A 52,296-nucleotide genomic window follows, 5' to 3' on the forward strand; every position below is an offset into this window, starting at 1 on the left:
CACCCGCGTCGTCGCCGGCATCGGCGTCCCGCAGATCACCGCCATCTACGAGGCCGCCCAGGCCTGCCAGGCGGCCGGCGTGCCGGTCATCGGCGACGGCGGCCTGCAGTACTCCGGCGACATCGGCAAGGCGCTGGCCGCCGGTGCCGACACCGTGATGCTGGGCTCGCTGCTGGCCGGCTGCGAGGAGTCCCCGGGCGAGCTGCTGTTCATCAACGGCAAGCAGTTCAAGTCCTACCGCGGCATGGGCTCGCTGGGCGCCATGCAGTCCCGCGGCCAGGGCCGCTCCTACTCCAAGGACCGCTACTTCCAGGCCGAGGTCGCTTCGGACGACAAGCTCGTCCCCGAGGGCATCGAGGGCCAGGTGCAGTACCGCGGCCCGCTGTCCGCCGTGCTGCACCAGCTGGTCGGCGGCCTGCGCCAGACCATGGGCTACGTCGGCGCCGGCACCATCGCCGAGATGGAGAGCAAGGGCCGCTTCGTCCGGATCACCTCGGCGGGCCTCAAGGAGAGCCACCCGCACGACATCCAGATGACCGTCGAGGCGCCGAACTACTCGTCCCGCTGAACGGACCGATCGGCTGAGGGGCCCGTCGCTGTGCTGCAGCGGCGGGCCCCTCGGCCTGTTCGGAGGCCGGGCCGTCGGGGCGCCACCAGCGGCAGTACGGGATACTGGGGGCGGCCGGGGTGACCCGGCGGGCATGAGCAACAAACCAGAAGGGCTCGAAGTGACTGAGATCGAGATCGGGCGAGGCAAGCGCGGCCGCCGGGCGTACGCCTTCGACGACATCGCCGTCGTCCCCAGCCGGCGTACGCGTGACCCGAAGGAGGTCTCGATCGCCTGGCAGATCGACGCCTACCGCTTCGAGCTGCCGTTCCTGGCCGCCCCCATGGACAGCGTGGTCTCGCCGCAGCAGGCCATCGCCATCGGCCGCCTCGGCGGCCTGGGCGTGCTGAACCTCGAAGGCCTCTGGACCCGCTACGAGGACCCGCAGCCGCTGCTGGACGAGATCGCCGCGATCACCGACGAGGCCACCGCGACCCGCCGCCTGCAGGAGATCTACGCCGCGCCGATCCGCGCCGAGCTGATCAAGCAGCGGATCCAGGAGGTCCGCGACTCCGGCGTGGTCACCGCCGCCGCGCTCTCGCCGCAGCGCACCGCCGAGTTCTCCAAGGCCGTCGTGGACGCCGGGGTCGACGTCTTCGTCATCCGCGGCACCACCGTCTCGGCCGAGCACGTCTCCAGCGCCGCCGAGCCGCTCAACCTCAAGCAGTTCATCTACGAGCTGGACGTCCCGGTGATCGTCGGCGGCTGCGCCACCTACACCGCGGCCCTGCACCTGATGCGGACCGGCGCGGCCGGCGTGCTGGTCGGCTTCGGCGGCGGCGCCGCCCACACCACCCGCAACGTGCTGGGCATCCAGGTGCCGATGGCCACCGCCGTCGCCGATGTCGCGGCCGCCCGCCGCGACTACATGGACGAGTCCGGCGGCCGCTACGTGCACGTGATCGCGGACGGTGGCGTCGGCTACAGCGGGGACATTCCGAAGGCGGTCGCCTGCGGCGCCGACGCGGTGATGATCGGCGCTGCGCTGGCCCGTGCCACGGACGCCCCGGGCAAGGGGTTCCACTGGGGCATGGAGGCCGTCCACGAGGAGCTGCCGCGCGGCAAGCGGGTGGACCTCGGCACGGTCGGCACCACCGAGGAGATCCTCACCGGGCCGTCGCACACTCCGGACGGCACCATGAACCTGTTCGGTGCGCTGCGGCGGGCGATGGCCACCACGGGGTACACGGAGCTGAAGGAGTTCCAGCGGGTCGAGGTGACGGTCAACCCGGCGCTGGACAACCGCTGAGGGGTGTGCTGACGCAGGTACGGAGGCCTCTGCCGGATTGCCGGTGGGGGCCTTCGGGCTTTCCGGGGGTGGTCAGGCGCGGTTCGCGGTGCGGCGGGTGAGGAGGAAGCCGCCGATCAGGGCGATGGCGTAGAAGGTGAGGTCGAGGGGGCGCAGGTCGGCGCGCCAGGAGGTGAGGGTGTCGTGGAGGAGGCCGCGCGGGGTGCTGGTGCCGGTGTGCACGACGCGGAGTTGCTGGGTCAGCTGGCCGAGTAGCAGGGCGCCGGCCGAGAGCAGGGCGCCGAGGGGCGGGAGTAAGCGGTTTCGGCCGCCGAGCAGGCCCAGCGGGAGGGCGACCAGGCCGGCCTGGGCGATGGCCAGCCAGCCGAGGCTGTCGGCGGCGCGCAGCGGGGCGCAGCCGTAGGCCAGGCCGGCCAGCAGGGCGGCGAGCGGGGCCAGGAGGAGGGCGAGGGCGGTGCGGCGGCGGGGTGTGCGCCGGTGGGCGGCGGGGGTGCCGGGGTCGTAGCCGGTGACCGGGACGCCGGGCATGCCGGGGGCGACGTAACCCTCGGGGGTCTCCAGGGCGGGTGCGACCGAGTAGTGCTGGGCGGTGCGCGGTCGGAGCGATGGGCCGTCAGCGCCCGGTGCGGGTGCGGTCATGGGCGTCGAGTCCCCCCGGAAAGACTATGAGCTGCCGAACGGTAGCAGCGCTTCGGGCAGATCTTGGCGAGTTTTCGATCACAGATCGGGCACGGAGCGTCGCACCCGTTCCGGTTCGTCCCGGCTTGGGCCGGGGGGCGGGTGGTAGTCGGCCCTCCGGACAGGGGATGATGGAGGCTTGGGCGTTCGGGCCCGGGCCGGGCCGACGCGCCGTCACCACGACCGCCAGCAGCACATGGGGGAACGTTCCGAATGACCCAGGCGCAGGGTTCCACCGGCCGCCTCCTGGCCGGCCGCTACCGGCTGAACGGCGTGCTCGGACGCGGTGGCATGGGTACCGTCTGGCGCGCCGAGGACGAGATGCTGGGCCGGACGGTCGCGGTCAAGGAACTGCGGATGAACGCCAGCGTCGAGGAGGAGGAGAAGCACCGGCTGATCGTCCGGACGCTGCGCGAGGCGAAGGCGACCGCGCGGATCCGGCACAACTCGGCGGTGACCGTCTTCGACGTGGTCGACGAGGACGACCGGCCGTGGATCGTCATGGAGTTGGTCGAGTCCCGCTCGCTGGCCGACGTCGTCCGGGAGGACGGGCCGCTGGCACCCGCCCGGGCGGCGGAGATCGCGCTGGACGTGCTGGGCGTGCTGAGCGCGGCGCACGCGCTGGGCATCCTGCACCGGGACGTGAAGCCGTCCAACGTGCTGATCGGCGAGGACGGCCGGGTCGTGCTCACCGACTTCGGGATCGCGAGTGTCGAGGGCGACGCCTCGATCACCTCCACCGGGATGCTGGTCGGCGCTCCCTCGTACATATCCCCGGAGCGGGCGCGCGGGCAGAAGCCCGGGCCGCCGGCCGACCTGTGGTCGCTGGGCGGCACGCTGTACGCGATGGTCGAGGGGCGGCCGCCGTACGACCGCGGCTCGGCGCTGGCCACCCTGACCGCGGTGATGACCGAGGAGCTGACCACGCCGGCGAACGCCGGGCCGCTGCTGCCGGTGATCGAGGGGCTGCTGGAGAAGGACCCGGCGAAGCGGCTGGACGCCTCGCAGACCCGGTCGATGCTCAAGCGGGTGGTGGCGGAGTCGACCGCGAAGGCCGAGTCGACCACCCAGCACGCGATGCCGGTCGAGCCGTCGGCCGTGGCCGGGGAGTCGAAGGGCGAGAAGGCCGAGAAGGGCGAGGCCGGGGCGGAGAAGGCCGAGAAGGCCGGGAAGGCCGGGAACGAGCCGGAGAAGGCCGGGGGCGGGGAAGCGGGCGCGGCGAAGGAGCCGCCGAAGCGGACTGTGGGCGGGCTGCTGGGGACGGTCCGGGTGGGCAGTCGGGCCCGGGACGAGGCGCCCGTTGCGAAGGCTGCGGCCGAGCCGGCGCCGAGTCCGGCGGCCGAGCCGATCCGGCCGGTGACCAGTGAGTGGACGATGGGGGCGACCCAGGCGGCCGGGGCCGATCCGCGCAAGGGGCGGCGGCGGCTGGCGGTGGTCACCGTGGTGCTGGTGCTGCTGCTGATCGCCGGGATCGTTGCGGTGGCCCAGGCCGTGGGCGGTGGGGACGGCGGTGCGAAGGGGGAGAGCACCCACGGTGCGGGTGCCACCTCGCCGGTCGCGGCGACCACCGGGGCCACGCCGGGTCAGAGTCCGGCGGCGCCTTCCACCGAGCCGGCTCCTGCGGGGACGGCCGCCGAGCCGACCGGTACGGCGGACTCCTCGGCCGCCGCGCCGCCGCCGGCGGCCACCACTGCGGCCCAGGCGCCGACGTCGGCGCCGACGCCGGCGCCGACGGCCGAGCCGGCGCCGACCCAGACCACGGGCGGCGCGGTGCCGGCCGGCTACCACGTGTACCAGGACCCGAGCGGCTTCTCCGTCACCCTGCCGGACTGGCTGCAGCCGGTCGGGTCGGACTCCAACCGGCGGATCTTCAAGAACTCGGCAGACGGCAGCCAGCTGCGGATCGAGTGGACCACCTCGCCCGGCGCGAGCGCGCTCGGTGACTGGCAGGATTCGGAGCCCAACGTCCGCGGCCAGGTGACGAACTACCAGAGACTGAACCTGGCGGCGATCACCTACCGGCAGTGGAGCAACGCCGCGGACTGGGAGTGGACCAACGGCACGCCCAAGACCCACTCGCTGAACCGGGGCTTCGTGACCGGCAACCCGGCCAAGTACGGCTACTCGATCTACTGGATCGTCCCTGACGCCCAGTGGGCCGCGCAGGCTCCCGCCCGAGACGTCGTCTTCAACAGCTTCCAGCCGGCACCGTAGGGCTCAGCCGATCAGGCGCTGAAGGAGCCGCTCAGTAGGCTGCTCGGTGAGCGAGAGGAACTGGCATGCGAGGCAGCCCTGGCCAGTTGTTGGCGGGTCGGTACCGGCTGACGGACCGTCCCGAACTACTGCGCGCGTCCGCGGTGGACGAGCACACCGGTGAGTCGGTGCTGCTGCGCGCCGTGGAGTTGCCCGCGCTGCTGACCGCCGGCCAGGATCCGGACGAGCCCAACCCCGGGCACGGGGACCGGCTGGTGCGGCGGGTGGCGGCGGTCGGCTCGGCCGCGCCGACCTGGCATCCGCGGCTGCTGCGCGGGGTCGGCGCCTTCGTCGAGGGCGAGTTGCTGTGGACGGTGGAGGAGCGGCCCGCGGGCTGGACGCTGGCCGAACTGCTCACCGCCGGGCCGCTCCCGCCGTACCGGGCGGCAGAGTTGGCGGCCGACCTGGCCGGCGCGCTGCGGGCGCTGCACGAGGCCGGGATCTCCCACGGCAATGTGACCGCCGAGTCGGTGCTGGTCTGCGAGGACGGCGCGGCGATGCTCGGCGGGCTGCTCACCGGGGTGGCGCAGGAGGCGCTGGCCGAGGACCTCGGCGGGCCGGGCGGACGGCGGCGGTACGACGTCCGGGCCACGCTGGTCGGCCCGGTGGCCGAGCGCTGGCCGCTGGACGGCGGGCCGGCGGGGGACTGCTGGTCGCTCGGGGCGCTGCTGCAGCGGATGGTCACCGGCCGCTCGCCGTTCCCGGAGGCCGGTGTGCCGGAGCTGGTGACGGCGGTCCGGGACGGGCGACGTGAACCCTCGGTGGTCTGCGGGCCGTTGGCACCCTTGGTCGAGCGGCTGCTGCAGCCCGACCCGACGCTGCGGCCCACCGCCCAGGTGGTGCGGGGCGAACTGGCGGCGCTGCTGGCGGGCGCCCCGGAGCCGGCCGACGAGGAGCGGGCGGCGCGGGAGGTGGAGCTGAAGCCGGAGGCGCCGTTGGTGCCGTTGCGGCCGCGTCGGCGTGGGCGGGGCGGGCGGTCGGACGGGGTCGCGCCGGAGGCCGGCGCGGCGCGGGGCGGCGGGGGGAGGAGCTCCCGGATATCCCCGGCCCTGTTGGGGCCGCTGCTGGTGGGGGGAGTGTTCCTGCTGCTGGTGCTGGGCATCGTCGCCGTGGTGCTGTTCGCGGGCTGACGGTCCGGTCACCCGCCGGTCCGCAGGTCCGGGGGGTGGGCGAGATTACCGGGCTCGGCGAGGTACGCCTAGGGTGTCCGTGGGATCTGTTCGAACAGTGGTCTGCAGCGGGCTTTCCGCCGCGGTGACGGCAGGTGGAATCGAGAGGGGGAGCGGTCGCCGATGGGCGTGCAGGACCGGCCGGAGGCGGCCGAAGCGGAGCGGTTGCTGGCCGGGCGGTACGAGCTCGGCGAGCGGCTCGGTCGGGGCGGGATGGGCACGGTCTGGCGGGCCTGGGACCGGATGCTTGACCGCGAGGTCGCGGTCAAGGAGCTGACCGTCAACCACCTGCCGGAGGAGGACCTGCAGATCCTGCACACGCGGATGAAGCGCGAGGCCAGCGCCGCCGCCCGGATCAAGCACCCCGGCGTGATCACCGTGCACGACGTGCTGGAGCAGGACGGCCGGCCGTGGATCGTGATGGAGCTGGTCGACGGCCGTTCGCTGGCCGACGTGATCAGCCAGGACGGCACCCTGCCGCCGCGCGCCGCCGCCGAGGTCGGCAGCCAGGTGCTCGCCGCGCTGCACCGCGGCCACCAGCTCGGCGTGCTGCACCGGGACGTCAAGCCGGCCAACGTGCTGCTGGAGCGCGGCACCGGGCGGGTGGTGCTGCTGGACTTCGGCATCGCCAAGTACGAGGGCTCGACCGAGCTGACCCGGCCGGGGGACCTGGTCGGCTCGCCGGACTACCTGGCGCCCGAGCGCGCCCAGGGCGAGCGGCCCGGGCCGGCCTCCGACCTGTGGGGCCTCGGGGCGACGCTGTACGCGGCGGTCGAGGGCCAGTCGCCGTTCCGCCGGGACTCGCCGATCACCACGCTGGCCGCGGTGGTCGACGAGCCGCTGCCGGAGTCGCGCCGGGCCGGTCCGCTCGGGCCGGTGCTGGCCGCGCTGATGGCCAAGGATCCGGCCGACCGGCCGAGCGCGGACGAGGCGGCTCGGATGCTGGCCGAGGTGCAGGCCGGGCACACCATGGGGCTCACGTCGGTGGGGCCGTCGGCCACGCCGGTGCGCACCCCCACCCAGTCGGTGCCGGTGGTGGACCGCTGCGAGGGGCCGGACGGGACCGCCGAGTCGTCGGCGGAGGGCTCGGAGGAGCCGACCGATCCACGTCCGGCTGCTGCCGTGACCGCCGTGGCGGGCACGGTCCCGCCCACCGTTCAGCACACCGCCGGGGGCGTGCCCGCCGCCGTACAGGCGCACACCGCCGTCGGGGCGCCGGGCGTGCACTCCGCCGCGCCCGCGCGTGGTCCGGCCGGACGCCGCAACCGGATGAAGCTCGTCGCCATCGCGGTGGCGGTCGGCGTGCTGGCCGCGGGTGCGACCTTCTTCGCCACCCGGCATCTGTCCGGCTCCCCGGTCGCCGACCCCACCCCGACCGCGCAACCGGACACGGCCGAGCCCTCCGACGCGCTGGCGACCGGCACCGCGACCCCGGGCGCGGACGCGCCCGCCGGCTACCGCTGGGTCGACGACCCGGCCGGTTTCCGCTTCCCGCTGCCGACCGGGAACCCGGCCTGGCAGCGCAGCATCGGGACCGACAGCAACCAGATCTTCTACAGCCCCGACGGCAGGACGCACTACCTGCAGTTCGCGGTCACCGTCGGCCAGTCGGTCAAGCCGCTGGACCACATGCGGGAGATGGAGGCCAGCGTCTCCAAGTCGCTCAAGGACTACAAGCAGCACCGGATGGCGAGCACCGCGGTGAACGGTCGCGAGGCGGCCGTCTGGGAGTTCAGCTACGCGGCCAAGGAGGGTGGCCGCCGGCGCGCGATCGAGACCGAGTTCATCGACGAGGACGGCACCGCGTACGCCGTCTACTCCTCCAGCCCGGACAAGGGCAACGAGTGGAACGAGGCCCTGCAGCGCTTCCACACGGTGCTCAACGCCTTCACGCCGACCCGCTGAGCCGGGGCACCGGGCGGGGTGGTGGCCCGTAAGGGCGGAGCGCCCCGCTTTCGCCCGACTGCGGCAGATTCTTGTTACCGACGGGTACCGCGCCGGGCGCCGAAGGCCTAGGCTGCGCCGTATGTCGGACCTCACAGCAGATGCAGTGGCCACCGAACACCCCGGCGCCTCCCCCGCGGGCGGCAACCCGACCGCCCCCGGCGGCGGCCGGACCGTCGCGTCCGCCGTCCCCCGCTCCCTGGTCGACCGGCTGGCCACCGGGGTCACCGCCACCGCCGAGCCCAGCGTGGTGGAGACCGTCGCCCCGCTGACCGGTGAGCGGCTGGCCGGTCTGCCGCAGTCCACCCCGGCCGACGTCGAGGTCGCCTTCCAGCTGGCCCGCCGCGCCCAGGCCGCCTGGGCCGCGCTGCCGGTGCGCCGCCGCGCGGCCGTGCTGCTGCGCTTCCACGACCTGCTGCTCAAGCGGCAGGACGAGGTGCTGGACCTGGTCCAGGCCGAGACCGGCAAGGCCCGACTGCACGCCTTCGAAGAGGTCCTGGCCGTCGCCATGGCCGCCCGGCACTACGGGCGCGCCGCGCAGGGCTACCTGAAGGACCGGCGCCGCGGCGGCGCGCTGCCGGTGCTCACCCACACCGTGGAGGCCCGCCGCCCCAAGGGCGTGATCGGCCACATCTCGCCGTGGAACTACCCGCTGGAGCTGTGTGTCGGGGACCTGCTGCCCGCCTTCGTGGCCGGCAACGCGGTGGTCAACAAGCCCGACACCCAGACCGCGCTGACCGGGCTGTGGGCCCGGGAACTGCTGATCGAGGCCGGGCTGCCGGCCGACCTGTGGCAGGTCGTGATCGGCGACGGCCCGGTGATCGGCCCCGCCGTGGTGGAGCACGCCGACTACGTCTCCTTCACCGGCTCCACCCGCACCGGCCGCGAGGTCGCCCAGCGCGCCGCCGCCCGGCTGGTCGGCGCCTCGCTCGAACTCGGCGGCAAGAACGCCATGCTGGTGCTCTCCGACGCCGACGTCGACGCGGCCGCCGCGGGCGCCGTACGGGCCTGCTTCTCCTCGGCCGGGCAGCTGTGCATCTCGATCGAGCGGCTGCTGGTGCACCGCTCGGTGGCCGACCGGTTCCTGGAGCGCTTCGTCGCCCGCACCCGGGCGCTGCGGCTGGGCGGCGGCCTGGCGTACGGCGCCGACATGGGCTCGCTGGTCTCCGCCCGGCAGCTGGACACCACCACCCGGCACGTGGAGGAGGCGGTCAAGGCCGGCGCCACCGTGCTGACCGGCGGGCGGGCCCGGCCCGACCTCGGCCCGTACTTCTACGAGCCGACCGTCCTGGACGGGGTGACCCCGGAGATGGCGGTCTGCGGCGAGGAGACCTTCGGACCGGTCGTCTCGGTCTACCGCTTCGACACCGAGGAGGAGGCGGTGGCCGCCGCCAACTCCACGCCGTACGGCCTGAACTCCAGCGTCTGGACCAGGGACCTGCGGCGCGGCCGGGCGGTCGCGGCCCGGCTGCGGACCGGGACGGTCAACGTCAACGAGGCCTACGCGGCCGCGTACGGCTCGGTGGCCGCGCCGATGGGCGGCATGGGCGACTCGGGGCTGGGCCGGCGGCACGGCGCCGACGGCATCCTGCGCTTCACCGAGGCGCAGACCATCGCCACCCAGCGGCTGATGCCGATCGCGCCCTCGTTCGGGCTGGACGACAAGCAGTTCGCCGCCGTGATGACCGGCGGGCTGCGGGCGCTCAAGGCGCTGCGGTTCAAGTAGGTCCGCGGTTCGAGTAGGGCTGCGGTTCATGTAGGTCCGCGGTTCGAGTAGCGCCGACCAGCTTCCCCCCAAGGCAGGTTCGACCCCCGAAGGAGCAGTGGCAGATGGTGGAGTCCGGTGATGCGGCGGAGTTCGACTACGACGTGGTCGTGGTCGGCTCCGGCTTCGGCGGTTCGGTCGCGGCGCTGCGGCTGACCGAGAAGGGCTACCGGGTCGCCGTCCTGGAGGCCGGGCGGCGCTTCGAGCGGGACGAACTGCCGCGGAACTCCTGGGACCTGCCGAACTACCTGTGGGCGCCGCAGCTCGGGCTGTACGGCATCCAGCGGATCCACCTGCTGGCCAACGTGCTGATCCTGGCCGGCGCCGGGGTCGGCGGCGGCTCGCTGAACTACGCCAACACCCTGTACGTGCCGCCGAAGGCCTTCTTCGAGGACCGCCAGTGGCGCCACATCACCGACTGGCAGGAGGAGTTGGCGCCGTTCTACGACCAGGCGCAGCGGATGCTCGGGGTCCGGCTGAACCCGACCGTCACGCCGTCCGACGTCCACCTCAAGGCGGCCGCCGAGAAGATGGGCGTCGGGGACACCTTCCACATGGCGCCGGTCGGGGTCTTCTTCGGGGACGGCAAGGACACCGACGGCGCCGCCAAGGCGGCGCCCGGCGAGGAGGTCGCCGACCCGTACTTCGGCGGTGCCGGCCCGGCCCGCAAGGCCTGTGTGGAGTGCGGAGAGTGCATGACCGGCTGCCGGCACGGCGCCAAGAACATGCTCACCGAGAACTACCTGTACCTGGCGGAGCGGGGCGGCGCCGAGATCCATCCGCTGACCACGGTGGCCCGGATCCGGGAGCACCGGGGAGCCGACGGGAACCCCGGCTTCGCGGTGGACGTGCGCCGCACCGACTCCCGGTCGAAGACCGACCGGGTGAAGGCCGGCGCCCGGACCATCACCGCCGCTCGGGTGGTGGTCGCGGCCGGTACCTACGGCACCCAGTCGCTGCTGCACCGGATGCGCGACGCCGGCCACCTGCCCCGGATCTCCGACCGGCTCGGCGAGCTGACCCGCACCAACTCCGAGGCGCTGGTGGGCGCGCAGACCACCGACCGGCGCTACGGCACCAAGGCGGACTTCACCAAGGGCGTCGCGATCACCTCCTCGATCCACCCGGACGCCAACACCCACATCGAGCCGGTCCGCTACGGCAAGGGCTCCAACGCGATGGGCGCGCTGTCGATCGCCCAGGTCAAGGGCGGTGGGAAGGCCCCGCGCTGGCTGCGCTACCTGGGCAACTCGGCGCTCCACCCGGTGACCTTCGCCCGCTCGATGAACCAGCGCGGCTGGTCCGAGAAGACGATCATCGGCCTGGTGATGCAGTCGCTGGACAACTCGATCACCGTCTCGCTCAAGAAGGGCCCGCTGGGCAAGCCCCGGCTCACCTCCAGCCAGGGCCACGGCACCCCCAACCCGACCTGGATCCCGGCCGCCGAGCAGGGTGCCCAGGCGCTGGCCGACGAGATCAACGGCTTCGCGGGCAGCACCGTCGGCGAGATCTTCGACATCCCGATGACCGCGCACTTCCTCGGCGGCTGCCCGATCGGCGACGCCCCCGAGACCGGCGTGGTCGACCCGTACCACCGGCTGTACGGGCACCCCGGGATCAGCGTGGTGGACGGCGCGGCCGTCTCCGCCAACCTCGGCGTCAACCCGTCCCTCACCATCACCGCGCAGGCCGAGCGCGCGCTGTCGATGTGGCCCAACAAGGGCGAGGCGGACCGGCGCCCGGCCCAGGGCGAGGCCTACCGCCGGGTCGACCCGGTGGCGCCGGTGCGTCCGGCCGTGCCGGAGGGCGCCTTCGGTGCGCTGCGACTGCCGTTGCTGCCCGTCCCGGAGGTCCCGAAGAAGCGCGACTGAACCGGGCTCGGAGGGCCAACCCGCCCGGCCCGTCACTCGGTTGACATCCGTTCGGGTCCGATGGGATAAACGGGCTCCCTGGGGGACCAGGAACTCGTCGAGCGGGGGGAATGCGGTCCATGGCCAACTGCGCATCGTGCGGCGCGACTTCGGTGGAGGGGGCGCCCGCCTGCGGCTCGTGCGGACGGCCGACGGCACCCCCGCCCCCGACGGCCGTCGCCCTGCCCGCCGTACCTCAGCCGCCCCACGGGCCGCCGCCCACCGTGCCGCCCGGGTACCACCCGCCGCCGCCCGGCCAGGGCGCCGGGTACCCACCGGCCGGCGGGCCGCCCGCGGTGGGCAGTTGGGGCGCCGGGCAGCCGTACTACCCGAAGGCCGTCCAGTCGCCGCTGGTGCGCTGGCTGACCGGCACGAACTGGCGCCCGGCCCTGCGGGCGGCCGTCGGGCCGACCGCGGTGCTGCTGCTGGCGGCGCTGGTCGCGGCGATACCCAGCGACTACACCCTCGACCGGGCCTTCCCCACGCCCGACTTCGGCGACCGCTTCCTCTCCACCCTGGCGATGGCGCTCAACGCGCTGGGCGCGCCGTTCCGGCTCGGCTTCCAGAACCCGGTCACCAGGAGCCGCTCGGAGAACCTGGACGTCACCTTCTGGCTGGTGCCGATGACGGTCACCGTCCTGTGGTGCCTGGCGCTCTGGCTCGGCCTGCGGGCCGGGCTGCGCCGGCGCAAGGCGGACGGCTCCCAGCTGTCCCGCGCCCAGGCGGCCGGCGAGGCGCTGCGCACGGCGGTGGTGCTCGGCCTGGTGACCGTGGTGCTCGGGCTGGTCGCCGGCAGCAGCTGGAATCCGGGGAACGCCGACAGCGACTACTACGGCTCCGGCCCGAGCTTCGGGAAGCCGTCCCTCAGCACGGACTCCGACTGGCTGTGGGCGGTCGGCTGGACCCTCCTGGTGGGCGGGCTGCTGGCCTTCGCCGTCTACGGCACCGACGCGCTGCGCTGGGCCGCCTGGCGCAGCCGGTCGGTGCGCGGCTGGGCGGTGGCCGTGCTGACGGCGGGCCAGGCGCTCGCACTGATCCTGGGCCTGGCCTCGGTGACGGCCTTCGTGCTGGTCGCGGTCACGAGCGACCAGGGCTGGCAGACGGCGCTCTCGCTGGCCTTCCTGCCCAACCTCGGCCTGCTGCTGCTCGGCCTGGGCTCGGGCGCCACGCTCCGCTCGGACAGCACCATGGACTCCGGCCCGGGGTGGAGCGAGTACCGCGACAGCCACCGGGAGTTCTCCTTCTTCGACCTGCACGGCGAGACCGCCGACTGGCGCTGGGCCGGCCTGCTGGCACTCGCCGCGGCGGCCCTGCTCGGCTGGACGGCCTACCGGCGGCAGCTGGACGCGGCCGACCGGCTCCGGCTGGCGGCCGTGTACGCCGCGCTGCTCACCGCGCTGACGGCGGCGTCCGGCGGGCTGGCCAGCACCTCGATGTCCTTCCTGGCGCCGACGTCGGGCAGCTGGGGCGGGGTGAACAACTCGACGTCCACCCAGGACACCTCGGCGGGGCTGGTGTTCCTCAGCGTGCTGGTGGCCAGCGTGGTCTGGGCGCTGGTCGGTGCGCTGCTGGTGCCCGCGTCGCTGGCGGCGCTCGGCGGCCGCGGGGCGGCTGTGCCGTACGGCCCGGTGCCGCCGGAGGTGCCGTACCCGGCCGGACCCGCGTACGGGATCCCGCCGCAGGGCCCGGTGCCGCCCGGCGTGCCCCCGCAGGCGCCGCCGTACGGGCCGGTGCCGCCGGAGGTGCCCCACCCGGCCGGGCCGGTGGCGGACGCGCCGGTGGTGGGGGTGAGCGAGGTGCTCGGCTCGCACGACGCGCCCCCCGCTCCCGCCGCCGGGGCGCCGCTGCCCGCGGACGCGCCGCGGCCGCCGGAGGAGGCGGTGGACCCGAGCGTCTGGCGCGACCACCCGTAGGAGCGCGACCACCCGTAGGAGACGGCCGGAAAAGGGCAAAGGGCCCCGCGGGGGAACGGGGCCCTTTGTCGCTCAGCACTCGGCGTCAGGGCTGCGCCAGGTGCTGGAGGTGACGGCGCCGGGGGAGGAGCGCCGTCCTGTCGGTTGGCTCGCGGTCGTGCCCCTTCGCCGCCGGCGTGGGTGGCCGGTGGAGCGGGGCGCGCGCTCCCGTGCGGCGGCGGGTCGGCGGGCAGGTCTGCGCCGGGCCCCCGCTCACGGAGCGTGAAGTGAAAACCGCTGTCGCCTTTCTGCGCGGCGACGGCGGAGACGTCGGTCCCGGACCCCCGCGGCGGGCCTGCCGGCCGCCGGGAGAACCGTTCACAGGGAGCATCGTGCTGGACGGAGGGCTTGCTCTGCAACCGGTTCGGCGTAGTTCGAACCAGTCCGTGTGCCGACGACGGTGTGCCGAATGATCACGGTGCGTAGTGGTCCAAAGGGCTGCGGCGCACGGGGACGCGCGTAGCGGCGCGGGACGGCGGGGGAGGTGCGCCCGGAGTGCGCCCCGGATCGAACGGTCGGTGCGATGGTCGGTGCGACGGCCGGCCCCGGGCGTCCCCGGGGGCCGGCCGTCCCACCTCTCGGCCCAGTCGCGGCCGGGGTCGCTGTCCCCTGCTTGCCGGCCGCGGCACCCGCGCACGGTCCCACGGCGCCGCGCTCCCCGGCGAGCCGGGGCGGCGGCGCCACGTGCGCCGGTGGACTGGGGTGAAGCTCCACGCGTGGTCCTGCAGTCCGTACGGCGATGCCCCCGGTCGGGGGCGGCGGCGCGTCTGGCGGACGCGGCGCGACCGTCCGGTCGTCAGAAGCAACGAAGCGCGGCCCCGACCGGTCACGGTCCTTTGGACGTGCAGACGAGTGAAACCGGACAGCCCGGTAGAATCGGTGTCCAGACACCCCACACCCGTCCGCCGCCGCTGCCCCTGCCGGGGAGGCGGTTCAGCGCGACACCTCGATACCGCTGCCGGAAGGCCGTCTGTGTCCTCTGCAATTCCCGTCCAGTCCGTGCCGGACAACGACACCGTCCTGGTGGTCGACTTCGGCGCCCAGTACGCCCAGCTCATCGCCCGTCGGGTGCGTGAGGCGCGGGTCTACAGCGAGATCGTGCCGAGCAGCATGCCGGTCGCCGAGATGCTCGCCAAGAACCCCAAGGCGATCATCCTCTCCGGCGGTCCGTCGTCGGTCTACGAAGAGGGCGCGCCGCAGCTCGACGGTGCGATCTTCGAGGCCGGTGTCCCGGTCTTCGGCATGTGCTACGGCTTCCAGCTGATGGCCAAGACGCTGGGCGGCACCGTCGACAACAACGGCGCCCGCGAGTACGGTCGCACCCCGCTGACCGTCTCCCGCACCGGCTCCACCCTGTTCGAGGGCGTCCCGGCGCAGCACTCGGTCTGGATGTCGCACGGCGACGCGTGCTCCGCCGCCCCGGCGGGCTTCACCGTCACCGCCTCCACCGACCTCGTCCCGGTCGCGGCCTTCGAGAACGACGAGGCCCGCCTCTACGGCGTCCAGTACCACCCCGAGGTGCTGCACTCCGACCACGGCCAGCAGATCCTGGAGCACTTCCTCTACCGCGGCGCCGGCATCGCCCCGACCTGGACCACCGGCAGCGTGGTCGAGGAGCAGATCGCCCTGATCCGCGAGCAGGTCGGCAACAAGCGCGCGATCTGCGGCCTGTCCGGCGGCGTGGACTCCGCGGTCGCCGCGGCCCTGGTCAACAAGGCCATCGGCGACCGGCTGACCTGCGTCTACGTCGACCACGGCCTGATGCGCAAGGGTGAGACCGAGCAGGTCGAGAAGGACTTCGTGGCCGCCACCGGCGTCCAGCTGAAGGTCGTCGACGCCTCCGAGCGCTTCCTGAACGCGCTGAAGGGGGTCAGTGACCCCGAGGAGAAGCGCAAGATCATCGGCCGCGAGTTCATCCGGGTCTTCGAGCAGGCCCAGGCCGAGATCGTCGCCGAGGCCGGCGCGCACGGCGAGTCGGTCGACTTCCTGGTCCAGGGCACCCTGTACCCGGACGTGGTGGAGTCCGGCGGCGGCACCGGCACCGCCAACATCAAGTCCCACCACAACGTCGGCGGCCTGCCCGAGGACCTGCAGTTCCAGCTGGTCGAGCCGCTGCGCAAGCTGTTCAAGGACGAGGTCCGGATGGTCGGCCAGGAGCTCGGCCTGCCGGAGGAGATCGTCCAGCGCCAGCCGTTCCCGGGCCCGGGTCTGGGCATCCGGATCGTCGGCGAGGTCACCAAGGAGCGCCTGGACCTGCTTCGCGACGCCGACGCGATCGCCCGCGAGGAGCTGACCGCGGCCGGTCTGGACCGCGAGATCTGGCAGTGCCCGGTCGTGCTGCTCGCCGACGTGCGCAGCGTGGGCGTGCAGGGCGACGGCCGCACCTACGGTCACCCGATCGTGCTGCGCCCGGTCTCGTCCGAGGACGCCATGACCGCCGACTGGTCGCGCCTGCCGTACGACGTGCTGGCGAAGATCTCCACCCGGATCACCAACGAGGTCCGCGACGTGAACCGCGTCGTCGTCGACGTCACCAGCAAGCCGCCGGGCACCATCGAGTGGGAGTAGCACTCCCGCGCCGCTAGGGCCTGTCCTCAGCCGGTGCCGAACGGCCGCGCCGTCGTTCCCGTATACGGGAGCGGCGGCGTTGCCGTTCGTTCCCCCGGTGGGGAGTTCGCGGCCCCGGGGTGGGACCTCCCACCGAAAGCGTGCAGGAGCGGGCAGAATGCGGACCGGACCTGTCAGGGAGTGGCAGGCCGCGAGGGAAGGTGTGAGGGATGTCGGAGGTCAGCAACTCCGAGGCGGTCGACGGGGGAGCGGCCGACCGGGCCGACCTGGCGGCGCAGCGGCGGGCGTTCGCGTCCCGGTACGCGCTGCTGCCGCTGCGGCTGTTCCTCGGCGTCACCTTCGTCTACGCCGCCCTGGACAAGCTCTCCGACGCGCACTTCCTGGCCGGCGCGGGCGACCCGGCCTCCTTCGTCTCGCAGACCCGGGCGGCCAGGGCCGGCGGCAGCCCGATCGCCTTCCTGCTCGGCCCGGCGCTGGACACGCCCACGCTGTCCGCGCTGGCCGTCGCCTTCGGCGAGCTGGCGGTCGGGCTGGGCACCCTGCTCGGTCTGTGGGGCCGGATCGCGGCGCTCGGCGGCGCTCTGATCAACCTGAGCCTGTGGCTGACCGTCAGCTGGAACGTGTCGCCGTACTACCTCGGCAACGACCTCGGCTACCTGATGGCCTGGACGCCGCTGCTGCTGGCCGGCACGCCGTACCTGTCGGTGGACGGCTACCTGGCCCGCCGGGCCGGGCGGGACCGCGAGCGGGGGCTGACCGAGGACCACGTCAAGCGCCGGGCGCTGGTGGACGGCGGGATCGCCGCGGTGGCGATCGGCGGCGCCGGGCTGCTGACCGGCTCGCTGACCCGCACCTTCGGCCGGGGCAAGCAGGCCGCGCCCAAGCAGTCCGCGGCTCCGGCCCCCAGCGCCACGGCGCCCGCCGCCAGCGCCACGGCGCCCGCCCCCACGGTGGCCGCGGCGAGCGTGCCGGTCGGCGGCTCGGCCCAGGTCAAGGACCCGGCCACCGGGGACGCCGTCTACATCGTGCAGCCCAAGGCCGGCCAGTACTGCGCCTTCTCCTCGGTGTGCACCCACTCCGGCTGCGCGGTGGACGCGCCGAAGAACGGCCAGCTGTACTGCCCCTGCCACGGCTCCCGGTTCGACGCCGCGACCGGCGCGGTGGTCAACGGGCCGGCCGTCAAGCCGCTGCCCAAGTACAGCGTCAGCAAGGACGGCGACAAGCTGACCCTGGGCCCGCTGCAGAGCTGACCCGTACGGGGGCTACTCGTCGCGGTCCGGCCTGCCCCGCCGGGCCACCGCGGCGACCGCGCCGGCCAGGCCGCCGACGCCGAGCACGATGAAGGTGACCGGGACGACGATCCGTCCGTTCACCGACCGGTCGTTGAGCGCGGCCACCAGGTAGAGCACGGCGATCACGGTGAACAGGCCGCCCGCGATCAGCGAGAACAGGTCGAGCCGGTGCTTCCTCACTGCTGGACCACCTTGATGTCGCCGAGGCCGAGGCCGAGTTGGAGATCGAGCGTGCCCTTGGACGGCTGACCGCCCACGGGGTAGAGCTGGTAGACGTGCCGTCCGGTGCCGTCGTGGTGGTCACCGGGGACGGTGACGTTGCCCAGGCCGACCCGGGTCACCAGGTTCACCGTGACGTCCGGCGGCAGGGTGACCACCAGCTCGCCGGCGCCGAGGTCGACCTTGGTGGTGAGGGTGCGGCCGGCGGGGTCGAGCCCGGACAGGTCCAGCCGGACGTTGCCGGCGCCGAGGTTGTAGCGGTCCTTCAGGTCGGCGGCCGAGCCGACCGTCCAGGAGCGGTCGCCGATGGCGTCCTGCACGGTGTGCGGCGCGTGGCCGGTGAAGGCCAGCACCAGGGTGGTCAGCAGGCCCAGCATCGCGAGCTTGCGGGCCTTGCCGAACTTCGCGGCCAGCAGCAGGGTCAGGCCGATCACCAGCAGCCCGGTGGCCAGCACGACGGTGCTCAGCCTGGTGACGTCGGTGTGGCCGACCGAGGCGGACCAGACCGCGGTGGCCGCGCCGATCGCCAGCAGGAAGCCGAAGAAGCCGAGCGGCGAGCGCTCCCTCGGGCGCCGGACGGCGGCCGGCTCGCGGCGGCGCTCCGGGCGCTCCCTGCGCAGCGGGTCGCCCTCCGGCAGGTCGGTGCGCTGCCACCAGGCCGGCGTCGGGCCGCCGGGCGGCGGCACCTTGGTGCCGTACGCGGGGGTGGGGCCGGCCGGGTCGGCGGCGCCGTACGGGTTGCGCTCGGGGTGGCGCGGGTCCCACAGGTAGCCGCTGGGGCCGGGGGCGGGGGAGTCGGCGGGGACGGTCCCGGCGGCCCGGTCGGCGGCGTGCCGGGCCCGGGTGGCCTCGTCCTGCGGCCGGCCGTGGTCGTCGGAGTCGGGGAAGTAGCGGTCGTACGGGCCGCCGTGGCGGCGTTCGCGGCCCCGGCCGCGGCGGCGCTCCGGGTCGTAGCGCACCGCCAGGAAGACCAGGCCGCCGAGCAGCAGCAGCGGGAACAGCTGGTCGCCGTCGCCCATCGAGGAGAAGAACACCCCGGTGCCGATCACGGTCAGCAGCACCGCGCCGATCGACTGGCCGTCGACCCGGCCGGTCAGCACCCGCTGGAGCTCGGTGCGCCCGCCGCGGCCCCTGCCGTCGGCGCCGGCCTCGGTCGGGACGATCAGCCAGGCCAGGCCGTAGAGGAAGAGCCCGAGGCCGCCGGAGAGGCAGAGCACCACGGTGACCACCCGGAACACCACCGGGTCGATGTCCAGGTGCCGTCCGAGGCCGCCGCAGACGCCGGCCACCACACGGTGGTGCTCGGTCCTGGTCAGCGGGGGGCGTTCCGGTTCCGGCGGGGCGGTGGGCCCGGCCTCCTGGATGCGGTGGTCCTCGGTCATGGGCACCATCCTTCCGGCAGGGGGCGGGCGGGCCCAACCGGGTACGGCCCTGCCCGTACCCTGACTTGTCCCTGATAAGCGTGGGGGACACACCCTGATGCGCCCGAAGGCGCCCGCGTGGAACCATCGGTGGCGTGGCAGCACCCGGTACCGATCCCCGCCCCCTCGCCCCCGACGCCGCGGCGTCGGCCGGCGCCGACCCGAACGTGCCCGACGACGGGCGCCCGCCCTACCGGCGGCTCTACCGCAGCCCGCACGGGCGGATGCTGGGCGGCGTCGCCAACGGCCTGGCGGTGCACCTCGGGCTGCCGGTCCGCTGGGTGCGGCTGGCCTTCGTGCTGCTGTTCTTCGCGCAGGGGATCGGCGCGCTGCTGTACGCGGCGTTCTGGTTCGTGGTGCCGATCGGCATCGGCGAGCCCTCGCAGCGCGGCGGCACCTACTGGGTGAACGTCAACGGGGTCTACGTCCCGACCTCGCCCTGGCTGCGGCCGGGCACGCCGCTGACCAAGGCCGGCGGCGGCTGGATCGGCCGGCTGCGCGAACTGCTCCAGCACGCGCTCCAGGGCGAGCCGGTCACTGCGGCCCCCGCCGTCGAGGGGGACGCCGAGGCCGGGAAGCGGCCCGCCACCAAGACCGGGCAGGGCGGCATCGGCCAGCTCGCCGCCCTGGTCATGCTCGTGATCGGCCTGATCGCCCTGCTGAACGTCCTCGGCTGGCAGACCGCCAAGCCGTACACCTGGCCGCTGCTGGCGATCGGCGTCGGCGTCGCGTTGGTCTGGCGGCAGGCCGACGACTCGCGCTGGCAGCGCTGGTTCGGCATCGAGGAGGGCGAGAAGCGGCGCGGCGCCTACACCCGGGTCGGCGCCGGCGTGCTGCTCGTGGTGGCCGGCACCATCGCGCTGCTCGCGATGCAGGGCAGTGGCTCCACCCTCGGCTCGGTGGTCCAGGCCTCGCTCGCCGTGCTGGCCGGGGTGCTGGTGCTGCTCGGCCCGTACGGCCTTCGGCTGTGGCAGGACCTCGGTGCCGAGCGCACCGCCCGCATCCGCGCCCAGGAGCGCGCCGAGATCGCCGCGCACATCCATGACTCGGTGCTGCACACCCTCACCCTGATCCAGCGTCGGGCCGAGGACCCCAAGGAGGTGCTGCGCCTCGCCCGCTCCCAGGAGCGCGAGCTGCGGCTGTGGCTGTACCGCCCCGAGGCCGCCGCCGAGGCCGCACCGGACACCATGGCGGAGACCCTGCGGGCCGCCGTCGCCGAGGTCGAGGACCGGCACGGCGTCCCGGTCGAGCTGGTGATCGTCGGCGACTGCCCGATGGACGAGAAGATCGCGGCACAGATGCAGGCCGCGAGGGAGGCGACCGTCAACGCGGCCAAGTACGGTGGCGGGGGACCGGTCCAGGTCTACGCCGAGGTGGAGGGGAGGACGGTGTCGGTGTTCGTCCGCGACCACGGCCCCGGCTTCGACCCCGACACGGTGCCCGAGGACCGGATGGGCGTACGGGAGTCGATCATCGGCCGGATGAAGCGTCACGGTGGCACCGCTCGGGTGCGGCCGGCGGCGGGCGGCGGCACCGAGGTCGAGCTGGAGATGGAGAGAACGAATGACTGAGGCAGCTCCGGAGCGCACGGCCAGGGTCGTCCTGGTGGACGACCACCGGATGTTCCGGACGGGGGTCCGGGCCGAGATCGGCCGCACCGAGGTGACCGGCATCGACGTGGTGGGCGAGGCCGACGACGTGGACTCGGCGGTCCAGGTGGTCGCCGAGACCAGGCCCGACGTGGTGCTGCTCGACGTGCACCTGCCCGGCGGCGGCGGCGTCGAGGTGCTGCGCCGCTCGGTCGGCGTGATGGGCGAGCAGGGCGGGGTGAAGTTCCTGGCGCTGTCCGTCTCGGACGCCGCCGAGGACGTCATCGGCGTGATCCGGGGCGGCGCGCGCGGCTACGTCACCAAGACCATCACCGGGACCGACCTGGTCGACGCGATCTTCCGGATCGCCGACGGCGACGCGGTCTTCTCGCCCCGGCTGGCCGGCTTCGTGCTGGACGCCTTCGCCGCCACCGACACCCCGCCGGTGGACGAGGACCTGGACCGCCTCACCCAGCGCGAGCGCGAGGTGCTCCGGCTGATCGCACGCGGCTACGCCTACAAGGAGATCGCCAAGCAGCTCTTCATCTCGGTGAAGACCGTCGAGAGCCACGTCTCCGCCGTCCTGCGCAAGCTCCAGCTCAGCAACCGCCACGAGCTCACCCGCTGGGCCACCGCCCGCCGCCTGGTCTGATCCGGCCCGCCGAGCCCGCCCGCCCCGGATTCCTCGGGGCGGGCGGGCTTGTCCGTGGGTGGCCATAGACTCGTCAGTGCCATGAGTAGCCTCTTTGACGACCTCCCGCTCCCCGGTTTCGAGGCACCCGCCGCCGGGTCGAAGCTGCCCGCCGCGCCCGCCGACGCGATCGACGAGGAGCCCCCGCCGTACGAGGACGAGGTGCCGTACGACGCGTACGAGGAGGCGATCCCGGAGGGGCTGTTCCACACCACGGCTTTCAATGAGCCAGGGGGCGCCGCGGAGACCGAGCGGGACGCCTGGTACCGCAACGGCGCCGCCCGGCCGGTGGTGGACCCGGCGCAGCTGCTGGAGGGGATGAACGACCCGCAGCGCGAGGCCGTCCTGCACGCCGGCTCGCCGCTGCTGATCGTGGCCGGGGCCGGCTCCGGCAAGACCCGGGTGCTGACGCACCGGATCGCCCACCTGCTGGGCGCCCGCGGGGTGCAGCCGGGCGAGATCCTGGCGATCACCTTCACCAACAAGGCGGCCGGCGAAATGCGCGAGCGCGTCGAGGCGCTGGTCGGCCCGCGCGCCCGGGCGATGTGGGTGTCCACCTTCCACAGCGCCTGCGTGCGGATCCTGCGCCGCGAGTCCAAGGTGCTGGGCTTCACCTCCAGCTTCTCGATCTACGACTCGGCCGACTCGCAGCGGCTGATGTCGCTGGTCTGCCGCGACCTCGACCTGGACCCGAAGCAGTTCCCGCCGAAGTCCTTCACGGCGAAGGTCAGCAACCTGAAGAACGAGCTGATCGACGAGGAGACCTTCGCCGACCAGGCCGCCAACCCGATGGAGAAGAAGCTCGCCGAGGCGTACGCGCTCTACCAGCGGCGGCTGCGCGAGGCCAACGCGCTCGACTTCGACGACATCATCATGACGACGGTGAACCTGCTGCAGGCCTTCCCGAACGTCGCCGAGCACTACCGCCGCCGGTTCCGGCACATCCTGGTCGACGAGTACCAGGACACCAACCACGCCCAGTACATGCTGGTCCGGGAGCTGAGCGGCGGATCCGTCGCGGCCGCCCCCAAGCGCACCGCGGACGGGGACTTCGTGAATCCGGCCGCCGGGCGGCTGGCCGAGGTGCCGCCGGCCGAGCTGTGCGTGGTCGGTGACGCGGACCAGTCGATCTACGCCTTCCGCGGCGCGACCATCCGCAACATCCTCCAGTTCGAGGAGGACTACCCGAACGCGACCACGATCCTGCTGGAGCAGAACTACCGCTCCACCCAGACCATCCTGAGCGCCGCCAACGCCGTCATCGAGCGCAACGCCAACCGGCGCGAGAAGAAGCTGTGGACGGCCGGCGAGCACGGTGAGAAGGTCATCGGCTACGTCGCGGACGACGAGCACGGCGAGGCCCAGTTCATCGCCGACGAGATCGACCGGCTCACCGACAAGGGCGAGGCCAAGCCCGGCGACGTCGCGATCTTCTACCGCACCAACGCCCAGTCCCGCGTGTTCGAGGAGGTGTTCATCCGGGTCGGCCTGCCGTACAAGGTGGTCGGCGGGGTGCGCTTCTACGAGCGCAAGGAGGTCCGGGACGTCCTGGCGTACCTGCGGGTGCTCTCCAACCCGGAGGACACCGTGCCGCTGCGCCGGATCCTCAACGTGCCCAAGCGCGGCATCGGCGAGCGGGCCGAGGCGATGATCGACGCGCTGGCCGCGCGGGAGCGGATCTCCTTCGCCCAGGCGCTGGTGCGGGTGGACGAGGCGTACGGGATGGCCGCCCGCTCGGCCAACGCGGTGAAGAAGTTCAACACCCTGATGGCCGGGCTGCGCCAGGTCGTCGAGTCGGGCGCGGGCCCGGCGGCCGTGCTGGAGGCCGTCCTGGAGGAGACCGGCTACCTGGCCGAGCTCCAGGCCTCCACCGATCCGCAGGACGAGACCCGGGTGGAGAACCTCCAGGAGCTCGCCTCGGTGGCGCTGGAGTACGAGCAGGACCCGGGCGAGCGGCCGGACGCCGAGGACGAGGGCGCGCCGCCGGTCGGCTCGCTGGCCGACTTCCTGGAGCGGGTCGCGCTGGTCGCCGACTCTGACCAGATCCCCGATGAGGACGAGGAGGGGCAGGGCGTCATCACGATGATGACCCTGCACACCGCCAAGGGCCTGGAGTTCCCGGTGGTCTTCCTGACCGGCATGGAGGACGGGATCTTCCCGCACATGCGGGCGCTCAACCAGGTCAAGGAGCTGGAGGAGGAGCGCCGGCTCGCGTACGTGGGGCTCACCCGGGCCCGCGAGCGGCTCTACCTGACCCGCTCGGTGCTGCGCAGCGCCTGGGGGCAGCCGGCCTACAACCCGGCCTCGCGCTTCCTGGAGGAGATCCCGGAGACGCTGGTCGAGTGGAAGCGGACGGGGGCGGCGCAGGCGCCGGTCCAGCGCGGCTACTCCTCGGGCTCGTCCTGGGGCAAGTCCTCGTCCGGGGGCTCGCGTTCCGCCGGGTCCTCGTCGACGGCGGCTTCGCCGAAGGCGGGCTGGGGGCAGTCGGCGCGGCGCTCCGGCAAGGTCGTGGACCGCGAGGTCGTCGCGCTCGCGGTCGGCGACCGGGTCACCCACGACACCTTCGGGCTGGGCACGGTGACGGGCGTGACGGGCGTCGGCGACAACGCGCAGGCCGAGGTGGACTTCGGCTCCGGCGGCCGCAAGCGGCTGGTCCTGCGCTACGCGCCGGTCGAGAAGCTCTGACCGACCCCGGCTAGCGCGGGTCCAGCCCGTTCGAGAGGAACCAGGGCAGCGGGTCGACCGGCCCGCTGCCCGGCGGCCGGATCTCGAAGTGCAGGTGCGGCCCGGTGCTGTTGCCGCTGCTGCCGACGTAGGCGATCACGTCGCCCTGCTTCACCGGCCCCTTGCGGACCTTGTACGCCCGCAGGTGGCACATCCAGGCCTCGGTGCCGTCCGGCATCTTCAGTATCGACATGTAGCCGTAGAACGGGTTCCACTGCGTCCGGATCGTGCCGTCGGTGACGGCGTACACCTCGGAACCGCCGTCCACCGGGAAGTCGATGCCGGTGTGCCGGTTCATCCAGTGGGTGCCGGCCGCGCCGAAAAGCTCGCCGAGGCCGTGCTTGGCCACCGGCATGACCACCTTGGGCTTGACCGGGTCGGCCGTCGGCTGGGCGGTCGGGGCGCCGGTGGGCTGTCCGTCGCCGGGCTGGGCGCCGCTCAGCGGCTGACGGGCGTCGCCGCGCGAGGCCTGGGCGGCCTGGTCGGCGTCGGCGGCCGCCTGCTGGGCGGTCTGCTTCGCCGCCGTCTGGTCGGGGGCGTCGGCCGCCGACGCCTGCGGCGGCACCCGGTCGGCCTGCTCCTGGATCACCGTGACGCCCGCCGCCCCGGCGACCCCGAGCGCGGCCACCGACGGGACGGCGACCCGGAACAACGCGGCCCGGGTAGCCGCCCTGGCGGCGCCGCGGCGCTGGGCGCGGGACTGCTCGCGGGCGGCGAGGCGCAGCTGCGCACGGGTCGGACGGGCGGCTGCTTCGGGAGCCATCGGGGGCTGCCTCCTCGGTGGGCCTCGGGCACGTCATCGTGTGAGGTGAACAGCGGTGACTGTAGCCCCAGGCCCGACGCCCCGGAAAAACCGCCGGTTGTCAAGGGGACGGGCGGGTGTGCACCGGGGCTGTACGGAGTATCCACGGAGGGGTATACCCACTGGTAGCAAGGCCTGGGGCTGTGACTTTGCCCTCCTCTTGGGAGGCGGCTCGGCCAACCGGGTCGGGTGGCGCTAATCTCCCCTCAGGTCGGTTGGTTATCGAGCGTTAACCGCGTCAACCGCAACCGTGGGCCCACGAGGTCCGGTCGGATGATGGACGACGAGGTCCAGGAGGCAGTGATGAGTGTGTCGGGGCCGATCCGTGTGGTGGTCGCCAAGCCGGGGCTCGACGGTCACGACCGTGGCGCCAAGGTCATCGCGCGCGCCCTGCGCGACGCCGGTATGGAGGTCATCTACACCGGGCTGCACCAGACGCCCGAGCAGGTGGTCGACACCGCGATCCAGGAGGACGCGGACGGCATCGGGCTGTCGATCCTGTCCGGCGCCCACATGACGCTGTGCGCGCGGGTGCTGGAGCTGTTGAAGGAGCGCGACGCGGCGGACATCAAGGTCTTCTGCGGCGGGATCATCCCGGACGAGGACATCGCCGAGCTCAAGGCGATGGGCGTCGCGGACATCTTCACCCCCGGCACGCCCACCCGGGACGTGGTCGCCTGGGTCGAGGCCAACCTGCGCGCCGCCGGCTGATCACCGGGAGCCGCCGAGCGGGCCGGTCCGTCGCGGACCGGCCCGCTCGGCCGTTCTCAGTCCGTCAGCCTGTCAGCCCGTCAGCTCGTCAGCTCGTTCAGCATCGCGGCCCGGAACCGCAGCGTCCCGGCCAGCCGGGCGAAGGTCTCCGACCAGGCCGAGTCGGGGGAGGCCCCGGCGGCCAGCTCCTCCACCGCGGCGGCCGTCTCCGGGGCGAGCGCGCGTTCCGTCATCCCGAGCACCCCGCTGTGGCTCCACGGATAGGCGCCGGAGGCCGCGGCCCGGGCCAGCGCCGTCACCACCGCGGTGGACAGCGGCGGTGTCCACGGGGTCGCGCAGGCGCCGAGCAGCTGGAAGGCGTCGCCCAGGCCGTGCACCTCGACGAAGGCGGCCGTCCAGGCGGACCGCTCCTCGGGCGGCAGGACGGCCAGCAGCTTGGACGGGGCGCCGGTGACGCGCGGGCCGCGGGCCCGCCCGGAGCCGCGGGTCGGAGGGACGGGCGCCGGCCCGAGCAGCGCCCGGGCCCAGTCGGCGTCGTGCTGGCGCACGGCGGCGCGCGCCCAGGCCTCGCGCAGGTCGTCGGCCCAGCTGCTGCTGGTCTCGTCCACGCTGTCGCCGACCCGCAGGGCGAGCAGCTGCTCGGGCGTCAGCCCGGTGCTCTCCGTCCAGACCGCCAGCGGTGCGGCGGCCACCACCTCGCCGAACCACCAGGCCCGTTCGCCGCGCCCGGTGGGGGACTTGGGGGCGATGCCGTCGCGCTGCATCCGCTCGTCGCACTCGACGGGCGGGGTGACCAGCAGGTGGGTGCCGCTGTCGGCCAGGCGGACGGCGGCCCGGGCCCGCTCGGCCATCCGCTGGGCGAGCGCCGAGGCGGGCAGGGTGGAGAGCAGTTCGGCGGCGGTGGCGCGGACGTTCTTGCTGCGGTCGCCCAGGGCGGCCTCCAGGAAGGGCTCGTCGGCCGGGGAGAGGCCGTCCTGCAGGGCGTCCAGGAAGAGCAGCCGGTCCTCGGCGCGCTCGGTGGGCCAGGTGCTGCGCAGCAGCTCCAGCCCGGCGGCCGGGTCGCGGCGGCGCAGCAGGGTGAGGTGGGTGACCCGCTCGGCGAACAGGCCCTCGTGCCACAGCCGGTGGTCGGACGGGTCGTCCGGCCGCCGGTCCGGCTCGGGGGCGGCGGTGCGCAGCACGAACCGCCAGTCCGGGTTGTGCGAGGCCAGCCAGCGGCCCAGCGGACCGGCCAGCGCGACGGCGTCGCCGCGCAGTTCGCTGCGCGCGCGGGCGGCGTCGAGCAGCGCGGGTATCAGCGCGGCGGGCGGCCGCAGGCCCTCGAACCGGGCGGTGCTGAGCCACTGCGGCAGCAGCTCGGCCAGGTTGGCCAGGGTGCCGCTGCCGCCGCTGCCGCCGGTGCGCCCGCTGAGCAGGACGGCCAGTCGGCGGGCGGCGGCCTCCGGCATCTCCGGGCGGGGGTCCTCGGGGGCGGGCGGCCCGGGCGCCCCGGTGGCCGGTGCGGGCAGGGCGCCGGCCCGGCGGCGGACGGTGGCCAGCGCGGCCAGCTCCAGCAGCGCGGTGGCCGGGTCGGACGGGTCCACGGCCTCGGCGAGCGGCAGCGCGGTGGCCGGGAGCGGGCGCCGGTCGGTGCCGAGCAGGGCGCTGGTCCACAGGGGCCCCCACGGGTCCTGGGTGATCGTCATCGTGGGTTCTCCTATGCCGAAGTGAGGCCGACCGCGCGGTGTTCGGCGGACCAGGCGGTGACGGGGGCGAAGCCCTGGTGGCCGTACTCGCCGAAGACCGTCAGCGGGCGGCCGGTGGAGACCGCGACCAGCCGCCACATCGCCGCCTCCGGGACGGCGGAGGGGCGGACGGGGACGGTGTGGTGGCCGTCCGTCAGGTGCCAGCCGTCCGGCGTGCGGACCGGGACGACCCCGGCGAGCACCGTCGGCCAGCTGTCCAGCCACGGGTCGTCGGCCACCGCGGTGCCGTACCCGGCGACCGCCTCGGCAACGGTGAGTCCGGCGGGCGGGGCGGCCGGGCCGGGCTCGGGGGCGCCGTAGCGGGTGCCGAGCGCGGCGCGCAGCGGGCGGGCGCCGGGGTGGTAGGCGAGTTCGGCCTCCAGTAGGTGGCCGGTGGGCAGGGCGAGGTCGGGGGCCTGGCCGGGGCGGCCGAAGGCGAGCAGCAGGGCGGGGCGGCCGGTCTTGGCGCCGCGCAGCCAGACCCGGCGGGTGGTGAGCCGCTCGTCGGCGCCTCCTTCCAGCGGCACGGTGCGGCTGCCGAGCACCAGCCAGCGGTCCCGGACGGTCGGTCCGGCGAGCACCTCGGCGGCGTCCAGGGTGTAGCCGACCCGGGTGCGGACGGTGGCGGCCAGCTCGGCCGGCAGCTCGTCGATCCGGGTGGCGGCGGTGGCCAGCAGATGGAGCATCGCGTACTCCTCCAGCAGTCGCTCCTCCGGCATGGTGTCCAACTCCCTTACCCGGGCGGCCAGTCCGGGCGCCTGCGCGTCGACCATCCGGGCCGCGACCTCCTCCCAGGGTCCGGCCGTGGACTGGTCGGCGAGGCCGTGCCGGATCCGGTCGGCCAGTCGCAGCCGCAGTTCGGCCGCGCCGGCCGCGACCCGGGCGCCGCGCCGTTCCGCCCGGCGGCGGGCGGCCTCCGGGTCGGCCGGGGGCGCCGAGCGCTTCTCGGCGCGCTCCCGGCGGGCCCGGAGCCACTCGGCCGCCCAGTCGGCGGGCTCGCCGGCCGGCACGGCCTCGGGGGCGCCGCTCCACAGCAGGAGGAGCCCGAGCGCGTGCTTGCACGGGAACTTCCGGCTGGGGCAGCTGCACTGGTAGGCGGGCGTGGCGAGTTCGATCACGGTGCGGTACGGCGTGCGGCCGCTGCCCCGGCACTCGCCCCAGAGTGCGGCGCCGTCGGTGCCCGTCCCGGACCAGGGCGCGGGCGAGGACAGCTTGCCCGCGGCCTTCCGCGACGCGGCGTCAGGCGCCAGGGACAGGACGTGTTCGGTGCTCCAGCGTTCCTCCATGCGACCGACGGTAGGCGGGGGCACTGACAGCGGCTGACTGCCCGTCCGGACCGGCCCGGCCGTTGTCAGTGGCACGTTGCAAGGTGGTTCCCACAGGCCGGGACGCCGACCTGGCTCTCTCCGATCACCCTGCCGCCCGGGCATCCGTGTGCCCGGCGGCCGACCCGAAGGAGCCCCCCATGACCGACGTTCTGCGGCAGCACGCCGAGGACGCCTTCGCCGGTGAACTGGCCGCGCTGGCCGCGCAGGACGACCGTCCGCGCCCCGAGCGCTGGAAGCTCTCGCCGTGGGCCGTGGCGACGTACCTGCTCGGCGGCGAGCTGCCGGACGGCACCCGGATCACTCCCAAGTACATCGGCCCGCGCCGCGTCGTCGAGGTCGCCGTCACCACGCTGGCGACGGACCGGGCGCTGCTGCTGCTCGGTGTGCCCGGCACCGCGAAGACCTGGGTGTCCGAGCACCTGGCGGCCGCGATCAGCGGCGACTCCACGCTGCTGGTCCAGGGCACCGCGGGCACCCCAGAGGAGGCCGTCCGGTACGGCTGGAACTACGCCCAGCTGCTCGCCCACGGCCCCAGCCGGGACGCCCTGGTGCCCTCGCCGCTGATGCGGGCGATGGCGGACGGCAAGCTCGCCCGGATCGAGGAGCTCACCCGCATCCCGGCCGACGTGCAGGACAGTCTGATCACCATCCTGTCCGAGAAGACGCTGCCGGTACCGGAGTTGGGCGGCGAGACCCAGGCCGTGCGCGGCTTCAACGTGATCGCCACCGCCAACGACCGCGACCGCGGCGTCAACGAGCTGTCCAGCGCGCTGCGCCGCCGCTTCAACACCGTGGTGCTGCCGCTGCCGGGCTCCCTGGACGAGGAGGTCGACATCGTCACCCGCCGGGTCAACCAGCTCGGCCGCTCCCTCGACCTGCCCGAACTGCCCGGCGGCGCCGAGGAGATCAGGCGCGTGGTGACGGTCTTCCGCGAGCTGCGGGCCGGCCTCACCGTGGACGGCCGGACGAAGGTCAAGACCCCGAGCGGCACCCTCTCCACCGCCGAGGCGATCTCGGTGGTGACCAACGGCCTGGCCCTGGCCACCCACTTCGGCGACGGCGTGCTGCGCGCCGGGGACGTGACGGCCGGCATCCTCGGCGCGGTCGTCCGCGACCCGGTCGCGGACCAGGCGGTGTGGCGCGAGTACGTCGAAGGGGTGGTGCGCGAGCGCGACGGCTGGAAGGACTTCTACCGCGCGGCCCGCGAGGTGGGGGCGTGAGCGAGCGGAGCGAGCGAACCATCGAGGGGCGCCCGTCGCGGAAGGCGCCTGCCGAGCGAAGCGAGGTGGGGGCATGACCGACGCCGAGGTCGCCCTGCTGGGCATCCGGCACCACGGCCCCGGCTCGGCCCGGGCGGTGGCCGCCGCGCTGGCGCAGTGGCAGCCGGACGCGGTGCTGATCGAGGGCCCGATGGAGGCCGACGCCGTCGTCCACCTCGCCGCCGAGAAGGACCTGGTGCCGCCGGTCGCCCTGCTCGCCCACGCGGTGGACGACCCGGCGAAGGCCGCGTTCTGGCCGTACGCCGAGTTCTCCCCGGAGTGGGTGGCGATCCGCCACGCCGTGGACCACGACCTGCCGGTCCGCTTCATCGACCTGCCGGCCGGTCACGGCTTCGCGCCGTTCACGGACGACGACGCCGACGCGGACGGGCCCGACGAGCTGCCCGCCGACCCGCTGGCGCTGCTCGCCGAGGCCGCCGGCCACGACGACGCGGAGCGCTGGTGGGAGGACGTGGTCGAGCACCGCGCCCCCGGTACGGACGCGCTGGCGCCCTTCGCCGCCGTCGCCGAGGCGATGGGCGCGCTGCGCGCCGAGGGCCTCGGGGAGTCCCGCCGGGACCAGCTGCGCGAGGCCCACATGCGCCAGCAGATCCGCGCCGCCCGCCGCGCCGGGCACCGCCGGATCGCCGTGGTCTGCGGGGCCTTCCACGTCCCCGCGCTGGAGACGATGCCCACCGTCGCCCACGACCGGGCGCTGCTCGCCGGCCTGCCGAAGAGGACACGGGTGGACATCACCTGGATCCCGTGGACGCACCGCAGGCTCTCCCAGGCCACCGGCTACGGCGCGGGCGTCCAGTCGCCCGGCTGGTACCACCACCTGTTCACCGCCGAGGGCGACCCGGTGCCGCGCTGGCTCACCCGGGCCGCCGAGCTGCTGCGCGCCGAGGACCACCCGGTCTCCTCCGCCCACGTGATCGAGGCGGTCCGGCTCGCCGAGACCCTGGCCGTGCTGCGCGGCCGCCCGCTCGCCGGGCTGACCGAGACCCTGGACGCCGTCCGCGCGGTGCTCTGCGAGGGCTCGGACGTCGCCCTGGAGCTCGTCCGGGAGCGCCTGGTGGTGGGCGACGCGCTCGGCGAAGTGCCGGACGCCGCACCGGCGGTGCCGCTCCAGCGCGACCTGGCCCGGCTGCAGCGCTCGCTGCGGCTCAAGCCCGCGGCCGCGCCCCGGGACCTCGACCTCGACCTGCGCAAGGACACCGACGCGGCCCGCTCCCGGCTGCTGCACCGGCTGCGGCTGCTGGGTGTCGAGTGGGGCGTGCCGGCCCGTTCCTCGGTGAATTCCAGCGGGACGTTCCGGGAGAGCTGGCGGCTGTGCTGGCAGCCCGAGTTCGCGGTCCGGATCGCCGAGGCCGCCCAGTGGGGCACCACGGTCGAGGAGGCCGCCGTCAACAAGGCGGTCGGCACCGCCCGGGCCGCCGCCGAACTCGCCGAGCTGACCGGCCTGGTGGAGACCTGCCTGCTGGCCGGGCTGTCCGGCGCGCTGCCCGCCGTGATGCGGGTGCTCGCCGACTGCGCGGCCCTGGACACCGATGTCGCGCACCTGGCGGGCGCGCTGCCCGCGCTGGTCCGCGCGCTGCGCTACGGCGACGTGCGCGGCACCGACCACGGCGCGCTGGCCGGGGCCGCGGCGGGCCTGGCCGAGCGGGTCTGCGTCGGACTGCCGCCCGCCTGCGTCGGGTTGGACGCCGAGAGCGCGGCGGCGATGCGCGCCCGGATCGACGAGGTGCACGGTGCGATCGCCCTGCTCGACCCGGACGCCGCCACCGCCACCGCCACCGCCTCCAGCACCGACACCGGCGCCGACATCGGTGGCCTGGCCGACCGCTGGGCCGCCGCCCTGCGCTCGCTGGCCCGCCGCGAGCCCACCGGCGGACCGGCCACCGGCGCCCCCGGACTGCTGCGCGGCCGCGCCGTCCGGCTGCTGCTGGACGACGGCCGGCTCGACTCCGAGGAGGCCGGCCGACGGCTGCGCCTGGTGCTGTCCGTCGCCAACGCCCCAGCCGACGCGGCCGGTTGGGTCGAGGGCTTCCTCACCGGCGGCGGCGCCCTGCTGCTGCACGACCCCCGGCTGCTCGCCCTGCTGGACGAGTGGCTCAGCGGGGTCGGCGGCGAGGTGTTCACCGACGTCCTGCCGCTGCTGCGGCGCACCTTCGCCGGGCTGGAGGCGGGCGTGCGCAGCACCATCGGCGGCCGGGTCGCGGCCGGCCCGCTCGGCGCGGCCCCCGCGGCGCCCGAGACGGCCGGCGAGCTCGACCGGGACCGCGCCGACGCGGCCGTCCCGGTGCTGGCCCTGCTGCTCGGCGTCCGCCCGAAGATCCCCCGCCAGCCCGCCGGCCGCAACACCTGACACCCGCTGTAGGAGGAGGACCCGATGGCAGCGACCACGACCGACGAACGGCTGCGCCGCTGGCGCCTGGTGCTCGGCGGCGAGGCCGACGGCACCGGCTGCACCCTGCGCGGCCGCGACGCCGCGATGGACGGCGCCCTCGCCGCGCTCTACCGGGGCGCCCCCGAGGAGGCCGCCCGTACGGCCCGCGGCGGCCGCCGCAGCGCCGGGCTCGGCGGCTCGGCCCCGCAGGTGGCCCGCTGGCTGGGCGACATCCGGGAGTACTTCCCGTCCACCGTCGTCCAGCTGATGCAGCAGGACGCGATCACCCGGCTCGGGCTGGACCGGCTGCTGCTGGAGCCGGAGATGCTGGAGGCCGTCGAGCCGGACGTGCACCTGGTCGGCACCCTGCTGTCGCTCAAGCACGCGCTGCCCGAGACCACCCGGGAGACCGCCCGGGCCGTGGTCGGCAAGGTGGTCGCCGACCTGGAGCGCCGGCTCGCCGACCGGACCAGGGCCACCCTGGGCGGCGCCCTCGACCGCAGCGCCCGGGTGAACCGGCCGCGCCACCGGGACATCGACTGGGACCGGACGATCCGGGCCAACCTGAAGAACTACCTGCCCGAGCACGGCACCGTGGTGCCCGAGCGGCTGGTCGGCTACGCCCGCGCCCAGCGCGCGGTGAAGAAGGACGTCATCCTCTGCATCGACCAGTCCGGCTCGATGGCGCCCTCGGTCGTCCACTCCGCGGTGTTCGGCGCGGTGCTCTCCTCGATGCGCACCCTGGACACCCGGCTGGTCGTCTTCGACACCTCGGTGGTCGACCTCACCGAGCAGCTCACCGACCCGGTGGACGTGCTGTTCGCCACCCGGCTCGGCGGCGGCACCGACATCAACCGCGCGCTCGCCTACTGCCAGTCGAAGATCACCCGGCCGTCCGAGACCGTCGTGGTGCTGATCAGCGACCTGTACGAGGGCGGCATCCGGGACGGCATGCTGCGGCGGGTCGCCGCGATGAAGGCGGCCGGTGTCCAGTTCATCGCCCTGCTCGCGCTCTCCGACGAGGGTGCGCCGGCCTACGACCACGCCCACGCCGCCGCCCTGGCCGCGCTCGGCGCCCCGGCCTTCGCCTGCACCCCGGACGTCTTCCCGGAGATCATGGCGGCGGCGATCGAGAAGCGCCCGATCCCGCGGCACCTGGTCAAGGGGGCCGACCGGGGGGAGGCACAACTTCACTCGAACGTGTGAATCGCTCGCTCGGTGGACCAGGGGCCCGTTCGGCCCCTCTGGGCTGATCTGTGACGGTTCTCACCCAAGACGGGCAGGCCCCGGGCGGAACACGCCCGTCCCACGGGGATAACCTGCCAGACGGACGTGACGCGCGTGTTGATTGACGTGTGCGCCCGTGGCTGTGTGGGCCGCAAGGCCGTACCTCTGCGTACCCGCACCGCCCCGACGACCCGCAGCGAAGATCCTGCCGTGGCACGCTCGTAGAGACACAATCCGCGACCACGAACAAGGACAAACACGTGGACCTGTTCGAGTACCAGGCGAGGGACCTCTTCGCCAAGCACGGCGTGCCCGTGCTTGACGGCGATGTCATCGAGACCGCCGCAGACGCTGCCGCCATCGCGGAGCGCTTCGGCGGCCGTGCCGTCGTCAAGGCTCAGGTGAAGGTGGGTGGCCGAGGCAAGGCCGGTGGCGTCAAGCTCGCCGCCGACCCGGCCGACGCCGTCGCCAAGGCCGAGCAGATCCTCGGCATGGACATCAAGGGCCACACCGTTCACAAGGTGATGCTGGCCCAGACCGCGGACATCAAGGACGAGTACTACGTCTCGTTCCTGCTGGACCGCACCAACCGCACCTTCCTGGCCATGGCCAGCGTCGAGGGCGGCGTGGAGATCGAGGTCGTCGCCGAGGAGAACCCCGACGCGCTCGCCAAGATCCCGGTCGACGCCAACGAGGGCTGCACCCCGGAGAAGGCCGCCGAGATCGTCGCCGCGGCGAAGTTCCCGGCCGAGGTCGCCGACCAGGTCGCCGACGTCCTGCAGAAGCTGTGGAAGGTCTTCATCGCCGAGGACGCCCTCCTCGTCGAGGTCAACCCGCTGATCAAGTCCGGCGAGGGCAAGATCATCGCGCTCGACGGCAAGGTCTCCCTGGACGAGAACGCCGACTTCCGCCAGCCCGAGCACGAGGCGCTGGAGGACAAGGCCGCGGCCAACCCGCTGGAGGCCGCCGCCAAGGCCAAGGGCCTGAACTACGTCAAGCTCGACGGCCAGGTCGGCATCATCGGCAACGGCGCGGGCCTCGTCATGAGCACCCTCGACGTGGTCGCCTACGCCGGTGAGAAGCACGGCGGCGTCAAGCCCGCCAACTTCCTCGACATCGGTGGCGGCGCGTCCGCCGAGGTCATGGCGAACGGCCTGGAGATCATCCTGGGCGACCCCGACGTCAAGTCGGTCTTCGTCAACGTCTTCGGCGGCATCACCGCGTGCGACGCGGTCGCCAACGGCATCGTGCAGGCCCTGGAGCTCCTCGCGAGCAAGGGCGAGAACGTCACCAAGCCGCTGGTCGTCCGCCTGGACGGCAACAACGCGGAGCTGGGTCGCAAGATCCTCGACGACGCCAACCACCCGCTGGTCCAGCGCGTGGACACCATGGACGGCGCCGCTGACCGCGCCGCCGAGCTGGCCAACAAGTAAGGAAGGGGACTTAACACCATGGCTATCTTCCTTACCAAGGACAGCAAGGTCATCGTCCAGGGCATGACCGGCGCCGAGGGCATGAAGCACACCCGCCGCATGCTCGCCTCCGGCACCCAGGTCGTCGGCGGTGTCAACCCGCGCAAGGCCGGCACCACGGTCGACGTCGACGGCACCGAGATCCCGGTCTTCGGCTCCGTCGCCGAGGCCATGAAGGAGACCGGCGCCGACGTCTCCGTCCTCTTCGTGCCGCCGGCCTTCACCAAGGCCGCCGTCGTCGAGGCCATCGACGCCGAGATCCCCCTGGCCGTCGTCATCACCGAGGGCGTCCCGGTGCACGACACCGCCGCCTTCTGGGCGTACGCCGGTTCGAAGGGCAACAAGACCCGGATCATCGGCCCGAACTGCCCCGGCCTGATCAGCCCCGGACAGTCGAACGCCGGCATCATCCCGGCCGACATCACCACCTCCGGCAAGATCGGTCTGGTCTCGAAGTCCGGCACCCTGACCTACCAGCTCATGTACGAGCTGCGCGACATCGGCTTCTCCTCGGCCGTGGGCATCGGCGGTGACCCGGTCATCGGGACCACCCACATCGACGCCCTCAAGGCCTTCCAGGAGGACCCGGAGACCGAGATCATCGTCATGATCGGTGAGATCGGTGGCGACGCCGAGGAGCGTGCCGCGGCCTACATCGCCGAGCACGTCACCAAGCCGGTCGTCGGCTACGTCGCGGGCTTCACCGCCCCCGAGGGCAAGACCATGGGCCACGCCGGCGCCATCGTCTCCGGCTCCTCGGGCACCGCCCAGGCGAAGAAGGAGGCCCTTGAGGCCGCCGGTGTCAAGGTCGGCAAGACGCCGTCCGAGACCGCCCGCCTGGCTCGCGAGATCATCGCCGGCTGACCTCGGTCACCCGCGCTGTGAGCGCCCCCGCCCCCCGTGGGCGGGGGCGCTCGCCGTTTCAGCGCCTGGGCCCCGCGGTGCACGGCAGCGGGGACCACGCCGGACAGGCCGCCGGGTTCCGCTGCGGGGGCGGGGCCGCGCCGCGGGCCGCCACCGGCAGCTCCCACCGCGCGAGCGCCTGCGGCTGCGGGTCCGCCACCACCGCCTCCAGCCCCGGCGTCGGACTGCACCACAGGCTGCTGATGCCGTTCGGCGCCCCGCCCGGCCGCAGCGGCACACCGGGCGCCGGCACCTCCGCGGTCGGGGCCGGTACGCACAGCGCCGGCACCGGCTGATCCGGCCGCTGGAACAGCTCCGCCGGACGCAGCCCCGCCAGCGTCGCCACCGCCGCCCCGCCCACCGCCGCCGTCAGCAGCACCGCCGCGCCCGTCCGGCTCGCCGTCCACAGCCGGTGCCGGGCCCGCAACACCGGCACCGCCGCCCGGTGCGGCTCCGGGCAGCCCCGCACCGCCGCCCGGTGCAGCAGCCCGCTCAACCCGTCCGCGAAGCCCGGTGCCTCCGGATCCGGCCCCACCAGCTCCGGCACCCACTGCGCCAGCGCCGCCCGCGCCGCCCAGACCCGCCCCTCGGCCGCCACCTGCGTCGACTCCACCTCCAACGCGATCGCCGCCGCCGGCAGGCCCAGACCGTCGTGCAGCACCAGCGCCCGCCGCTGCGGCCGCGACAACCGCCGCAGCGCCTTCAGCAGCGCCTTGTCCCGGTCGGTCAGCCGGTCGTGGTCCGGCAGCACCGACTGCGTCTCGTCCGCCGGCCGCACCCGGATCCGCCGGTGCGGCAGCGTCCACGCGTGCACCCGCCGCGGCCCGCCCCGGCGCCACGGCGACAGCGCCAGCTCACACGCCCGTACCCGCACCCAGCCCTCCGGATCCGCCGACCCGACCACCCCGCCCCAGTCCCGCCGCGCCTCCCCGAACGCCAGCCGCACACAGTGCACCGCCCGGTGCCGGCACGCCGTCAGCAGGAACACCTGCTGGACCAGCCGGGTGTACGCGTCCTCGTACAGCTCCTCGAAGGTCTCCGAGAGGTCCCGCCCGTTCCCCGCTTCGGTGAGCGCCTGACTGATCCGCTCCCGGGGGTCGGTGGCCTCCGGGGCGGCGGGTGCGTCCGGCTCGCGCCCGGCGCCGGCGGGGGCGGTGGGCTGGTCGGCGGGGGTGGGGGCCGGTTTCGGCCCGGACTCGGCCGGCTTCCCGGGGCCGGTGGGTACGTCCCGCCCGCTCCTGCTCCGGGTGGGCGTGGTGCGCTCGTCGGCGGGGGCCGACGGCGCCTTTCGCTTGCGGTCGTCCCGATCGGCCGGGGCGCTCGGCGCGTCCTGCTTGCACTTGGCCGGGGCCGGGGCCGGGGCCGGGGCCGGGGCGGCGGCGCGGCGGTCGGCCGAGGCCGTGGGCGCATCCTGCCGCGGGGTGGGCTGCTGCTTCCCGCCCGCGGGCGCGGCGGCCGTGCCCGGATTCGGGGTGCCCCCGCTTCGGCGCGGGCGGTGCGGCTGGTCCCCGGTCGGGCGGCCGGGGCCCGGACCGACAGTGGGGGAGGGGGCGCCGACGGTGCCGGGTTGTGCTGGGGTCGGGGTGGTCTGTGGCATGCCGCTGCGTTCTCCCGGGGCTGTGGGGGCCACTCGCGTGCGGTTGGGGTCGGTGGGGCCGGCCGGGGGGCGCCTGCCCGGGCTGACAGGGGGTGCGGTTCTGAGGAGGGCGATGGCGGCGGCTTCGGTGGGGCAGCCGAGTTTGCGCAGGGCCCGGTGGAGATAACTGCGGGCGGTCGTGGGAGTGACGCCGAGTGCGGCGGCCGTGTGGTCGAGGCCGTGCCCGGCGGCGAGGTGGGCGAGGGCCTGGGCCTCACGGGGAGTCAGCTTGCGTAGCGGGTCGGGGGCGCGGGTGGGTGGCGTGGTCATCAGACGCCCCGGGCCGGGGCGGCGGCGGCTTGGGGGCAGGGTCTGAAAAGGCGCATAAGACAATAATCTGGGACACGGCGGCGGTTTGCGGTTCACGGAGCATGGCGAGTCGCCTTGGCACCATGAGGCGCATGACGCAGCTGATGGGCCGTCCGATCCTGGAAGTGCCGGGCGAATTGGGTGGACACCCCGTGCTGGCCGACCTGTTGGCGGGGGTGCGGACGGCGCTGGTCGGCTTGGCGGTGGTCGGAGTGCCGGTGCTCGGGCTCTGGGTGGCGACGCCGTACGCGGACTCGGACGCGGCCGGTGCCACCCGGTTGGCGGGTGCGCTCTGGCTGCTCGGGCACGGCGCGCCGGTGCTGCGCGGTGGCGCGGACGCCCCGCTGACCGTCACTCCGCTGCTGCTCGGCGCCCTGATGGTGGTTCGGCTGTACCGGGCGGGCGCCGGGGTGGCGGCGCGGCGCGGGCTGCGTTCGCGCTGGGGCGGCCCGGTGGCGTTGTGGGCGGGGTACTGCGCGGTGGCGGTCGTGGTGGCGCTGCACTGCACGGGGGCCGGGCTGTTCCGCAGCCGGGTGCTGCCGGACCTCCTGGTGGTGGGCCTGCTCGCCGGGCTGTCCACGGCCGCGGGCGTGCGGTCCGTCCGGCCGGAAGTGGCCGGGGCCGAGCCGCTGTTCGACCGGCTTCCGCAGGGCTGGCGGCCGGTCGGCGGCATGCCCGCGGTGTACCGGGCGGTCGGTGCGGCCGCAGCGGGCCTGGTCGCGGCGGGCGGGCTGCTGGTGGCGGTGGCGGCGGTGCTGGACGCGGTGGCCGGCGGCGGGCGGGGGATGGCGCTGCTCGGGGGCGGGCCCGCGGCGCTGTCCGGGCTGCTGCTGCTCACCGTGGTGCTGTTGCCGAACGCGGTCCTGTGGGCGGCGGCGTACGCGCTGGGCCCGGGCTTCCAGGTCGGCGCCGGGACGCTGGTGTCGCCGGGCGGTACGGAGCTCGGCCCGGTGCCGGAGTTCCCGCTGTTCGCCCTGCTGCCCCAGGAGGGCCCGGGCGGCTGGCGGCTGGCGGTGCTGCTGCTGCCGCTGCTGGCGGGGCTGGTGCCCGCGCTCCTGCTCGGCCGGGCGGCGGCGGGCCGTCCGGGCCCCTGGTCACCCGCCGCGACGGTGGTCGCGGCCCTGGCGGCCGCGCTGCTGCTCGGCGCCGGGGCGACGGCGCTGGGCTGGCTGTCGGGCGGGGCGCTGGGGGCCGAGCGGATGGCCCGGCTGGGGCCGGTGCCGTGGTGGACGGGCCTGGCGGCGGCGGGCTGGCTCGCCGTGGTGGCCGTGCCCGGCGCCCTGCTGGTCCGCCACCGCACGCTCGGCCCGGCAAGCGTCGAGTACGCGGACGACGTCGAGTACGCAGTCGGCGACGAGGGCACGGCCGGGGCCACGCGCCCGGCGCCCCGGCAGGGCGCGTACGCCCGGCTCGCGGTCCGGGCGCGCCGGAGCGCGCTGGAGCTGCGCGCCCGTACCCACGCCCTCGTGCTGCGGTTGTCCGGTCAGCGCGGCGCCGACTGAACCGGCCGAGTGGAGAGGCCGCCTACTCCGCGTTGCCGGTGAAGTCCACGTACCACTGCGGGGCGTACCGGTCGCAGTTCTCGGCGCCGACGTTGGTCAGCGAGTCCCGCACGCAGGTCACGTAGTCCTGGTAGTAGTACCCGAGCCCGATCACCGAGGTGGCGACCACGACGGTCATCGCACCGGTGAGGATCCCGGCGAGCGCGGCCGGGGTGAGCGGGTTCGGCGCCGGGATCCCGACGGGTCCGCCAGCGGCCGCCGCCGCAGCCGCCGCGGGCCGCTTGGCCCGCAGCGCGCCGATGCCCCAGGCGATGCCGAGCACCCCGACCAGCAGCGCGATCCAGTGGAAGCCGGCGAACAGGCAGACCAGCGCGAAGGGCCCGGCCAGCGCGGCGTTGCGGGCCTTGCGGTGGCTCGGGTCGGCCGGGTCGAGCCGGGGCGGTTGCGGGGCCTGCGGGCCCCGGCCGGGGCGGCCGTCGCCGAGGCCCTGGCCCCACGGTGGCGGGAACGGCGGGCGGTCGCCGCCCTGGCCGCCGCCCTGACTGCCCTGACCGCCGCCCTGACCGCCCTGGCTGCCGCCCTGCCCGCCGTTGCCGTCGGGGCCCTGGCCGGGCCAGGGGCTGCGGGGCCGCCACGGCTGGTCCGGGGCGTCCGCCGGCGGCGGCGCGAAGGGGTTGCGCTCGTCGGTCTCGTCGCCGCTGCTCATGGGTTCAGCCGTTCCTTCTCGGTCGGGGCTCGGTCGGGGCGCGGTCGGGGCTCGTTCGGAGGGGAGCGGTCTCCCGCGCCCCCAATGATCCCGCAAGCGTTCGAGGGCCCGGCGGGGGCCTGCCCGTACCCGTACGGGCCGTGCCCAACTCCGGTACGGGCGGGCCCGGGGAGATCCCCGTCTCAACTACGCGCGTAGCGCCGCCGGGAGGGTGTGGAGGCCCTCCGACCAGCCGTTATCGTGGTGACGGTCAGCAGCTCAGATAGGTTCCCCGGGGCCCGCGTCGCGGCGGGTTCTCCTGGTGTTCCCCTTCGCTCGACCTGCCGTTCGTAGTGGCCCCACCACCGGTGGACGTACCAGCGGGCGGCGCCCGACCTACGGAGAATCGCGCAGTGGCCGCCGCCCCCGCCCAGCTCTTCCCGCCCCGTACGCCCGGACCGGCCCGCCTGGTGGTGCTGGTCTCCGGCTCCGGCACCAATCTGCAGGCGCTGATCGACGCCGTGGCCGATCCGGCGTACGGCGCCGAGATCGTGGCCGTGGGCGCGGACCGGGAAGGCATCGCCGGCCTCGACCGCGCCGAGAAGGCGGGCCTGCCGACCTTCGTCCACCGGGTGAAGGACTTCGCGGACCGCGCCGACTGGGACCGCGGGCTGACCGCCTCCGTAGCCGCCCACCAGCCGGACCTGGTGGTCACGGCCGGCTTCATGAAGATCCTCGGCCCCGAGTTCATCGCGGCCTTCGCCGGGCGGATCGTCAACACCCACCCCGCACTGCTGCCCGCCTTCCCCGGCGCCCACGGCGTCACCGACGCGCTCGCGTACGGCGTGAAGGTCACCGGCTGCACCGTCCACCTGGTCGACGCCGGCGTGGACACCGGGCCGATCATCGCGCAGGGCGTCGTCGAGGTCGTCGACGCCGACCACGCCGATGGCGGCGAAGCGCTGCACGAGCGCATCAAGACTGTCGAGCGCAAGCTGCTCGTCGACGTCGTGGGCCGGCTGGCCCGCGAAGGTCACCGCATCGAGGACCGAAAGGTATGGATCCCGGCATGACTGCCAGCTCCACCACGCCCCCCGTTTCGGAGAACATCCGTCCGATCCGTCGCGCGCTGATCAGCGTGTACGACAAGACCGGTCTGGAGGAGCTGGCCCAGGGCCTGCACGCCGCCGGGGTCGCCATCGTCTCCACCGGCTCCACCGCCGGCCGGATCGCCGCCGCCGGCGTGCCGGTGACCGAGGTCTCCGAGCTGACCGGCTTCCCGGAGTGCCTGGACGGACGCGTGAAGACGCTGCACCCCCGCGTGCACGCCGGCGTGCTCGCCGACCTGCGCCTGGAGTCGCACCGCGCCCAGCTGGCCGAGCTCGGTGTCGAGCCCTTCGACCTGGTCGTGGTGAACCTCTACCCGTTCAAGGCCACCGTCGCCTCGGGCGCCACCCCGGACGAGTGCGTCGAGCAGATCGACATCGGCGGCCCGAGCATGGTCCGCGCCGCCGCCAAGAACCACCCGTCGGTGGCCGTGGTCGTCGACCCGGCCCGCTACGACGACGTGCTGACGGCCGTTCGCGAGGGCGGCTTCGACCTGGCCACCCGCAAGCGCCTGGCCGGTGCCGCGTTCGCCCACACCGCCGCCTACGACGTGGCCGTGGCCTCCTGGTTCGAGGCCGGCTACGCCCCCAGCGACGAGCGCTTTCCCGAGTTCCTCGGCGCCACCTGGGAGCGGCAGAACGTGCTGCGCTACGGCGAGAACCCGCACCAGGGCGCCGCGCTCTACACCGACGGCACGGGCGGCCTGGCCGGCGCGCAGCAGCTGCACGGCAAGGAGATGTCGTACAACAACTACGTCGACACCGACGCCGCCCGCCGCGCCGCGTACGACCACGCCGAGCCGGCCGTCGCGATCATCAAGCACGCCAACCCGTGCGGCATCGCGACCGGCGCCGACGTCGTCGAGGCGCACCGCAAGGCGCACGAGTGCGATCCGGTCTCCGCGTACGGCGGCGTGATCGCGGTCAACCGCCCGGTCACCGTCGAGCTGGCCGAGCAGATCGCCCCGATCTTCACCGAGGTCGTCGTGGCCCCCGGCTACGAGGACGGCGCGGTCGAGGTGCTGGCCCGCAAGAAGAACATCCGGGTGCTGGTCGCCCCCGAGGCCCCGGCCAACCGCCAGGAGGTGCGCCCGATCTCCGGTGGCGTGCTGCTCCAGGACGCCGACCGGGTGCAGGCCGAGGGCGACGACCCGGCGAGCTGGACGCTGGCCACCGGCGAGGCGCTCCCCGCGGCCGAGCTGGCCGAGCTGGCCTTCGCCTGGCGGGCCTGCCGGGCCGTCAAGTCCAACGCGATCCTGCTGGCCAAGGACGGCGCCTCGGTCGGCGTCGGCATGGGCCAGGTCAACCGGGTCGACTCCTGCAAGCTCGCGGTCGAGCGGGCCGGCGAGCGGGCCAAGGGCGCGTACGCCGCCTCGGACGCCTTCTTCCCGTTCCCGGACGGGCCGGAGATCCTGATCGCCGCCGGCGTGCGGGCGATCGTCCAGCCGGGCGGCTCGATCCGTGACGAGCTGGTCATCGAGGCGGCCGAGAAGGCCGGCGTGACGATGTACTTCACCGGCGCGCGCCACTTCTTCCACTGAGTGGCACGAAGCGGCCCGGCTTCCTCCGAGGAGGGAGCCGGGCCGCTTCGCCGTGGTCCGTGCCGTTCGGTCAGTACCGCGGCCGGTTGAACCAGTTGACGCCGTCCCGGACGCACATGGCGGTGATCCAGATGACGCAGATCGCGATCCAGATCAGCCCGATGATGATGTTCACCGTGATCTTGGTGTTGATCCCGCCGATCAGGTCGAGCAGGCCGAACAGCGAGGCGATCGAGCCGTAGACGATGGTGGTGATCCGGACACCGTTGCCGCCCTTGCCGAACTTCGCGCCCAGCGTGATGGACAGCGTGGCGGCCAGCGCCCACACGACGCCGATGACCAGCAGGATGCCCATCGCGGCGTGGCCGATCGAGGAGATGAAGTCGTCGCTGCTCGTCGAGGTCTTGTTGACGGCGTCGTTGGCGACCGCGGCCGCGATCAGGCAGAACCCCGCGAGGATCACCTGCACGCCGCCGATGATGAACAGCAGCACCCGGGTGGTCATCACCAGGCCCGGCATGACCTGCGGCACGGCCGGCGCGTAGCCGTAGGCCGGGGCGGCCGGCTGCGGGTAGCCGTAGCCCGGAGCCGGCGGCGGGGCCTGCTGCGGGTAGCCGTATCCGGGGGCCTGCGGCTGGCTGTACGGGTTGTTCGGGTCCGGCGGGTAACTCATGGATGCCTCCGGGCAGTTGCGGGGACGTGGGGACGGGACGGCGGAGGACCCGGTTGCGGTCGGCGAGTCGGGTCGCCGACGGAACGGGACGGTGTCGGAGCGCGGTGACAGCCCGGCGGCGGTGACGGGCGCGGCCGGCTCAGTGCTGTGACGAGCGGGTGATCGGACGCCGGGACGGGCACGGCGCGGTGAGGACGCCACCGTGGCGGTCGGGCTGTGCGGACTGCTGTGGTCGGATCACTGGCTCTTTCCCCCGGGTACGCCCCGCCGCGGGATCCGTCGGCCCGTCACCGGGCCGGGTCGCGGCAGGGGATGCCCGCATATCGTCATCCGGACGGCAGCGCGCTGTCCAGCCGGTTGTGGTCACCAGGTCAAGACTGTGGCGCAACCGCAACGTGGTGCGGACCTTCCGTACCCGCCCGGTCGCCGGGGCGCCCATGGGGCCGGCCGGGTGACTCGGCCCGGACCCGCCACCCGACCGGCCCCGGTACGGGGTGCGGTCGCGATCCGGGAGAATGGGGTCATGACTGCCCAGATTCTCGATGGCAAGGCCACCGCCGCCGCGATCAAGTCCGAACTCGCCGCCCGCGTGGCGGCCCTCAAGGCGAAGGGCGTCACGCCCGGCCTCGGTACCGTCCTGGTCGGCGACGACCCGGGCAGCCGCTGGTACGTCAACGGGAAGCACAAGGACTGCGCCGAGGTCGGCATCGCCTCGATCCAGCGCGAGCTGCCCGCCACCGCCACCCAGGAGGACGTCGAGAACGTCGTCCGCGAGCTCAACGCCGACCCGTCCTGCACCGGCTACATCGTCCAGCTGCCGCTGCCCAAGGGCCTGGACCAGAACCCGGTCCTGGAGCTGATGGACCCGGACAAGGACGCCGACGGCCTGCACCCGACCTCGCTCGGCCGCCTGGCGCTGGGCATCGAGGGCCCGCTGCCGTGCACCCCGCTGGGCATCGTCGAGCTGCTGCGCCGGCACGACGTGGAGATCGACGGCGCCGAGGTGGTCGTGGTCGGCCGCGGCATCACCGTCGGCCGCTCGATCGGCCTGCTGCTGACCCGCCGCAGCGAGAACGCCACCGTCACCCTGTGCCACACCGGCACCCGGGACCTCGGCGCCCACCTGCGCAAGGCCGACATCATCGTGGCCGCCGCGGGCGTGCCGCACCTGGTCAAGCCGGAGGACGTCAAGCCGGGCGCCGCGGTGCTGGACGTCGGCGTCAGCCGCAGCGAGGGCAAGATCGTCGGCGACGTGCACCCGGGCGTGGCCGAGGTGGCCGGCTGGATCTCCCCGAACCCCGGCGGCGTGGGCCCGATGACCCGCGCGATGCTGCTGAACAACATCGTCGAGGCGGCCGAGCGCCGCGCCGGCGTCTGACCCCCGAGGGACGGCGAGCATGACTGAACCGCGGTCGGCGCGGCCCCGGCAAAGGCCGGTCAAGACCACCGGCACCCTGCCGCCCGAGGGCGCTGCCCCGGCCCTCGGGCGCGACCACGCCCTGCCGGTCCGGCAGTGGCCGATAACGCTGGTCCTGTCGGTGGTCGGTGCCGGCCTCGCGGTCACCTGGTTCGCCGGCTCCAAGGACGGCTTCAAGTACGGGCTGCTGATCCTCGGCACCGGGGTGCTGCTCGGCGCGGTGCTGCGGCTGGTGCTGCCCGAGGTCGGGATGCTGGCGGTGCGCAGCCGCTTCACCGACGTGATCGTGCTGGCCTTCCTGGGCGCCTCGATCGTGCTGCTGACCCTGGTCGCGCAGCCGAACCCGTGGCTGGAGATCCCGCTGCTGGACAACATCGGCCAGCTGATCGGCCGGCCCAAGCACTGAGCGGCCGTGCCCCTGCGGCCCCGCCCGGAATCCCGGGCGGGGCCGCGGTGCGTCTGTGACGCATCAGCCAGGCCCGCACACGCGGCGTACGCTTCCCTTTGCGATAACCTGACGCCGGTCTCTCGATGTCGAGAGATCATCCTGGCTCCAGTGCCGGTGTGCCTGGGGCACCTGGCGATTTGCTGGAGAAGGTAGAAATGACCCGCACCCCCGTCAACGTCACCATCACCGGAGCCGCCGGCCAGATCGGCTACGCGCTGCTCTTCCGCATCGCCTCGGGCCACCTGCTCGGTGCCGACGTGCCGGTGAACCTGCGCCTCCTGGAGATCCCGCAGGGCCTCAAGGCCGCCGAGGGCACCGCCATGGAGCTCGTCGACTGCGCCTTCCCGCTGCTGCGGGACATCACGATCACCGACAACCCGAACGTGGCCTTCGACGGCGCCAACGTCGCGCTGCTGGTCGGCGCCCGTCCGCGCACCGCCGGCATGGAGCGCGGCGACCTGCTGCAGGCCAACGGCGGCATCTTCGGCCCGCAGGGCAAGGCCATCAACGACCACGCCGCGGCCGACATCAAGGTCCTGGTCGTCGGCAACCCGGCCAACACCAACGCCCTGATCGCCCAGCGCAACGCCCCGGACGTCCCGGCCGAGCGCTTCACCGCGATGACCCGCCTGGACCACAACCGCGCGGTCGGCCAGCTGTCCGCCAAGACCGGCGCCCTGGTCTCCGACATCAAGCGCGTCACCATCTGGGGCAACCACTCCGCGACCCAGTACCCGGACATCTTCCAGGCCGAGGTCGCCGGCAAGCCGGCCTTCGAGGCCGTCGGCAGCGACCAGGCCTGGCTGGAGAACGACTTCATCCCGACCGTCGCCAAGCGCGGCGCCGCCATCATCGACGCCCGCGGCGCCTCCTCGGCCGCCTCGGCCGCCAACGCCGCCATCGACCACGTCCACACCTGGGTCAACGGCACCGCCGAGGGCGACTGGACCTCCATGGGTGTCGTCTCCGACGGCTCCTACGGCGTCCCGGCCGGCCTGATCTCCTCCTTCCCGGTCACCACCAAGGACGGCAAGTTCGAGATCGTCCAGGGCCTGGAGATCTCCGACTTCTCCCGCGCCCGCATCGACGCCTCGGTCAAGGAGCTGACCGAGGAGCGCGACGCGGTCCAGGAGCTGGGCCTCATCTGAGCCCCGCCCCCGCGGCCTTCCCGACGGCCCGCCGACTCCCGCTCCCGGGAGTCGGCGGGCCGTCGCCGCTTCCGGCCCGCGCCCGGCCGCGCCGCCGCTTCCGGCCCCCGTCCACGCCCGCCGCCTACACTGGCCCGCTGTGAACGAAACCCTCGGGGACGCCGCGCTCGTCCTCGTCTTCATCCTGCTGGGCGGGCTGTTCAACGTCGCCGAGATCTCGCTGATCTCGCTGCGCGAGGGCCAAATCCGGACGCTGGAGGCGCGCGGCACCCGGCGCTCGGCCCGGGCCGCACACCTGGCCGCCGACCCCAACCGCTTCCTGGCCGCCGTCCAGGTCGGCGTGACCTGCATGGGCTTCCTGTCCGCCGCCTTCGGCGCCGACACCCTCTCCGGCAAGGTCGCCCCGCTGTTCGTCGACGCCGGGCTGTCCCAGGGGATGGCGGACGCGGTCGCCCTGGTCGGGCTCACCCTGGTGATCAGTTACGTCTCGCTGGTGCTCGGCGAGCTCACCCCCAAGCGGATCGGCCTGCAGCGCGCCGAGTCCATCGCGGTGGTCGCCGCCCCCGTGGTGGACGTGATGTCGGTGGCGCTGCGCCCGGTGATCTGGCTGCTCGGCCACTCCACCAACCTGATGGTCCGGCTGTTCGGCGGCGACCCGGCCGCCGGGCGCGGCTCGATGAGCTCCGAGGAGCTGCGCGGCCTGGTCGCCTCCAACACCGAACTGGGCAGCGACGAGCGGGCGTTGATCGCGGACGTGTTCGCCGCCGGGGAGCGCCAGCTGCGCGAGGTGATGGTGCCGCGCACCGAGGTGACCTTCCTGGACGCCGAACGCGCGCTGGCCGCGGTGCGGCACCAGGCCGAGACCTCGCCGCACTCGCGCTACCCGGTGGTCGAGGGCAGCGCCGACGCCGTGGTCGGCTTCGTCCACGTCCGGGACCTGTACGGCGCCCGCGGCGAGCAGGCCGTCAAGGTCCGCGACCTGGCCCGCCCGGTCAAGCTGCTGCCCGGCACCAAGCGGGTGCTGGAGGCGATGGGCGAGATGCGCCGGGAGGGCCACCACCTGGCCATCGTGGTGGACGAGTACGGCGGCACCGCCGGCATCGTCACCCTGGAGGACCTGGTCGAGGAGGTGATCGGCGAGATCCGCGACGAGTACGACCGGCCGGAGACCGCCCCCACCCGCCGGCTGGCCGGCGGCGGCATGGAGCTGGACGGCCTGCTCAACCTCGGCGACTTCGAGGAGGAGACCGGCGTCACCCTGCCCGAGGGTCCGTACGAGACGGTGGCCGGCTGCCTGGTCGCCTCGCTCGGCCGGCTGCCCCGGGACGGCGACCACGCCCGGGTCCCGGTCGAGGGCGGCGGGGAGGTGCTGCTGACGGTGGCCAAGGTGGAGGGCCGGCGGATCGCCCGGGTGAGGGTGAGTGCGGTCACACCGGAGGAACCTGATGGGGCGGAGGTTTCCTGAGCGACCGGGGGAACTGGAACAATGGCCCGTATGGTCAACGCAGCGGTCACTGGTCCGGTCAAGGACCGTCCTCGGGTGCTCTCCGGGATCCAGCCCACCTCCGGCTCGTTCCACCTCGGCAACTACCTGGGCGCGGTGCGCCAGTGGGTCGACCTGCAGAAGGAGAACGACGCCTTCTACATGGTCGTCGACCTGCACGCGATCACCGTGCCGCAGGACCCGGCGACCCTGCGCCAGAACACCCGGATCTCCGCCGCCCAGCTGCTCGGCGCCGGCCTGGACCCGGAGCACTGCACCCTGTTCGTCCAGTCGCACGTGCCCGAGCACGCGCAGCTCGCCTGGGTGATGAACTGCCTCACCGGCTTCGGCGAGGCCTCCCGGATGACCCAGTTCAAGGACAAGTCCTCCCGGTACGGCGCCGACAGCACCACCGTCGGCCTGTTCACCTACCCGATCCTGCAGATCGCGGACATCCTGCTCTACCAGGCGGACGCCGTCCCGGTCGGCGAGGACCAGCGCCAGCACGTGGAGATCACCCGCGACATCGCGGAGCGCTTCAACTCCCGCTACGCCCCGGTCTTCACGATCCCCAAGCCGTACATCCTCAAGGAGACGGCGAAGATCATGGATCTCCAGGACCCGGGCATCAAGATGAGCAAGTCGGCCTCCTCGCCCAAGGGCCTGGTCAGCCTGCTGGACGACGCGAAGGTCAGCGCCAAGAAGTTCAAGAGCGCCGTCACCGACACCGGCACCGTCGTCTCCTACGACGAGGAGCTGAAGCCGGGCGTCTCCAACCTGCTGCAGATCCACTCCGCGCTCAGCGGCCAGTCGGTCGAGCAGCTGGTCGCGCACTTCGAGGGCAAGATGTACGGCGCCCTGAAGACCGAGCTGGCCGAGCTGTTCGCCGAGTGGGTGACCCCCTTCCAGGAGCGCACCGGCACCTTCCTGGACGACCCGGCCGAGCTGGACCGGGTGCTGGCGATCGGCGCCGAGAAGGCCCGCGCGGTGGCCTCCGAGACGCTGGCCACGGTGTACGACCGGATCGGCTTCCTCCCGGCCGCCAAGCGGTGACTCCCCTCACACGCCTGCCCGATGGTGACGGCCTCCCGGAGGTCGTCACCATCGGCGTGTCCGTGAGCGTTCCGGACCCGTACGGCGCGCGGATCCAGGACGCCCGGGCCGGCCACGGCGACCCGCAGGCGCGTTCGATACCGACGCACGTCACCCTGCTGCCGCCGACCGAGCTGCCCGCCGAGGTGCTCCCGAAGGTCGAGGAGCACCTGGCCGCGGTGGCGGCCGCGCACCGGCCGTTCCGGATGCTGCTGCGCGGCGGCGGCACCTTCCGCCCGGTCTCCCCGGTGGTGTTCGTCCAGGTCGAGGAGGGCGCGCAGGACTGCCGGCTGCTGGAGGCGGACATCCGCTCCGGCCCGCTGGCCCGCGAACTGGCCTTCCCGTACCACCCGCACGTGACGGTCGCCCACGGCCTGCCGGACGACGTGCTGGACCAGGCGTACGAGCAGGCGCGCGGCTTCCGGGCGTCCTTCCTCGTGCCGGGCTTCTCGCTCTCCCGGTTCGACGCGGACGAGGTCTGGCGGCCCTGGCGGGACTACCACTTCTCCTGAAGCGGCACAGCTGCTGAACCGACAGTGAACTACCGCTCGGCGCGGCCGAGTTCGAGCATCCGGTCGACCACCCGGCGGGCCGCGCCGCCGTCGTCCAGCGCGCAGTGCTCGGCCCGGAAGCGCCGGTAGCGCTCGGCGTACCCGGGCGGCAACTCCGCTCCGCTGTCGGCGAGTTCGCGCAGCGCGCCGAGCAGTTCGGCGGAGTCCGGCACCAGCGGGCCGGGGGCGTTCGGCTCGAAGTCGAAGTAGAAGCCGCGCAGGGTGTCGCGGTAGTGCTCCAGGTCGTAGGTGAAGAAGTACACCGGGCGGCCGGTGATCGCGAAGTCGAACATGATCGACGAGTAGTCGGTCACCAGCACGTCCGCGATCAGCAGCAGTTCCTGCGGGTCGGGGAAGTCCCCGCAGTCGAACAGGAAGCCGTCGCCGGAGCCCGGCAGCGGGTCGCGCACGTGCGAGTGCGGGCGCACCAGCAGCACGTGGTCCTCGCCGAGCAGCCGGCGGGCGTGGTCGACGTCCAGTCGCAGGTCGAGCCGGAAGCCCTCGCCGTCGCCGCGCTGCTGGTCCTCGCGCCAGGTCGGTGCGTACAGCACGACCCGCTTGCCCTCGGGGATGCCGAGCCGGCGGCGGACGGTCGCGGCGACCCGCGGGTCGGGCTCGGCCAGGACGTCGCCGCGCGGGTAGCCGGACTCCAGGACCTCGCCGTCGTAGCGGAAGGCGCGCTGCAGGATCGGGGTGGCGAACGGGCTGGGGGAGAGCAGCAGGCTCCACTGCGGGGTCTCCCGGTCGAGCGCCTCCAGGTAGCCGTGGTCGGCCAGCCAGCGGTTGTCGACGTCGTGGGCGATCCGCTTCAGCAGCGAGCCGTGCCAGGTCTGCACCACGACCTGGCCCTCGCGGCGCTCCAGGAAGTCCGGGAAGTGGGTGTTGCCGACCAGGTAGCGGCAGGTGGCCAGGGCGCGGTACCACTCCGGGCTCCAGATCCGCACCGGGACGACCCCGGGCGGCAGCTCGGCCTGGCCGTCGTCGACCACCCACAGGTGCTCCAACGGCTCGCCGCGGCGGGCGAGTTCGGCGTGCACCGCGCGCGGGGAGTCGGCGTAGCCGCGGCCGCCGAACACGTCGTACAGCACCGCCTCGCGCAGCGGTTCGCGGCGGGCGGCCGGGTAGTGCTCGGTGCGCAGCCGGCGTTGGGTCCAGGCGCTGCGCTCGGTGGCGTCGAGCACCGGGGTGGAGTCCACCAGCAGGGTGTCGTGCCAGCGGCGCTGCAGTAGCACGTGCTTGCCGCCGGTGGTCGCGGTGGCGGGCAGCGCGGGCAGGACGGCGGCGGCGGCGATCAGCGGCCGGGCCGGGCCGGAGCGGTCGGCCGGTTCCAGGGCGGCCTCCCAGACGCCCTTGCGCAGCGGCAGCACGGCGCCGTCCGAGCCGGTGCGGGTGGCGGGCACCCGGACCCGGAAGCGGCCGTCCGGTTGGGGCTCGACCGGGGTGCGGACCTCACCGGCGGTGCCGTCGTGCCGCAGGACCAGCTCCAGCCGGTCGGCGGCCGGGTCCGGGCAGTGGCCGGAGAGTTCGAAGCCGGCGAAGTGGACCGCGATCCGGTCGACCACCCCGGCGGCCGGCTGGACGCAGACCTGGAGCCGGCCGTCGGCGAGGTGCTTGAGGTAGAGCACCCGGTCCGGGGCGTCCGGCAGCGGGTACTGGCCGGCCACCGGGCCGCCGCGCTCGTCCAGGCAGAGCTGCTCGGTGCCGCCGTCGGGGCGCAGCAGCTCGGCGTCCCAGTGTTCGAGGGCGCCGCGGCCGCGCCCGTCGGCGGTGAACGGCCGGTACGGCAGGTGGACGGTGAAGGTGTTGCCGGTGCGGGTGAGCGGCTGCTCGATCACCGCGTCGCTCTGCCGGTGGCGCAGCCGCAGCACGGTGCCGGCGGGGCAGTGGTCGGCGGTGCCGGCCAGCCGGATGCCGTCGGCGGCGGCGGGCTCGGCGTGGTCGAGCCGGACGCCGGGGCGCTCCAGCCGCAGCCGCAGCCGGTCGTCCTCGAAGTACGGCTGGAGGCGTACGTCGCGGTCCACCCAGCGGGCCGGCGGGTACTCGCCGGAGCCGCACCAGTGGGGGGCGAGGGTGCCGTACTGGCGACGCAGCCGGGTGGGGCGGGGGCGGGTGAAGAGGGTGGTCTCGATCTGCCAGTCGCCGAGCAGCCAGTGGCCGTCGCGGCGCAGTCGGGAGGGTTCCACCAGGGCGGTGAAGCCGGACCAGTCGTGGTTGTGGTCGGGCTGGGCGCTGTCGTCGGTGATCTCGGGCAGTCTGCGGGGTCTGGAGCGCAGGTGCAGGGGCGGCTCGGTGCCGTCCTGGTGGCGCAGGGTGAGCCAGGTCCAGGCCGAGCCGGGGCGGCCGGTGTCCAGGTCGAGCGGGCGGGCGAAGCCGGTGAGCTCCAGCCCGCGGCCGTGCCAGCGGGCCCGCAGCAGTCCGAAAACCACGTCCTCGTCGACGGCGGATCGGCCGGCGCCCACCCGGGGGGCGGCGTGCGGCAGAACGAACCGGGTGAGCGCAGGCATGGTGCGGGGGGCCCTTCGGGGGAGGGGATCCCGGGCATGGCGGTGGCCGGGATGGGCCCGTGCCGACGCTGATCGGACGGGGCCGAATCGATATCCCATACCGGGGAGGCACTCCCGGTCAACTGTACAGTTCGGCGAATTTCCTTTGAAATTCGTTGGGTAAACGTGAGTTCGAGTGCAAAATACGCGTAAAGGGTGGGCAGTTCTCAGGAAATTCCCAGGTAGCACCGAGGCGTGGGGGGGGGGGGGGGGCCGCCCCCCCCCCCCCGGGCCCCCGGGAATACAGGGGGCGGCCCGCCGCCCCCACCCCCCCGCGGGCCGGGGAGCCGGCGCCGGCGGACGAAGCCCCGCGGCC

General features: G+C 74.2%; 38 protein-coding genes and 1 pseudogene (1 of these 39 only partly in view). 29 read left to right on the top strand and 10 right to left on the bottom strand.

Translation table 11 applies throughout. The features are described from left to right. Both guaB and ACIG5E_RS22060 read left to right on the top strand, forming a co-directional pair. Positions 1-568, top strand: the end of a protein-coding gene (guaB, locus tag ACIG5E_RS22055) for an IMP dehydrogenase (RefSeq protein WP_396242150.1). Its footprint begins 935 nt before the window's first position; 568 of the gene's 1,503 nt are visible here — the last part of the coding sequence; the start codon falls outside the window, past its left edge; its stop codon occupies positions 566-568. Between the two features lie 160 nt (positions 569-728). Then, complete coding sequence (locus tag ACIG5E_RS22060) at positions 729-1,856, top strand: GuaB3 family IMP dehydrogenase-related protein (RefSeq protein WP_396535710.1); 1,128 nt, start codon at positions 729-731, stop codon at positions 1,854-1,856. 72 nt (positions 1,857-1,928) lie between these two features. Here ACIG5E_RS22060 and ACIG5E_RS22065 read toward each other — a convergent pair whose 3' ends face one another. Continuing rightward, positions 1,929-2,495: a hypothetical protein gene (locus ACIG5E_RS22065; protein ID WP_396535712.1), complete on the bottom strand. Its 567-nt coding sequence runs from the start codon at positions 2,493-2,495 to the stop codon at positions 1,929-1,931. Positions 2,496-2,747: 252 nt separating this feature from the next. On the opposite strand from ACIG5E_RS22065, the gene ACIG5E_RS22070 reads away from it, so the two are divergent. The 9 genes and pseudogenes from ACIG5E_RS22070 to ACIG5E_RS22110 all read left to right on the top strand — a co-directional run bounded on the left by ACIG5E_RS22070 (position 2,748) and on the right by ACIG5E_RS22110 (position 17,345). After that, entirely contained in the window at positions 2,748-4,748 is a 2,001-nt protein-coding gene (locus ACIG5E_RS22070; RefSeq protein ID WP_396535714.1) for a protein kinase, read from the top strand. 65 nt (positions 4,749-4,813) lie between these two features. Beyond that, on the top strand, positions 4,814-5,917 hold the full coding sequence (locus tag ACIG5E_RS22075; RefSeq protein ID WP_396535716.1) for a protein kinase: 1,104 nt from the start codon (positions 4,814-4,816) through the stop codon (positions 5,915-5,917). 162 nt (positions 5,918-6,079) lie between these two features. Next, positions 6,080-7,861, top strand: a complete 1,782-nt coding sequence (locus ACIG5E_RS22080; RefSeq protein ID WP_396535718.1) for a protein kinase — start codon at positions 6,080-6,082, stop codon at positions 7,859-7,861. Between the two features lie 121 nt (positions 7,862-7,982). Continuing rightward, complete coding sequence (locus ACIG5E_RS22085) at positions 7,983-9,626, top strand: succinic semialdehyde dehydrogenase (RefSeq protein WP_396535720.1); 1,644 nt, start codon at positions 7,983-7,985, stop codon at positions 9,624-9,626. A gap of 104 nt (positions 9,627-9,730) precedes the next feature. After that, entirely contained in the window at positions 9,731-11,536 is a 1,806-nt protein-coding gene (locus ACIG5E_RS22090) for a GMC oxidoreductase (protein WP_396535722.1), read from the top strand. 119 nt (positions 11,537-11,655) lie between these two features. Next, on the top strand, positions 11,656-13,488 hold the full coding sequence (locus ACIG5E_RS22095; RefSeq protein ID WP_396535724.1) for a hypothetical protein: 1,833 nt from the start codon (positions 11,656-11,658) through the stop codon (positions 13,486-13,488). A 1,038-nt stretch (positions 13,489-14,526) separates the two neighbouring features. Continuing rightward, the gene (gene guaA / locus ACIG5E_RS22100) at positions 14,527-16,095 is read left to right on the top strand and encodes a glutamine-hydrolyzing GMP synthase (RefSeq protein WP_396535726.1); all 1,569 of its coding nucleotides are present in this window, start codon (positions 14,527-14,529) and stop codon (positions 16,093-16,095) included. A gap of 209 nt (positions 16,096-16,304) precedes the next feature. Continuing rightward, a pseudogene (locus tag ACIG5E_RS22105) lies at positions 16,305-16,832 on the top strand (DoxX family membrane protein); the annotation flags it as partial. Positions 16,833-17,060: 228 nt separating this feature from the next. After that, positions 17,061-17,345 carry a ubiquinol-cytochrome c reductase iron-sulfur subunit gene (locus ACIG5E_RS22110; protein WP_396535789.1) on the top strand — a complete coding sequence of 95 codons (285 nt, stop codon included), beginning with the start codon at positions 17,061-17,063 and terminating at the stop codon, positions 17,343-17,345. A gap of 12 nt (positions 17,346-17,357) precedes the next feature. On the opposite strand, the gene ACIG5E_RS22115 is transcribed toward ACIG5E_RS22110, so the two are convergent. Then, complete coding sequence (locus tag ACIG5E_RS22115; RefSeq protein WP_396535728.1) at positions 17,358-17,567, bottom strand: hypothetical protein; 210 nt, start codon at positions 17,565-17,567, stop codon at positions 17,358-17,360. Next, positions 17,564-18,988, bottom strand: a complete 1,425-nt coding sequence (locus ACIG5E_RS22120; RefSeq protein ID WP_396535730.1) for a PspC domain-containing protein — start codon at positions 18,986-18,988, stop codon at positions 17,564-17,566. Before ACIG5E_RS22120 ends, ACIG5E_RS22115 begins: the two co-directional genes overlap by 4 nt. A gap of 263 nt (positions 18,989-19,251) precedes the next feature. Here ACIG5E_RS22120 and ACIG5E_RS22125 point away from each other — a divergent pair, with 263 nt between their 5' ends. The 3 genes from ACIG5E_RS22125 (at position 19,252) to pcrA (ending at position 23,992) form a co-directional block, all read left to right on the top strand. Next, positions 19,252-20,598, top strand: a complete 1,347-nt coding sequence (locus ACIG5E_RS22125) for a PspC domain-containing protein (protein WP_396535791.1) — start codon at positions 19,252-19,254, stop codon at positions 20,596-20,598. Beyond that, positions 20,591-21,268 carry a LuxR C-terminal-related transcriptional regulator gene (locus ACIG5E_RS22130; RefSeq protein WP_396535732.1) on the top strand — a complete coding sequence of 226 codons (678 nt, stop codon included), beginning with the start codon at positions 20,591-20,593 and terminating at the stop codon, positions 21,266-21,268. Before ACIG5E_RS22125 ends, ACIG5E_RS22130 begins: the two co-directional genes overlap by 8 nt. An 81-nt stretch (positions 21,269-21,349) precedes the next feature. Then, positions 21,350-23,992, top strand: coding sequence for a DNA helicase PcrA (gene pcrA, locus ACIG5E_RS22135; RefSeq protein WP_396535734.1), 2,643 nt, complete (start codon positions 21,350-21,352; stop codon positions 23,990-23,992). Between the two features lie 10 nt (positions 23,993-24,002). Here the strand turns inward: pcrA and ACIG5E_RS22140 are convergent, their stop codons facing one another. Next, positions 24,003-24,794: a M23 family metallopeptidase gene (locus ACIG5E_RS22140; RefSeq protein WP_396535736.1), complete on the bottom strand. Its 792-nt coding sequence runs from the start codon at positions 24,792-24,794 to the stop codon at positions 24,003-24,005. Positions 24,795-25,136: 342 nt separating this feature from the next. Between ACIG5E_RS22140 and ACIG5E_RS22145 the strand changes: the two genes are divergently transcribed. Next, positions 25,137-25,544: a cobalamin B12-binding domain-containing protein gene (locus ACIG5E_RS22145; RefSeq protein WP_270146517.1), complete on the top strand. Its 408-nt coding sequence runs from the start codon at positions 25,137-25,139 to the stop codon at positions 25,542-25,544. Between the two features lie 80 nt (positions 25,545-25,624). Here the strand turns inward: ACIG5E_RS22145 and ACIG5E_RS22150 are convergent, their stop codons facing one another. Both ACIG5E_RS22150 and ACIG5E_RS22155 read right to left on the bottom strand, forming a co-directional pair. Next, positions 25,625-27,229 carry a DUF5691 domain-containing protein gene (locus ACIG5E_RS22150; RefSeq protein WP_396535738.1) on the bottom strand — a complete coding sequence of 535 codons (1,605 nt, stop codon included), beginning with the start codon at positions 27,227-27,229 and terminating at the stop codon, positions 25,625-25,627. Between the two features lie 11 nt (positions 27,230-27,240). Beyond that, complete coding sequence (locus tag ACIG5E_RS22155; protein ID WP_396535740.1) at positions 27,241-28,554, bottom strand: SWIM zinc finger family protein; 1,314 nt, start codon at positions 28,552-28,554, stop codon at positions 27,241-27,243. Between the two features lie 179 nt (positions 28,555-28,733). Between ACIG5E_RS22155 and ACIG5E_RS22160 the strand changes: the two genes are divergently transcribed. The 5 genes from ACIG5E_RS22160 to sucD all read left to right on the top strand — a co-directional run bounded on the left by ACIG5E_RS22160 (position 28,734) and on the right by sucD (position 35,807). After that, complete coding sequence (locus ACIG5E_RS22160; protein WP_396535742.1) at positions 28,734-29,816, top strand: AAA family ATPase; 1,083 nt, start codon at positions 28,734-28,736, stop codon at positions 29,814-29,816. Positions 29,817-29,889: 73 nt separating this feature from the next. After that, positions 29,890-32,223: a DUF5682 family protein gene (locus ACIG5E_RS22165; protein WP_396535744.1), complete on the top strand. Its 2,334-nt coding sequence runs from the start codon at positions 29,890-29,892 to the stop codon at positions 32,221-32,223. Between the two features lie 24 nt (positions 32,224-32,247). Then, a complete protein-coding gene (locus ACIG5E_RS22170) occupies positions 32,248-33,450 on the top strand; it encodes a VWA domain-containing protein (protein WP_396535746.1) in 1,203 nt (400 codons plus the stop codon). A gap of 281 nt (positions 33,451-33,731) precedes the next feature. Next, entirely contained in the window at positions 33,732-34,904 is a 1,173-nt protein-coding gene (sucC, locus tag ACIG5E_RS22175; protein WP_188307736.1) for an ADP-forming succinate--CoA ligase subunit beta, read from the top strand. Between the two features lie 18 nt (positions 34,905-34,922). Beyond that, complete coding sequence (gene sucD, locus ACIG5E_RS22180; protein ID WP_396535748.1) at positions 34,923-35,807, top strand: succinate--CoA ligase subunit alpha; 885 nt, start codon at positions 34,923-34,925, stop codon at positions 35,805-35,807. 58 nt (positions 35,808-35,865) lie between these two features. On the opposite strand, the gene ACIG5E_RS22185 is transcribed toward sucD, so the two are convergent. Next, positions 35,866-37,752: a LuxR C-terminal-related transcriptional regulator gene (locus ACIG5E_RS22185; RefSeq protein WP_396535750.1), complete on the bottom strand. Its 1,887-nt coding sequence runs from the start codon at positions 37,750-37,752 to the stop codon at positions 35,866-35,868. 131 nt (positions 37,753-37,883) lie between these two features. Here ACIG5E_RS22185 and ACIG5E_RS22190 point away from each other — a divergent pair, with 131 nt between their 5' ends. Then, positions 37,884-39,293, top strand: coding sequence for a DUF6350 family protein (locus tag ACIG5E_RS22190; RefSeq protein WP_396535752.1), 1,410 nt, complete (start codon positions 37,884-37,886; stop codon positions 39,291-39,293). Positions 39,294-39,315: 22 nt separating this feature from the next. On the opposite strand, the gene ACIG5E_RS22195 is transcribed toward ACIG5E_RS22190, so the two are convergent. After that, positions 39,316-39,999 (bottom strand): hypothetical protein, encoded by a 684-nt coding sequence (locus tag ACIG5E_RS22195; protein ID WP_396535754.1) that lies wholly within the window; start codon positions 39,997-39,999, stop codon positions 39,316-39,318. Between the two features lie 392 nt (positions 40,000-40,391). Here ACIG5E_RS22195 and purN point away from each other — a divergent pair, with 392 nt between their 5' ends. Together purN and purH are read left to right on the top strand one after the other, a co-directional pair. Further along, on the top strand, positions 40,392-41,051 hold the full coding sequence (gene purN, locus ACIG5E_RS22200) for a phosphoribosylglycinamide formyltransferase (protein WP_396535756.1): 660 nt from the start codon (positions 40,392-40,394) through the stop codon (positions 41,049-41,051). Then, entirely contained in the window at positions 41,048-42,625 is a 1,578-nt protein-coding gene (gene purH, locus ACIG5E_RS22205) for a bifunctional phosphoribosylaminoimidazolecarboxamide formyltransferase/IMP cyclohydrolase (protein WP_396535758.1), read from the top strand. The genes purN and purH overlap by 4 nt, the downstream gene beginning before the upstream one ends. A 70-nt stretch (positions 42,626-42,695) precedes the next feature. Here the strand turns inward: purH and ACIG5E_RS22210 are convergent, their stop codons facing one another. Then, the gene (locus ACIG5E_RS22210) at positions 42,696-43,298 is read right to left on the bottom strand and encodes a hypothetical protein (RefSeq protein WP_396535760.1); all 603 of its coding nucleotides are present in this window, start codon (positions 43,296-43,298) and stop codon (positions 42,696-42,698) included. A 523-nt stretch (positions 43,299-43,821) separates the two neighbouring features. On the opposite strand from ACIG5E_RS22210, the gene ACIG5E_RS22215 reads away from it, so the two are divergent. The 6 genes from ACIG5E_RS22215 to ACIG5E_RS22240 all read left to right on the top strand — a co-directional run bounded on the left by ACIG5E_RS22215 (position 43,822) and on the right by ACIG5E_RS22240 (position 49,398). After that, positions 43,822-44,676, top strand: a complete 855-nt coding sequence (locus ACIG5E_RS22215) for a bifunctional methylenetetrahydrofolate dehydrogenase/methenyltetrahydrofolate cyclohydrolase (RefSeq protein ID WP_380420006.1) — start codon at positions 43,822-43,824, stop codon at positions 44,674-44,676. Positions 44,677-44,695: 19 nt separating this feature from the next. After that, positions 44,696-45,121 carry a DUF3017 domain-containing protein gene (locus tag ACIG5E_RS22220; RefSeq protein ID WP_396535763.1) on the top strand — a complete coding sequence of 142 codons (426 nt, stop codon included), beginning with the start codon at positions 44,696-44,698 and terminating at the stop codon, positions 45,119-45,121. Between the two features lie 197 nt (positions 45,122-45,318). Next, the gene (locus ACIG5E_RS22225) at positions 45,319-46,311 is read left to right on the top strand and encodes a malate dehydrogenase (RefSeq protein ID WP_396535765.1); all 993 of its coding nucleotides are present in this window, start codon (positions 45,319-45,321) and stop codon (positions 46,309-46,311) included. 139 nt (positions 46,312-46,450) lie between these two features. Next, positions 46,451-47,776, top strand: a complete 1,326-nt coding sequence (locus tag ACIG5E_RS22230) for a hemolysin family protein (RefSeq protein ID WP_396535767.1) — start codon at positions 46,451-46,453, stop codon at positions 47,774-47,776. A 30-nt stretch (positions 47,777-47,806) separates the two neighbouring features. After that, complete coding sequence (gene trpS / locus ACIG5E_RS22235; RefSeq protein WP_396535769.1) at positions 47,807-48,847, top strand: tryptophan--tRNA ligase; 1,041 nt, start codon at positions 47,807-47,809, stop codon at positions 48,845-48,847. A gap of 62 nt (positions 48,848-48,909) precedes the next feature. Further along, positions 48,910-49,398 (top strand): 2'-5' RNA ligase family protein, encoded by a 489-nt coding sequence (locus tag ACIG5E_RS22240; RefSeq protein WP_396535771.1) that lies wholly within the window; start codon positions 48,910-48,912, stop codon positions 49,396-49,398. Between the two features lie 29 nt (positions 49,399-49,427). Here ACIG5E_RS22240 and ACIG5E_RS22245 read toward each other — a convergent pair whose 3' ends face one another. Next, positions 49,428-51,941 carry a CDP-glycerol glycerophosphotransferase family protein gene (locus ACIG5E_RS22245; RefSeq protein ID WP_396535773.1) on the bottom strand — a complete coding sequence of 838 codons (2,514 nt, stop codon included), beginning with the start codon at positions 51,939-51,941 and terminating at the stop codon, positions 49,428-49,430. Between the last annotated feature and the right edge of the window lie 355 nt (positions 51,942-52,296).

This window comes from Kitasatospora sp. NPDC053057, assembly GCF_044546945.1.
In the GTDB taxonomy this organism is placed as follows: Bacteria; Actinomycetota; Actinomycetes; order Streptomycetales; family Streptomycetaceae; genus Kitasatospora.

Bases quoted from the DNA above. Each gene is read 5' to 3' on its own strand.
- ACIG5E_RS22125 (WP_396535791.1), top strand. From the start codon at position 19,252: ATGCTGGGCGGCGTCGCCAACGGCCTGGCGGTGCACCTCGGGCTGCCG.
- ACIG5E_RS22195 (WP_396535754.1), bottom strand. From the start codon at position 39,999: ATGAGCAGCGGCGACGAGACCGACGAGCGCAACCCCTTCGCGCCGCCG.
- ACIG5E_RS22155 (WP_396535740.1), bottom strand. From the start codon at position 28,554: ATGGAGGAACGCTGGAGCACCGAACACGTCCTGTCCCTGGCGCCTGAC.
- ACIG5E_RS22210 (WP_396535760.1), bottom strand. From the start codon at position 43,298: ATGAGTTACCCGCCGGACCCGAACAACCCGTACAGCCAGCCGCAGGCC.
- ACIG5E_RS22245 (WP_396535773.1), bottom strand. From the start codon at position 51,941: ATGCCTGCGCTCACCCGGTTCGTTCTGCCGCACGCCGCCCCCCGGGTG.
- ACIG5E_RS22120 (WP_396535730.1), bottom strand. From the start codon at position 18,988: ATGACCGAGGACCACCGCATCCAGGAGGCCGGGCCCACCGCCCCGCCG.
- ACIG5E_RS22140 (WP_396535736.1), bottom strand. From the start codon at position 24,794: ATGGCTCCCGAAGCAGCCGCCCGTCCGACCCGTGCGCAGCTGCGCCTC.
- ACIG5E_RS22215 (WP_380420006.1), top strand. From the start codon at position 43,822: ATGACTGCCCAGATTCTCGATGGCAAGGCCACCGCCGCCGCGATCAAG.
- ACIG5E_RS22190 (WP_396535752.1), top strand. From the start codon at position 37,884: ATGACGCAGCTGATGGGCCGTCCGATCCTGGAAGTGCCGGGCGAATTG.
- ACIG5E_RS22185 (WP_396535750.1), bottom strand. From the start codon at position 37,752: ATGACCACGCCACCCACCCGCGCCCCCGACCCGCTACGCAAGCTGACT.
- ACIG5E_RS22070 (WP_396535714.1), top strand. From the start codon at position 2,748: ATGACCCAGGCGCAGGGTTCCACCGGCCGCCTCCTGGCCGGCCGCTAC.
- ACIG5E_RS22095 (WP_396535724.1), top strand. From the start codon at position 11,656: ATGGCCAACTGCGCATCGTGCGGCGCGACTTCGGTGGAGGGGGCGCCC.
- ACIG5E_RS22130 (WP_396535732.1), top strand. From the start codon at position 20,591: ATGACTGAGGCAGCTCCGGAGCGCACGGCCAGGGTCGTCCTGGTGGAC.
- ACIG5E_RS22145 (WP_270146517.1), top strand. From the start codon at position 25,137: ATGAGTGTGTCGGGGCCGATCCGTGTGGTGGTCGCCAAGCCGGGGCTC.
- ACIG5E_RS22165 (WP_396535744.1), top strand. From the start codon at position 29,890: ATGACCGACGCCGAGGTCGCCCTGCTGGGCATCCGGCACCACGGCCCC.
- ACIG5E_RS22225 (WP_396535765.1), top strand. From the start codon at position 45,319: ATGACCCGCACCCCCGTCAACGTCACCATCACCGGAGCCGCCGGCCAG.
- ACIG5E_RS22075 (WP_396535716.1), top strand. From the start codon at position 4,814: ATGCGAGGCAGCCCTGGCCAGTTGTTGGCGGGTCGGTACCGGCTGACG.
- trpS (WP_396535769.1), top strand. From the start codon at position 47,807: ATGGTCAACGCAGCGGTCACTGGTCCGGTCAAGGACCGTCCTCGGGTG.
- ACIG5E_RS22220 (WP_396535763.1), top strand. From the start codon at position 44,696: ATGACTGAACCGCGGTCGGCGCGGCCCCGGCAAAGGCCGGTCAAGACC.
- ACIG5E_RS22170 (WP_396535746.1), top strand. From the start codon at position 32,248: ATGGCAGCGACCACGACCGACGAACGGCTGCGCCGCTGGCGCCTGGTG.
- pcrA (WP_396535734.1), top strand. From the start codon at position 21,350: ATGAGTAGCCTCTTTGACGACCTCCCGCTCCCCGGTTTCGAGGCACCC.
- ACIG5E_RS22150 (WP_396535738.1), bottom strand. From the start codon at position 27,229: ATGACGATCACCCAGGACCCGTGGGGGCCCCTGTGGACCAGCGCCCTG.
- ACIG5E_RS22090 (WP_396535722.1), top strand. From the start codon at position 9,731: ATGGTGGAGTCCGGTGATGCGGCGGAGTTCGACTACGACGTGGTCGTG.
- ACIG5E_RS22080 (WP_396535718.1), top strand. From the start codon at position 6,080: ATGGGCGTGCAGGACCGGCCGGAGGCGGCCGAAGCGGAGCGGTTGCTG.
- ACIG5E_RS22160 (WP_396535742.1), top strand. From the start codon at position 28,734: ATGACCGACGTTCTGCGGCAGCACGCCGAGGACGCCTTCGCCGGTGAA.
- ACIG5E_RS22085 (WP_396535720.1), top strand. From the start codon at position 7,983: ATGTCGGACCTCACAGCAGATGCAGTGGCCACCGAACACCCCGGCGCC.
- ACIG5E_RS22065 (WP_396535712.1), bottom strand. From the start codon at position 2,495: ATGACCGCACCCGCACCGGGCGCTGACGGCCCATCGCTCCGACCGCGC.
- sucD (WP_396535748.1), top strand. From the start codon at position 34,923: ATGGCTATCTTCCTTACCAAGGACAGCAAGGTCATCGTCCAGGGCATG.
- purH (WP_396535758.1), top strand. From the start codon at position 41,048: ATGACTGCCAGCTCCACCACGCCCCCCGTTTCGGAGAACATCCGTCCG.